This window comes from Streptomyces sp. NPDC059816, from assembly GCF_042732055.1.
GTDB lineage: Bacteria > Actinomycetota > Actinomycetes > Streptomycetales > Streptomycetaceae > Streptomyces.
Genome location: NZ_JBHWIQ010000003.1, coordinates 373,728 through 425,216, shown reverse-complemented (window position 1 = coordinate 425,216; position 51,489 = coordinate 373,728). Strand labels below are relative to the sequence as shown.

42 protein-coding genes and 1 pseudogene are annotated in these 51,489 nt (G+C 72.6%); 18 read left to right on the top strand and 25 right to left on the bottom strand.

Annotation, left to right across the window (positions count from 1 at the left end; all coding sequences use genetic code 11):
* Positions 1-94: 94 nt before the first annotated feature.
* Positions 95-604 carry a GNAT family N-acetyltransferase gene (locus ACFV88_RS06655; RefSeq protein ID WP_385486718.1) on the bottom strand — a complete coding sequence of 170 codons (510 nt, stop codon included), beginning with the start codon at positions 602-604 and terminating at the stop codon, positions 95-97.
* Between the two features lie 87 nt (positions 605-691).
* Here ACFV88_RS06655 and ACFV88_RS06650 point away from each other — a divergent pair, with 87 nt between their 5' ends.
* The gene (locus ACFV88_RS06650; RefSeq protein ID WP_385486715.1) at positions 692-1,495 is read left to right on the top strand and encodes an exodeoxyribonuclease III; all 804 of its coding nucleotides are present in this window, start codon (positions 692-694) and stop codon (positions 1,493-1,495) included.
* Here ACFV88_RS06650 and ACFV88_RS06645 read toward each other — a convergent pair.
* Together ACFV88_RS06645 and ACFV88_RS06640 are read right to left on the bottom strand one after the other, a co-directional pair.
* A complete protein-coding gene (locus tag ACFV88_RS06645; protein WP_385486713.1) occupies positions 1,483-3,021 on the bottom strand; it encodes a flavin-containing monooxygenase in 1,539 nt (512 codons plus the stop codon). The two genes, ACFV88_RS06650 and ACFV88_RS06645, sit on opposite strands and share 13 nt — an antisense overlap.
* 131 nt (positions 3,022-3,152) lie before the next feature.
* Entirely contained in the window at positions 3,153-6,707 is a 3,555-nt protein-coding gene (locus tag ACFV88_RS06640) for a S41 family peptidase (RefSeq protein ID WP_385486711.1), read from the bottom strand.
* Positions 6,708-6,896: 189 nt separating this feature from the next.
* Here ACFV88_RS06640 and ACFV88_RS06635 point away from each other — a divergent pair, with 189 nt between their 5' ends.
* The 3 genes from ACFV88_RS06635 to ACFV88_RS06625 all read left to right on the top strand — a co-directional run bounded on the left by ACFV88_RS06635 (position 6,897) and on the right by ACFV88_RS06625 (position 10,800).
* Positions 6,897-7,487: a TetR/AcrR family transcriptional regulator gene (locus tag ACFV88_RS06635; RefSeq protein WP_385486709.1), complete on the top strand. Its 591-nt coding sequence runs from the start codon at positions 6,897-6,899 to the stop codon at positions 7,485-7,487.
* 192 nt (positions 7,488-7,679) lie between these two features.
* Positions 7,680-9,929: an MMPL family transporter gene (locus tag ACFV88_RS06630; protein WP_385486707.1), complete on the top strand. Its 2,250-nt coding sequence runs from the start codon at positions 7,680-7,682 to the stop codon at positions 9,927-9,929.
* Between the two features lie 307 nt (positions 9,930-10,236).
* Positions 10,237-10,800, top strand: a complete 564-nt coding sequence (locus tag ACFV88_RS06625) for a hypothetical protein (RefSeq protein ID WP_385486705.1) — start codon at positions 10,237-10,239, stop codon at positions 10,798-10,800.
* A gap of 68 nt (positions 10,801-10,868) precedes the next feature.
* Here ACFV88_RS06625 and ACFV88_RS06620 read toward each other — a convergent pair whose 3' ends face one another.
* The gene (locus ACFV88_RS06620) at positions 10,869-11,246 is read right to left on the bottom strand and encodes an SsgA family sporulation/cell division regulator (RefSeq protein ID WP_385486703.1); all 378 of its coding nucleotides are present in this window, start codon (positions 11,244-11,246) and stop codon (positions 10,869-10,871) included.
* 260 nt (positions 11,247-11,506) lie between these two features.
* Between ACFV88_RS06620 and ACFV88_RS06615 the strand changes: the two genes are divergently transcribed.
* From ACFV88_RS06615 to ACFV88_RS06595, 5 genes are all read left to right on the top strand, one after another.
* Entirely contained in the window at positions 11,507-12,658 is a 1,152-nt protein-coding gene (locus ACFV88_RS06615; RefSeq protein WP_385486701.1) for an energy-coupling factor ABC transporter permease, read from the top strand.
* 5 nt (positions 12,659-12,663) lie between these two features.
* The gene (cbiQ, locus tag ACFV88_RS06610; RefSeq protein WP_385486699.1) at positions 12,664-13,518 is read left to right on the top strand and encodes a cobalt ECF transporter T component CbiQ; all 855 of its coding nucleotides are present in this window, start codon (positions 12,664-12,666) and stop codon (positions 13,516-13,518) included.
* The gene (locus ACFV88_RS06605; protein ID WP_385486697.1) at positions 13,515-14,336 is read left to right on the top strand and encodes an energy-coupling factor ABC transporter ATP-binding protein; all 822 of its coding nucleotides are present in this window, start codon (positions 13,515-13,517) and stop codon (positions 14,334-14,336) included. Before cbiQ ends, ACFV88_RS06605 begins: the two co-directional genes overlap by 4 nt.
* Positions 14,337-14,385: 49 nt before the next feature.
* Positions 14,386-15,654, top strand: coding sequence for a serine hydrolase domain-containing protein (locus ACFV88_RS06600; protein WP_385486695.1), 1,269 nt, complete (start codon positions 14,386-14,388; stop codon positions 15,652-15,654).
* A gap of 82 nt (positions 15,655-15,736) precedes the next feature.
* Positions 15,737-16,528, top strand: coding sequence for an SDR family NAD(P)-dependent oxidoreductase (locus ACFV88_RS06595; protein WP_385486693.1), 792 nt, complete (start codon positions 15,737-15,739; stop codon positions 16,526-16,528).
* A gap of 105 nt (positions 16,529-16,633) precedes the next feature.
* Here ACFV88_RS06595 and ACFV88_RS06590 read toward each other — a convergent pair whose 3' ends face one another.
* The 7 genes from ACFV88_RS06590 to ACFV88_RS06560 all read right to left on the bottom strand — a co-directional run bounded on the left by ACFV88_RS06590 (position 16,634) and on the right by ACFV88_RS06560 (position 24,420).
* Positions 16,634-17,644: a transcriptional regulator gene (locus ACFV88_RS06590; RefSeq protein ID WP_385486691.1), complete on the bottom strand. Its 1,011-nt coding sequence runs from the start codon at positions 17,642-17,644 to the stop codon at positions 16,634-16,636.
* 33 nt (positions 17,645-17,677) lie between these two features.
* Positions 17,678-19,006: a tetratricopeptide repeat protein gene (locus tag ACFV88_RS06585; RefSeq protein ID WP_385486689.1), complete on the bottom strand. Its 1,329-nt coding sequence runs from the start codon at positions 19,004-19,006 to the stop codon at positions 17,678-17,680.
* Between the two features lie 528 nt (positions 19,007-19,534).
* The gene (locus tag ACFV88_RS06580) at positions 19,535-19,846 is read right to left on the bottom strand and encodes a hypothetical protein (protein WP_385486687.1); all 312 of its coding nucleotides are present in this window, start codon (positions 19,844-19,846) and stop codon (positions 19,535-19,537) included.
* Between the two features lie 335 nt (positions 19,847-20,181).
* Positions 20,182-21,429: a helix-turn-helix domain-containing protein gene (locus tag ACFV88_RS06575; protein WP_385486685.1), complete on the bottom strand. Its 1,248-nt coding sequence runs from the start codon at positions 21,427-21,429 to the stop codon at positions 20,182-20,184.
* 11 nt (positions 21,430-21,440) lie between these two features.
* On the bottom strand, positions 21,441-22,718 hold the full coding sequence (locus tag ACFV88_RS06570) for a helix-turn-helix domain-containing protein (RefSeq protein ID WP_385486683.1): 1,278 nt from the start codon (positions 22,716-22,718) through the stop codon (positions 21,441-21,443).
* A 78-nt stretch (positions 22,719-22,796) separates the two neighbouring features.
* A complete protein-coding gene (locus tag ACFV88_RS06565) occupies positions 22,797-23,648 on the bottom strand; it encodes a helix-turn-helix domain-containing protein (RefSeq protein WP_385486681.1) in 852 nt (283 codons plus the stop codon).
* A gap of 19 nt (positions 23,649-23,667) precedes the next feature.
* The gene (locus ACFV88_RS06560) at positions 23,668-24,420 is read right to left on the bottom strand and encodes a DUF6879 family protein (protein ID WP_385486679.1); all 753 of its coding nucleotides are present in this window, start codon (positions 24,418-24,420) and stop codon (positions 23,668-23,670) included.
* Positions 24,421-24,592: 172 nt separating this feature from the next.
* On the opposite strand from ACFV88_RS06560, the gene ACFV88_RS06555 reads away from it, so the two are divergent.
* Positions 24,593-25,018, top strand: a complete 426-nt coding sequence (locus ACFV88_RS06555; RefSeq protein WP_385486677.1) for a hypothetical protein — start codon at positions 24,593-24,595, stop codon at positions 25,016-25,018.
* An 81-nt stretch (positions 25,019-25,099) separates the two neighbouring features.
* Here the strand turns inward: ACFV88_RS06555 and ACFV88_RS06550 are convergent, their stop codons facing one another.
* From ACFV88_RS06550 to rsmI, 12 genes are all read right to left on the bottom strand, one after another.
* Entirely contained in the window at positions 25,100-25,939 is an 840-nt protein-coding gene (locus tag ACFV88_RS06550) for an EamA family transporter (RefSeq protein WP_385486675.1), read from the bottom strand.
* A gap of 4 nt (positions 25,940-25,943) precedes the next feature.
* On the bottom strand, positions 25,944-26,441 hold the full coding sequence (locus tag ACFV88_RS06545; protein WP_385486673.1) for a YbaK/EbsC family protein: 498 nt from the start codon (positions 26,439-26,441) through the stop codon (positions 25,944-25,946).
* Between the two features lie 78 nt (positions 26,442-26,519).
* A complete protein-coding gene (locus ACFV88_RS06540; RefSeq protein ID WP_385486671.1) occupies positions 26,520-28,268 on the bottom strand; it encodes a penicillin-binding transpeptidase domain-containing protein in 1,749 nt (582 codons plus the stop codon).
* Between the two features lie 219 nt (positions 28,269-28,487).
* Complete coding sequence (locus ACFV88_RS06535; protein WP_385486669.1) at positions 28,488-30,107, bottom strand: penicillin-binding transpeptidase domain-containing protein; 1,620 nt, start codon at positions 30,105-30,107, stop codon at positions 28,488-28,490.
* Between the two features lie 154 nt (positions 30,108-30,261).
* Entirely contained in the window at positions 30,262-31,629 is a 1,368-nt protein-coding gene (locus ACFV88_RS06530; RefSeq protein WP_385486667.1) for an acyltransferase, read from the bottom strand.
* A gap of 52 nt (positions 31,630-31,681) precedes the next feature.
* A complete protein-coding gene (locus ACFV88_RS06525; RefSeq protein WP_385486665.1) occupies positions 31,682-32,200 on the bottom strand; it encodes a GNAT family N-acetyltransferase in 519 nt (172 codons plus the stop codon).
* A gap of 508 nt (positions 32,201-32,708) precedes the next feature.
* Positions 32,709-33,017 (bottom strand): hypothetical protein, encoded by a 309-nt coding sequence (locus ACFV88_RS06520; protein WP_385486663.1) that lies wholly within the window; start codon positions 33,015-33,017, stop codon positions 32,709-32,711.
* Positions 33,018-33,045: 28 nt separating this feature from the next.
* Positions 33,046-33,972: a 4-(cytidine 5'-diphospho)-2-C-methyl-D-erythritol kinase gene (locus ACFV88_RS06515; RefSeq protein WP_385486661.1), complete on the bottom strand. Its 927-nt coding sequence runs from the start codon at positions 33,970-33,972 to the stop codon at positions 33,046-33,048.
* Positions 33,969-34,859: a 16S rRNA (adenine(1518)-N(6)/adenine(1519)-N(6))-dimethyltransferase RsmA gene (rsmA, locus tag ACFV88_RS06510; RefSeq protein WP_385486659.1), complete on the bottom strand. Its 891-nt coding sequence runs from the start codon at positions 34,857-34,859 to the stop codon at positions 33,969-33,971. The genes ACFV88_RS06515 and rsmA overlap by 4 nt, the downstream gene beginning before the upstream one ends.
* 58 nt (positions 34,860-34,917) lie before the next feature.
* The gene (locus ACFV88_RS06505; RefSeq protein ID WP_385486657.1) at positions 34,918-35,838 is read right to left on the bottom strand and encodes a TatD family hydrolase; all 921 of its coding nucleotides are present in this window, start codon (positions 35,836-35,838) and stop codon (positions 34,918-34,920) included.
* Positions 35,839-35,957: 119 nt separating this feature from the next.
* Positions 35,958-36,380 carry a hypothetical protein gene (locus tag ACFV88_RS06500; RefSeq protein ID WP_385486655.1) on the bottom strand — a complete coding sequence of 141 codons (423 nt, stop codon included), beginning with the start codon at positions 36,378-36,380 and terminating at the stop codon, positions 35,958-35,960.
* Between the two features lie 224 nt (positions 36,381-36,604).
* Positions 36,605-37,453 (bottom strand): 16S rRNA (cytidine(1402)-2'-O)-methyltransferase, encoded by an 849-nt coding sequence (rsmI, locus tag ACFV88_RS06495; protein WP_385486757.1) that lies wholly within the window; start codon positions 37,451-37,453, stop codon positions 36,605-36,607.
* Between the two features lie 145 nt (positions 37,454-37,598).
* On the opposite strand from rsmI, the gene ACFV88_RS06490 reads away from it, so the two are divergent.
* Positions 37,599-39,341 (top strand): dolichyl-phosphate-mannose--protein mannosyltransferase, encoded by a 1,743-nt coding sequence (locus ACFV88_RS06490; RefSeq protein WP_385486653.1) that lies wholly within the window; start codon positions 37,599-37,601, stop codon positions 39,339-39,341.
* Between the two features lie 134 nt (positions 39,342-39,475).
* Here ACFV88_RS06490 and ACFV88_RS06485 read toward each other — a convergent pair.
* Both ACFV88_RS06485 and ACFV88_RS06480 read right to left on the bottom strand, forming a co-directional pair.
* Positions 39,476-39,712, bottom strand: a pseudogene (locus ACFV88_RS06485) (hypothetical protein); the annotation flags it as partial.
* Positions 39,709-40,077 (bottom strand): hypothetical protein, encoded by a 369-nt coding sequence (locus tag ACFV88_RS06480; RefSeq protein ID WP_385486651.1) that lies wholly within the window; start codon positions 40,075-40,077, stop codon positions 39,709-39,711. The pseudogene ACFV88_RS06485 and the gene ACFV88_RS06480, both read right to left, overlap by 4 nt.
* A 175-nt stretch (positions 40,078-40,252) precedes the next feature.
* On the opposite strand from ACFV88_RS06480, the gene ACFV88_RS06475 reads away from it, so the two are divergent.
* From ACFV88_RS06475 to galK, 7 genes are all read left to right on the top strand, one after another.
* A complete protein-coding gene (locus tag ACFV88_RS06475) occupies positions 40,253-42,082 on the top strand; it encodes an ABC-F family ATP-binding cassette domain-containing protein (RefSeq protein WP_385486649.1) in 1,830 nt (609 codons plus the stop codon).
* A 260-nt stretch (positions 42,083-42,342) separates the two neighbouring features.
* Positions 42,343-44,217, top strand: a complete 1,875-nt coding sequence (locus ACFV88_RS06470) for a PQQ-binding-like beta-propeller repeat protein (RefSeq protein WP_385486647.1) — start codon at positions 42,343-42,345, stop codon at positions 44,215-44,217.
* A gap of 80 nt (positions 44,218-44,297) precedes the next feature.
* Positions 44,298-46,322 (top strand): PQQ-binding-like beta-propeller repeat protein, encoded by a 2,025-nt coding sequence (locus tag ACFV88_RS06465; RefSeq protein ID WP_385486645.1) that lies wholly within the window; start codon positions 44,298-44,300, stop codon positions 46,320-46,322.
* A gap of 389 nt (positions 46,323-46,711) precedes the next feature.
* Entirely contained in the window at positions 46,712-47,410 is a 699-nt protein-coding gene (locus ACFV88_RS06460) for a LuxR C-terminal-related transcriptional regulator (RefSeq protein ID WP_385486643.1), read from the top strand.
* A gap of 548 nt (positions 47,411-47,958) precedes the next feature.
* Positions 47,959-49,029, top strand: coding sequence for a galactose-1-phosphate uridylyltransferase (gene galT, locus ACFV88_RS06455; protein WP_385486641.1), 1,071 nt, complete (start codon positions 47,959-47,961; stop codon positions 49,027-49,029).
* Entirely contained in the window at positions 49,026-50,042 is a 1,017-nt protein-coding gene (galE, locus tag ACFV88_RS06450) for a UDP-glucose 4-epimerase GalE (RefSeq protein WP_385486639.1), read from the top strand. Before galT ends, galE begins: the two co-directional genes overlap by 4 nt.
* A gap of 85 nt (positions 50,043-50,127) precedes the next feature.
* The gene (gene galK, locus ACFV88_RS06445; RefSeq protein ID WP_385486637.1) at positions 50,128-51,369 is read left to right on the top strand and encodes a galactokinase; all 1,242 of its coding nucleotides are present in this window, start codon (positions 50,128-50,130) and stop codon (positions 51,367-51,369) included.
* The last annotated feature ends 120 nt before the right edge of the window (positions 51,370-51,489 follow it).

Below are 51,489 nucleotides of genomic sequence, written 5' to 3'. Positions count from 1 at the left end.
GACACACATGACGGTGATCTTCACGCAAGCGTCAACCATGGAGATCACCACCAGCACATCACAGGATGCGACTGATCAGTTACCCAACACTTTCTCAGACGGGGTCGCCGCCTCGGCCCTGTTCCGGGACCAGGGGCTTGGCGTAGCAGCGGCTGAGTTCGCTGTGGCGGTAGTGGCCGAACTTGGCGCAGGGCGCGTAGCCGCTGGACTCGTACAGGGCGATGGCCTCGGGCTGCTCGGTGCCGGTTTCGAGGACCATGCGGGTGCGGCCCGCCCCGCCGGCGTCGGCCTCCAGTGCGGCCAGGAGGCGGCGGGCGAGTCCGCGGCCCCGGGCCTCGGGGGTGACGTACATGCGCTTGATCTCGGCGTCGCCGTCTCCGTACCCCTCGGGGTTGGTGTCCTGGCGGCGCCAGCCGCCGGTGGCGAGGGGGGTGCCGTTCTCGTCGTACGCGATGAGGTAGAGGCCGTGCGGCGGTTCGAACATGGCGGGGTCCAGGGGGGTGACGTCGCCTTCGTCGCCGTAGCGTTCGGCGTACTCGCGCTGGACGCGGTCGTTGAGCTTCACGGCGTCGGCGTGGGCGAACGAGACCTGACGTATATGCATGCGGATCATCGTACTTCTATGCGGTCGGGTGGCAGGGGGCGCGGCGGTGGGCGCGGGCCCCGTTCAGTGTGCCGGTAATCTGCCGGAATGCTCAGTGTGACCTCTGTCAATGTGAACGGACTGCGGGCCGCCGCGAAGAAGGGCTTCGTGGAGTGGCTCGCCCAGACGGCCGCCGATGTGGTGTGCCTCCAGGAGGTCCGGGCCGAGCCGGAGCAGTTGCCGGCGGGAGTGCGTGCGCCCGAGGGGTGGCACGTGGTGCACGCGCCGGCCGCCGCCAAGGGCCGGGCGGGTGTGTCGCTGCTCACCCGCCGGGAGCCGGACGCGGTGCGGATCGGTTTCGGGACGGCGGAGTTCGAGGACAGCGGACGGTACGCGGAGGTCGACCTGCCGGGTGTCACCGTCGCCAGTCTCTATCTGCCGTCCGGTGAGGTCGGCACCGAGCGCCAGGCGGAGAAGGACCGGTTCACGACGGCCTTCCTGCCGTACCTGGTGGAGCTGCGGACGCGGGCGGCGGCCGACGGGCGCGAGGTGCTGGTGTGCGGGGACTGGAACATCGCGCACCGTGCGGCGGACCTCAAGAACTGGCGGAGCAACGCCAAGAACTCCGGTTTCCTGCCCGAGGAGCGGGCGTGGCTGGACCGGGTGCTGGACCCGGCCGACGGCGGTTACGTGGACGTGGTCCGTGCCCTGCACCCGGAGGTGGAGGGTCCGTACTCGTGGTGGTCCTACCGGGGTCGGGCGTTCGACAACGACAGTGGGTGGCGCATCGACTACCAGATGGCCACGGCCGGCCTCGCGGGTCGGGCGCTCAAGGCGACCGTGGAGCGGGCCGCCAGTCATGACCTGCGCTGGTCGGACCACGCTCCGGTCACCGTCGTCTACGGGAGCTGAGCCGCGGCGCGGGGTGCGCCCGCGGGGCCGGTCGCGGAGGTGCGGGCCGGGCGGAGCACCTCGTACTCGCTGAGGTCGACGCGGCGGGTGGCGGCGCGAAAGGCGGAGGTGGTGCCGGGCCAGACGGTGGTGTTGCGGCCCTGCGCGTCGAGGTACCAGCTGCGGCAGCCGCCGGTGTTCCAGACGGTGCGCGCGAGTCGTCGTTGGAGGGTGGCGTTCCAGGCGTCGACGGCGTCCGCGCGGGGGGTGAGCGCGACCCGGTCGCCGAGGGCGCGCAGTCGGCGCAGGAAGTCGGCGAGGTAGTTCAGCTGGGACTCGATGATGAGGATCATCGAGGAGTTCCCGAGGCCGGTGTTGGGGCCGACGAGGGTGAGCCAGTTGGGGAACCCGGTGGCGGTGGTGCCGCGCAGGGCGCGCATGCCGTCCTGCCAGGACCGGGCGAGGCTCCGGCCGCCGAGGCCGACGACCCGGTCGGCGATGGGGAGGTCCGTGACGCGGAAGCCGGTGCCGAAGACGAGGGTGTCGGCTTCGGCGGCGGTGCCGTCGGCGGCGATCAGGGTGGAGCCGCGGACTTCGGCGAGGGCGCCGGTGACATGGACGTTGGGGCGGACGAGCGCCGGGTAGTAGGCGTTCGACAGCAGGATGCGTTTGCAGCCGATGCGGTAGTCGGGGGTCAGCCGGGCCCGTAGGGCGGGGTCGGTGACGGCGCGGGCCAGGTGGCGCCGTGCGCTCCGTTCGGCGAGGGCGAGTTCACTGGGCCACCGGGTGAAGGCGTGCGTCTGGAGTTCGCGCACCCCCCACAGTGCGCTCCGGCGCAGTCGCAGGGTGAACGGCAGCCGTCGGTGCAGTCGGCGTTCGGCTTCGCCGATCTCCCGGTCGGCGCGGGGCAGCACCCAGGGCGGGGTGCGTTGGAAGAGGGTGAGCCGGGCCACCCGCGGTTGGATCTCGGGGACGAACTGGACGGCGGAGGCGCCGGTGCCGACCACGGCGACGCGTGCGCCGCGCAGGTCGTGCCCGTGGTTCCAGCGGGCGGAGTGGAACACCTCGCCGGGGAAGGTGTCGAGGCCGGGGACCTGCGGGACCTGCGGGTCGGACAGGGGGCCGGTGGCGGAGACGACGAGGTCCGCGGTGAGGGCGCCGCCGGTGGTCTCCAGGCGCCAGTGCAGTCGGTCCTCGTCCCAGCGGGCGCGGGTCACCTCGTGGCGCAGCCTCAGGTGGGGGCGGAGCCGGAAGGCGTCGGTGACGTGTTCCAGGTAGCGGCGGATGTCCTCGTGGCCGGAGAAGCTGCGCGGCCAGTCGGGGTGCGGGGCGAAGGAGAAGGAGTACAGGTGGGAGGGGACGTCGCAGGCGCTGCCGGGGTAGGTGTTGTCGCGCCAGGTGCCGCCGACGGCGTCCGCGCGTTCCAGGACCACGAAGTCGGTGACGCCCTCGCGGCGCAGCCGGACGGCCGCGCCGAGTCCGCTGAAACCGCTGCCGATCACGGCGACCCGGACGTGCGGGGGCGGTTGTGGGCGGTGCTCGGTCATCCTGGTGCCTCCGTGAACCTGCGCCGCGTCCGCGCGGGCGGCGGTCCGGTGACGGTGCGCTCCCATCATCGCGGGCGGGGCGGTGCGCGGGCCAGGTGACTCCGCTCACGGACCCCCACTGTTCGCGTCGTTCAGGCCGGTCGCGGGGGTAGGGGCGGGCGGGAGTGGTCGGGGACGGCCGAGAGGTCGGGGGGCGCGGCGGCCGGGTGCCCGGCCAGCAGGTCCAGGGCGAGGGCCACCGCGTCGTCGAGGACCGCGTACCGTCCTTCGGCCCAGTCCAGGGGGGTGCGCAGGGCCGCCAGGTCGGGTTCGACGCCGTGGTTCTCCACGGACCACCCGTACGCGTCGAACCAGGCGGCGTTCATCGGGACGGTGATCACGGTGCCGTCGCCCAGTGGGTGACGGCCCGTCATGCCGACGACCCCGCCCCAGGTGCGTTGGCCGACCACCGGCCCGAGGCCCAGCAGTTTGAACGCGGCGGTGATCATGTCGCCGTCCGAGGAGGTGGCTTCGTCGGCGAGGGCGACGACGGGTCCGCGGGGTGCGTTGGAGGCGTACGAGACGGGTTGGGCGTTACGGGTGAGGTCCCAGCCCAGGATGGTGCGGGTCAGCTTCTCGACGACGAGTTCGCTGATGTGGCCGCCCGCGTTGCCCCGGACGTCCACGATGAGCGCGGGGCGGGACACCTCCATCCGCAGGTCGCGGTTGAACTGGGCCCAGCCGGAGCCGCCGAGGTCGGGGATGTGGAGGTAGCCGCACTTGCCGCCGCTCAGGTGCCGGACGACCTCGCGCCGTTTGGCCACCCAGTGCTGGTAGCGCAGCGGTCGGTCGTCGACGAGCGGGACCACGGCGATCCGGCGGGCCGGTCCCTCGCCGCCGGCCGGTCGGAACGTCAGCTCGACGGTCGTGCCGCCGGCGGCGTCGAGCAGCGGGAACGGGCCGGCGACCGGGTCCACCGGGCGTCCGTCGACATGGGTGAGGACGGCGCCCTCGCGCAGTCCGGTGCCGGCGAGCGGGGAGCGGGCCTTGGAGTCGGACGAGTCGCCGGGCAGGATGCGTTCGACGAGCCAGCCCTCGTCGCGGCGGACCAGGTCCGCGCCGAGCAGCCCTTGGGGGCGCTGGTAGTGCGGGGGGCCCTCGTTGCGTCGGGCGGGCGTCACATAGGCGTGCGAGGTGCCGAGTTCGCCGAGGACTTCGCGCAGCAGGTCGGCGAACTCGTCGGGGGTGGCGACCGCGTCGACCAGGGGCCGGTACTGGTCGAGGACGGCCGTCCAGTCGACGCCGCTCATGTCCGGGTCCCAGTAGTAGGCGCTGGTGATCCGTCCGGCCTCCTGGTACGCCTGTCGCCATTCGGCGGGCGGGTCGACGTCGTGCAGGATGCGCCGCAGGTCGATCCAGACGGTGGAGTCGCCGTCGCCGGGTTCCGCGGCGGGCTGGGCGCGTAGTTCGTCCTCGTCCATGACGACCAGTCGGGTGCCGTCGCCGCTGACGGCGAACCAGTCGAGGTGGGCGACGAGTTCGGTCCGTTTGGCCTTGGTGATGTCGAAGTGTTCGAGGGTGGGGCGGCCGGAGGTGTCGGCTGGGTTGGCGAAGGTCTCGCCGAGCGCCCCGGAGATCGGCCAGCGCAGCCAGACCAGTCCGCCGCCGGCGACCGGGCACAGGGCGGAGTACTTGGAGGCGGGGGCGGGGAAGGGGGTGACCCGGTTCTCCAGCCCTTCGGCCTCGACGGTGACCGCGCCGCCGCCGTCGACCGGTTCGCCCTCCTCGGCCGGGTCCAGGCCGCCCGCCGCGGGCCGTCCGTCGGGCAGCAGGGCGAAGGGCGAGGGGGTCGCGGAGGACAGCGGGACGAGGTAGGGGCGGCAGCCGAGGGGGAACGACAGATCGCCGGTGTGGACGTCGTAGACCGGGTCGAACCCGCGCCAGGACAGGAAGGCCAGATAGCGGCCGTCGCTGGTGAAGACGGGGTTCTCGTCCTCGAAGCGGCCCTGGGTGACGTCGATGACGGACCCCGCTCCGGGCCCCGCGACCCGGGCCAGCTTGATCGATCTGAGGCTGCGTCCGATGCCGGGGTGCGACCAGGTGAGCCAGGCCCCGTCCGGGGAGAACGCGAGGTCGGTGACCGGGCCGTTCAGCGAGCGGATCAGTTCCGTCACCCCACGGTCCGCCGCCGCTGCGTCCGCCACCCCGCCGCCGGACTCCACCCCGCCGCCGGACCCCACCCCGCCCTCCGGCTCCGCGGGGTCCTCGCCGGTGTCGAGCAGGAGCAGCCGTCCGTCGTGTGCGGCGATCGCGAGCCGGTCGCCCTCCGGGTCGGGTACGAGTTCCTGGACGTGGCCGAGCGCCCCGACGGCCAGTCGTCGGGGGGAGCGCTCCTCCGAGGCCCGCGGCAGGTACGCGATCTCGACGGCGTCGGCGCCCCCGGCGTCGGTGACGTAGGCGACGCGTCCGCCGCCGGAGCCGAGCAGGACCGGTAGGCGCACCCGGACGCCGGGGGTGTCGGCGATGGTGCGGGCGGGGCCGTCGCGGTGGGTGAGCCAGTAGAGGCTGCCGCGCACCACGACCGCGCTGGCCCGGCCGGTCTCGTCCACCGAAAGGCCGTCCACGTGGCGGGCGGCCGGTACCTGGTGGGTGCGGCGGCCGGCCCGCGGGCCGCCGAGCCGGACGTCGAGCCGGCGGGGCGTCGCACCCGGGGAGAGGTCGTCGACGAGCCAGAGGGCGCCCGCGCACTGGTAGACGACGCGGTCGCCGTCGCTGGCGGCGTTGCGGGCGTAGAACGCGTCGTGGTCGGTGTGGCGGCGCAGGTCGGTGCCGTCGGGGCGGCACGAGTAGAGGTTGCCGATGCCCTCGTGGTCGGAGAGGAAGGCGATCCGGCCGGCGACGATCATCGGGGACTCCAGGTGTCCGCCGAGCCCTTCGAGGAGGCGTTCGCCGTGCAGCCACAGCCGTCCGGTCGCCCCGCCCCGGTACCGCTTCCAGGCCGCCGGTTCGTGCGGGGGCTTCCCGGTGAGCAGCAGGGTCTTGGGTTCGCCGTCGAGGGGGGCGAGCGCGAGGTCGCTGACCGGGCCCCAGGGCAGACGTCCGCCCGGTGATCCGTCGGTGGGCAGCCGGTACGCCCAGCCGAAGTAGCTGAAGGGCTGGCCGTGGGAGGCCACCGCGAGGACGTCGCACTCCCCGGTCCCGTTCTCGGCGTTCGCGTCGGGGGGTGCCCATCCGCAGACCCGGGTGTCGGGCGCGCCCCAGTAGGTGAGGCGTCGGGCGGGGCCGCCCGCGACGGGGACGAGGTGGACCTCCGGGTCGAGGCTGCGCCAGGTGGTGTACGCGATCTGGGTGCCGTCCGGGGAGAAGCGGGGGTGGCCGGCCCGGGTGCGGTCGACGGTGAGCCGCCAGGCCCGGTCCGCGGGCCGGTCGTCGCGGGGCAGCGGGGACAGCCAGAGGTCGTCCTCGGCGACGAAGGTGAGCAGGTCGCCGTGGAGGTGGGGGAAGCGCAGGTAGGCGGGCGGGGCGGGGGTCGCCGCGGCGGAGGGGACGGGACGCGGTGGCTGGCCTGTGGGGTCGGTCACCCCTCCATGGTTTTCCCGGGGCACGGCACCGGCAACTCGGTGCGGTGCGGTGCGGTGCGGTGCGGTGCGGTGCGGTGCCGTGCCGTGCCACGGTGCGCCGTGCCGTGCGGTGGCATGCCATGGCATGCCGTGCCGTGCTGTGGCGCAGGACACGTACGAAACCGTTTCGTTTCGCTAGTGGGGTCCGGTACTCTGAGGCGCGTACGAAACGGTTTCGTACCGATCAGGCAGCCGTCGTTCCGGTTACCCACCAGCGGGTATCACCGAGGACGGTGGCCACGAGACCGCCGCGCGGTCAGGAGGGGGACGAGGATCATGGCCGAAGTGACGATGACGCGCCGCAGCCGGATCACCCCCGAGCGCGAGGCGGAGCTGTACGACGCCGTACTCGACCTGCTGCGTGAGGTCGGGTACGACGGGTTGACGATGGACGCCGTGGCGGCGCGCACCCGATCCAGCAAGGCCACCCTCTACCGCCAGTGGGGGAGCAAGGCCCGACTGACCGTCGAGGCGTTGCGCCGACGGCAGAACACCCATGTCGGCGAGGTCGACACCGGCTCGCTGCGCGGCGACTTCCACGCCATGGTGCAGCGTGCCGACGACTGCGAGATGGAGGAGGACTCGGCGCTGATCCGTGGCCTGGCCATGGCCGTGCACGCCGACCCCGACCTCCTCCAGGTCTTCCGGGAACGCATCATCGAACCGGAACTCGCCGAGCTGGACGTCGTGTTGAACCGAGCCGTCGAGCGCGGCGAGGTCAGTGCGGACAACCCCGCCCTGGGGTACGTCATGCACATGATGCTGGGCGCTTTCGTCACCCGCACCCTGATCGACGAGTCACCCCCCACGCAGAACTATCTCCTCGACTACATCGACGCCGTGATCATCCCCGCTCTCGGCCTCTGAACACCCCTGGCCGCGGCCCGGGTCCCGTGCGGTCCCGGTCACGTCCACAGCACCTCCACCTCCCCACGCACCACTGGGCTCCGTCCCGCTCCGTCGGGCTGCGCCCCGCTCCACCTGACGCGACCGCTCACGTCGTCGGGCTGGTGACCCCTGCCCTGTAAGCAACACGACCTGACCGGGAGTACCACTGTCGTGGCCACGTTCCTGTACAAAGTAGGCCGGTTCGCCTTTCGGCGCCGGCACTTCGTCGCCCTCCTCTGGGTGGCGCTGCTGACCCTCGCGGGGGTCGGCGCGGCCACCGCACCGGCCCCCGGGGCCGGCTCCTTCTCCATACCCGGCACGGAGGCGCAGCGCGCCTTCGACCTGCTGGACGAGCGGTTCCCGGGTTTCGCCGCTGACGGCGCGACCGCCCGGGTCGTCTTCAAGGCCCCCGCGGGCGAGAAGATGACCGACAGCGAGCACAAGGCGGTCGTCCAGGAGACCGTCAAGGAACTGGGCGAGGACAAGCAGGTGGCGAGCGCCACCGACCCGTTCGCGACCAAGTCCTTGAGCGAGAACGGCGAGATCGCGTACGCGCAGGTCTCGTACAAGGTCAACAGCATGGAGCTCAAGGACGACTCCAGGGACGCGCTGGAGAAGGCCACCGAGGACGCCCGGGTCGGCGGACTGACCGTCGAGGTCGGCGGTGACGCCCTCCAGGTCATGCCGCACACCGGCACCGCCGAGATCATCGGCATCGGCATCGCCGCGGTCGTCCTGGTGATCACCCTCGGCTCGCTCGTCGCGGCCGGGCTCCCGCTGCTGACCGCCCTCATCGGCGTCGGCATCGGCGTCTCGTCCATCGCCGCCCTCGCGAAGGCGCTGGACCTCGGCACCACCACGTCCACCCTGGCGATGATGATCGGCCTCGCCGTCGGCATCGACTACGCCCTGTTCATCGTCTCCCGCTACCGCGCGGAACTGGACGAGGGACGCGAGCGCGAGGACGCGGCCGGACGCGCGGTCGGCACCGCCGGGTCCGCGGTGGTCTTCGCCGGCCTCACCGTGGTGATCGCCCTGGTCGGCCTGGCCGTCGTCAACATCCCGGTGCTCACCAAGATGGGTGTGGCCGCCGCCGGGACCGTCGCCATCGCCGTGTTCATCGCCCTCACCATGATCCCCGCCCTGCTCGGCTACGCCGGCCGGAAGATCCGCCCGGCCAGCGCCAAGGGCCGGCTGCGCGGCGGCAAGAAGGCCAAGGACGCCGCGGACGCCCCGGCTCCGGTCTCCGACGCGGAGAAGGTCAACCTGGGCACCAAGTGGGCCCGGTTCGTCATCCGGCGCCCGATCATGGTGCTGCTCATCGGTGTGCTCGGCCTCGGTGCCGCGGCGCTGCCCGCCAGCTCGCTGGCGCTCGGACTGCCGGACGACGGCGTGCAGCCGACCGACACCACGCAGCGCAAGGCGTACGACATGCTGTCGGACGGCTTCGGCCCCGGCTTCAACGGTCCGCTGTTGATCGTCACCGATGTGCGTGCCCTCGACGACGCGAAGGGCGCCGTCGAGGACATCCGCAAGACCATCGCGGACGTCGACGGGGTCGTCAACGTCTCCCCGGCCACCTTCAACAAGGCCGGCGACAGCGCGATGATCACGGTCGTCCCGAACTCCAAGCCGAGCAGCACCGAGACCGAGGACATCGTCCACGCCATCCGTGACGCGGGCGCCGGCCTGGAGTCGAAGCACGACGCCGATGTCTTCGTCTCCGGTGCCACGGCGATGAACATCGACTTCTCGGAGAAGCTCAACGACGCGCTGGTGCCGTACCTGGCACTCGTCGTCGGCCTCGCCTTCCTGCTGCTGATCATCGTCTTCCGGTCGCTGCTCGTGCCGCTGAAGGCCGCCCTCGGGTTCCTGCTCTCGGTGCTCGCCGCGCTCGGCGCCGTCGTCGCCGTCTTCCAGTGGGGCTGGCTCGGCGGGCTGTTCGGGGTCGAGGAGACCGGCCCGATCATGTCGATGATGCCTATCTTCATGGTGGGCGTGGTCTTCGGTCTGGCCATGGACTACGAGGTGTTCCTCGTGACCCGGATGCGCGAGGCGTACGTGCACGGGGAGCGGCCCGGCCAGGCCATCGTGACCGGCTTCCGGCACGGGGCGCGGGTCGTGACCGCCGCCGCGGTGATCATGATCGCGGTGTTCGCCGGATTCATCGGGGCGAGCGACCAGATGATCAAGATGATCGGGTTCGGTCTCGCGATCGCCGTCTTCTTCGACGCGTTCGTGGTCCGGATGGCGATCGTCCCGGCCGTGCTCGCCCTGCTGGGCGACAAGGCGTGGTGGCTGCCGAAGTGGCTCGACCGCGCACTGCCCAACGTGGACGTGGAGGGCGAGGGCCTGAAGGACCTCGACGCCGCCGACCACGGTGACCGCGGGGACGACGACCGGGAATTGGCCCGGGTCTGATCCTGATCCACCGGTGCGGGGCCCCGGGCGGCGCGAACGCGGCGCTGCCCGGGGCCCCGTCCGTGCGTCCGGTGCGCCTTCCCGGTGCGCTCTGCGCGAGGGCCGCTGCGCCCTGCGCGCGGGGCGGGCGGTCGGGACCTTTGGCCTAGTGCCTTCCGACCGGACGGTGTCCGCCCGTGGACGGTGGGCCGGACCGGCACCGTTCCGATAGTTTTCCCGTGCCACCTGCTCCCCGGTCGGTGCCCGCCCCTTGGGGAGCCGGTGGCGCGCACACGTACGGGGACGGGCGCGGCCACGGGAGGCCCTGATGAACGTCGCCGAACCGGTGTCCGCCCTCTTCCCCGGCGCGTCCGGGCGGATCGTCACCGCACTGGCCCGCCACCGCCGGGCGGACGGCGCACACCTGACCCTCACCGAGCTGGCCCGCGCCTCGTCCGTCGTCGCCTCCCAACTGGAAGCGGTGCTGTTCCGGCTGGGACTGCTGGGGCTGCTGCATCCGCGGGCCCGGGGCGAGGACGTCCGGATCGCCACCGGGCACCTGGTGTGGGGAGCGCTGGACGGACTCCTCGACCTCGGCCCCGCGCTGCGCGACCGGGTACGTGCCCGGGCCCTGCGGGACCTCGACCCCGCGCCCCGGTACCTCGGGATCAGCGGTGCGGTGGCCGACGGTACGGCCTCCGGGCCCTCCGACACCCTGCATCTGACGGTGACCGCCCCGGCACCCGTGCCGGACGGGTGGGTCGGCGCACTGGAGGAACTGGTCCGAGGGCTCGCGACCGACCTCGGCAACATCGTGACGTACGACGTGACGGACGAACCGGCCGCCGGGCCGCCACCGGGAACGGTCACCGTGCTCGACGTCGAGCGCTAGCCGACTGGGCGGGGCGGGGTGAACGGGGCGGCTGGGGTGAACGGGGCGGTTCTGGTGGGCGGCGCGGCTCAGCCCAGTCGTCGGACGCGCGCCGTGGCCACCGCGGCGTAGGTCAGGCCCAGGAAGCGGATCAGCGCCCGCGAGTCGAACTGCACCAGGGACACCCCCGTGGCCGAGTGCAGCTCCACGACCGCCTGCGCGCGTCCGCACGGCCAGATGCTGACCGGGCCGTTGGCCACCGGGGCGGTCAGCCCGCGTTCCAGCAGGTCCCGGGTGAAGACCCAGTCGTCGGGGGCGGTCCCTCCCACGACGCTCGCGGGGAGGGACATGTGCACGGCTCCGGGGTCGTTCTCGGGGTCGTAGGACAGGAACACGGGCACGGCGGAACGTTCCCCCGCGGAGTCCGTGACGACATGGGCCCGGGCGCGCTCCTTGACGGCGGTCATCGGACGACTCCTCACGCTCGCTGCTCTGCGCCCCCAATGTCGCATATCTTCACATGTGTGCACCAGGGGTGATCGAGACGGGGACGGGGACGGGGTCCGGGCGGGCGCCGGGACGGATCACGGGGCGGGCTACGGCTCCGGTGTCGGGGCGGCACACCACGCGCTCTTGCGGGGCCTGGGCAACAGCGCCATCATCGGACGGCTCACCGGGCCCCCGTCCCGTAGCAGTGCCGCGCACTCCCCGACGCCGGAGGCCGCTCATGCACGTGCCCGATGGATTCCTCGACGCACCCGTCTCGGTCGCCGCCGGCGTGTTCGCCGCGGCGGCCGTGGCCGTCAGCCTGCGGGGCGCCCGCCGCGAACTGGACGCGCCCCCGGGCGCCGGCGCCTTCGGAACGTCCACCGGGGGCGAACGGCTGGCACCGCTCGCGGGACTCGTCGCCGCCTTCGTGTTCGCCGCCCAGATGCTGAACTTCCCCGTCGCCGCCGGGACCAGCGGTCATCTGATGGGCGGCGCCCTCACCGCGATCCTCGTCGGCCCCTGGACCGGGGTCCTGTGCCTGTCGGTCGTCCTGCTGCTCCAGGGCGTCCTGTTCGCCGACGGCGGGCTCACCGCGCTCGGCGTCAACATCACCGTGATGGGCGTGGTCACCGTCGTCACCGGCTACGTCGTCTTCCGCGCCCTGGTCGCCGTGCTGCCCCGGGGTCGCCGCGCCGTCACCGCGTCCGCGTTCGTCGCCGCGCTCCTGTCCGTACCGGCCGCCGCCCTCGCCTTCACCGGGCTGTACGCGGTCGGCGGCACCACGGACGTGCCGCTCGGCAAGGTCGCCACCGCCATGATCGGCGTCCATCTGCTCATCGGACTCGGTGAGGCGGCCATCACCGCACTGACCGTCGGTGCGGTGCTCGCCGTCCGACCCGATCTGGTGCACGGGGCGCGGAGCGCCGTCCGGCCGCTGAAGCTCCGGGTCGACGGCCGACTCGTCGACGCACCCGTACCCATCGCGCTCACGACTGCCCGGACCTCCCGCCGGCGGCTGTGGGCGGGCGGCCTCGCCGTCAGCCTGCTGCTCGCCGGGGTGCTCAGCTTCTACGCCTCCGGGGCGCCGGACGGCCTGGAGAAGGTCGCCGCGGACCAGGGCATCGACGCCGAGGAACGGGAACACGCCACCGCGGACTCCCCGCTCGCCGACTACGGCGTCGGGGACCTCGGGGACACCTGGCTGTCCGTCGGGCTCGCCGGGGTCATCGGGGTCGGCGTCACCGTCGCCGCCGGAACCGGGATCTTCTGGGCGGTGCGCCGGCGCGGCGGCCCGGACCCGGAATCGGGTGCGGGCTCGTCGGACCCGTCCGGCCCCCGGGCGACCGGCGAGGCCCCCGGCCCCGGGACGACCGGCGTGCAGGAACGGTGACTGCCATGGGGACGGGTACGGGGGCGGGCGCGGGGCACGTACGGGGGCTGTACCTGCCCGGGACGTCGCCGGTCCACGCCCTGCCGGCGCACACCAAGATCGCATCGCTGCTCTGCTTCGTGCTGGTCGTCGTCTCGACGCCCCGGACCGCCGTCTGGGCGTTCCTGGGCTACGCGGTGCTGCTCGCCGCCGTAGCCCGACTGGCCCGCGTGCCGACCGGCACGCTGCTGCGGCGGCTGCTGATCGAGGTGCCCTTCCTCGGCTTCGCGCTGCTGTTGCCCTTCGTAGCCGAGGGCGACCGGGTGACGGTCCTCGGTCTCGCACTCAGCGCCGACGGGCTGTGGGGTGCGTGGAACGTGCTGGCCAAGGGCACGCTCGGGGTCGCCGCGTCCGTCCTGCTCGCCGCGACCACCCCCCTGCGGGAGCTGCTGTCCGGCCTGGAACGGCTGCGGCTGCCGGGGCCGCTCGTCCAGATCGCGACGTTCATGGTCCGGTACGTGGATGTCATCGCCGACGAACTGCGACGGATGCGGATCGCCCAGCTGTCGCGGGGGTTCGAGGGCAACCGGCTCCGGCACTGGGGGGTCCTGGCGCACACGGCCGGGTCCCTGTTCATCCGCGCCTACGAACGGGGGGAACGGGTGCACCTGGCGATGCTCAGCCGCGGATACACCGGCGCGTTGCCGGCCGCCCGGGAGGTGGCCGCGGTGCACCGGGACCGGGGGCGCGGGGCCCGGGCGCGTAGGGGTCGGGTGTGCGGGGTCCGGGGGCGCGGGGACTGGGTGCTTGGCGATTGGGTGCGTGCCCTCGCGCTGCCCGCTGCCGCGGTGGTCCTGGGCCTGCTGGCGCGGGTCCGATGATCCCGGACCCGGACCCCGCGTCCGGCACCCCCGACGCGCCGCCGCCCTCACTGGACGTACGGGGGCTGGCCCACGCCTACCCGGACGGACACCAGGCCCTGTACGGGGTGGACCTGCGGGTCGGACGGGGCGAACGGGTCGCCCTGCTCGGCCCCAACGGCGCCGGGAAGACCACCCTGGTCCTGCACCTGAACGGCGTGCTCACCGCGGGCGCGGGCAGCGTGCGGGCCGCCGGCCTGACGATCGGCCCCCGCACGGTCCGGGAGGTGCGCCGTCGGGTCGGCATCGTCTTCCAGGACCCGGACGACCAGCTGTTCATGCCCACCGTGCGCGAGGACGTGGCGTTCGGCCCCGCCAACGCCGGGCTGCGCGGCGCGGAACTCGCCGACCGGGTCGCCGAGGCCCTGGACCTCGTCGGCATGGGCGCCCACGCGGACCGCGCCCCGCACCACCTGTCCCTCGGGCAGCGACGTCGGGTCTGCGTGGCGACGGTCCTGGCCACCCGCCCCGAGGTCCTCGTCCTGGACGAACCCTCCTCCCACCTCGACCCGGCCTCCCGCCGCGAACTCGCCGACGTCCTGCGCGCCCTGGACCTCACCGTCCTGATGGTCACCCACGACCTCCCGTACGCCCTGGAACTCTGCCCCCGCTCGGTGGTGCTCAGCGAAGGCGTCATCGTTGCCGACGGCCCCACCGGCGCCGTGCTGACGGACACGGAACTGCTGCGCCGCCACCGTCTGGAGCTGCCCTTCGGCTTCGACCCCCGGGCGGTGCCGCCGCCCGTCACCGGGCCGGGGCCGCACCGGGAATCGTCCTGACCCGGTGGGCGTTACACGCGGTGCCACCGAGTACGGGGGGAACAGCACCATGGCCGCCGAAGCGGACACACAGATAGCAGGCACGCAGACAGCAGGCGCACCAGCAGCAGACGCACTAGCAGCGGGGGCACGGGGCGGGGACACCTACGTCCAGGGCACGGTCGCCGAGGGCTTCGAGGGCGTCCGGGACGCCTTCGAACGCAACTTCACCGAGCGCGCCGAACACGGCGCGGCGCTCGTCGTGCACCGCGACGGCCAGCAGGTCGTCAACCTGTGGGCGGGCGCCCGCGACCTGGACGGCGGCCCCGACGGCGCACCCTGGGCCCGGGACACCGCGCAGATCGTGCGTTCCGCGACGAAGGGCGTGGCCGCCGCCGCCCTGCTGCTGCTCCACCAGCGCGGCGCACTCGACCTGGACGCCCCCGTCGCCGCGTACTGGCCCGAGTACGCGGCCGAGGGCAAGGACGGCACCTCGGTGCGGCACGTCCTCGCGCACCGCGCCGGGATCCCCGCACTGGACCGGCCGCTGACCCCCGCCGAGGCCGCCGACCCGGAACTGACCGCCGCCGCGGTGGCCGCGCAGCGCCCGTTCTGGACGCCCGGCACCGATCACGGCTACCACGCCCACACGTACGGCTGGCTGGCCGCCGAACTCGTCCGCCGGGTCACCGGGGTGCCGTTCGGCCCGTGGGTGGACGAACACATCGCCCGGCCCCTCGGACTCGACCTCTGGGTCGGACTGCCGCCCGGCGAGGCCCACCGGGTCGGACGGGTGGGTACCAGCGAGGCGCCCGCCACCGCGGCCGACGGCCCCCGGCTGCGGCCCCGACGCAGCGTCTCCGCCGCGTACGCCGACCCCGGGTCGCTCACCCGGCGCACCTTCGGGGCGATCACTCCGGTGCCCGACGAGAACGACCCGGCGTACCGGGCGGCCGTGCTGCCCGCCTCGAACGGGGTCATGACGGCCCAGGCGCTGTCCCGCTTCTACGCGGCGCTGATCGGACCGGTCGACGGCCAGCCACGGCTGTTCACCCCCGAAACGGTGGACCTCGCCCGGGCCGAGGCGTCCGCGGGGGCCGATCGGGTCCTCGTCATCAACACCCGGTTCGGCGCCGGGTACATGCTGCACGGCCCCGCGTCCCCGCTGCTCGGTGCAGGATCGTTCGGGCACCCCGGACGGGGCGGCCCGCTGGGGTTCGCCGACCCGGACAGCGGCATCGCCTTCGGTTACGTGACCAACGGGCTGCGCAAGTCGGTCACCTCCGACCCCCGCGCCCAGGCGCTGGTCCGCGCGGTGCGGGCGGCCGTCGCCGACTGAACCGCGGCGGACACCGGGGTCCGACCGGAAGGTGCCCGCCGGGGGCTCGATCCCGGGCGATCTTGGCGGGTAGGTTCCGTTCATGACAGCTTCTGCACGGAGGTTCGAGGGACACGGGGTCATGGTCACCGGCGCGGGCCGGGGGATCGGCGCGGCGACGGCCCGCCGGTTCGCCGCGGAGGGGGCGCGCGTCCTCGTCACGGACGTGGACGCGGACTCCGCCGAGCGGCTCGCGGCCGAACTGCGGGACACCGGCGCCGTTGCCGAGGGGATGCGGTGCGACGTGAGCCTGCGCGCCGATGCGGAGGCGGCCGTCGAACGGGCGGTCGAGGCGTTCGGGTCGCTGGACGTCCTGGTCAACAACGCGTTCGCCGCGGCGGACGAGCCCGGGCGGATCGAGGAACTCTCCGACGAGGAGTGGGCGCTCGGGTTGGACGTCACGCTCACCGGGGCGTTCCGGTGCGCCCGGGCCGCGATGGCCGCGCTGGAGGCGTCCGGACGCGGGGCGATCGTCAACGTCGGCTCCGTGAACGGCATCCAGGACTTCGGCGGCCACGCTTACAGTGCGGCCAAGGCCGGGCTCATCTCGCTGACCAGGACCCTTGCGGGGCACGGGGCGGGGCGCGGGGTGCGGGCCAACCTCGTCGCCCCCGGGACGGTGCGGACGCCCGCCTGGTCGGAACGGGGGGACGACGTCGACCGGTTCAGCCGGCTGTACCCGCTGGGGCGGGTGGGGGAGCCCGCGGACGTCGCGGCGGCGGTGGCGTTCCTCGCGTCCGCGGACGCGGGGTGGATCACCGGCGTGACGTTGCCGGTGGACGGCGGCATCCTCGCGGTCAACATGGCGTTCCAACGGGTCGCTCCCCACGGGTAGCGCGGGGTGCGCGGGGCCGGGTTCGCTGGGGTCCGTGGTCTGCCGCGGGTGCGTGGGGGGTGCCCGCGCAGTTCCCCGCGCCCCTGATTGGGGCGCGGGTGGGCCTCAACGCGCCCTGATGGTGTGGCGGGCCCTTTCGGAGGTCTCGCGGGCAGCGCGGTGCGCGAGATGGGGACGGAGGAGACGGGGGATCTCCGCCACGTGCCGTTCGGCGCGACCGGATCGGACCGCGTGGTATCCGTCGAGAACGGCGCCCCAGGTCGTACAGGCTTCCTCAAGGTGCCCCATCTCCAGTTGCCGCTGCGCGAGGAGGGCGTTGAATCGCAGGGCGGACCTGGGGGTGTCGCTCTCGTCCCGCAGACGGAAATGGAGCTTCAGCGAGTCCACGCTGCCCTTGACATCACCCGAGTGATAACGCACTTGTGAGGTGGCGTAGGCCAGGGTGGAGTAACTGAATCCCCCGAATCCCCCTGCACCGCTGTCCGCAATGTCCAGGGACTTCTCGGTGTCCCGGATGCCGTTCAGCGCCGTCCGCCTCTCGCCCGCGACGGCGGCGGCGTATCCCCGCTGTGCGGCGAAGAACGCCCGCATGCGGGGACCCGTCGTGGGGGCGGCGGCTGCGGCGGCGTCTGCCAGCCGGACGGCGTCCGGGCCATGACCCAGGTCGGCGGCTTGGACGGACATGCCCCGCAGGACATGGCAGTACGTGAGGTGGTCACCGCCCTCTCGGGCGAGTTCGAGCCCCTTCACGTAGTACCGCTGTGCCAAGCCGTGCAGTGCCTCGTCCTCTGCCATCCATCCCGTCAGGTAGCAGAGGAAGGCGGCTGCGGACAGCATCGCGCGGTGGGGTGCGTCGGGAGAGCGCGTGTGCAGTCCGGGGGCAACGGTGTTGACGAGGAACTGAGCTGCCAGTGGCCGGGTGTGCCGTCCGCCGAACTCCTCGAAGACCTTCCACAGGCGGTCGGTCATCCTGGTGACGAGTTCGACGTCCGTCATTCCGATGCGCTGTGCGTCACCTGATCGGATGGCTTCGATCCGGCCCACCGAATCCTGCCACTCGGGAATCTGGACAGCGATGCTGAAGAGGGAAGCCTCAAGGAAGGTGCGACGCTCCATGTCCTGCCTGCCTCAAAATCGATCGAGCTCTCCTCAGGCGACAGCCCGGGAAACCGCTCGGGATCTCTCCACGATCTCCTTCGCCCTTCCGTTGGTGGCGTAGCGCCGGAGAAGGCGAGGAATGTTCTCCACGTGCTTGTCGACGCGCCCCGAGTGAACCTGGGGGTACGCATCCAGGACATTCCCCCAGGTGACACAAGCTGCTTCCAAGTTCCCGCATTCCAGCTGTCGTTCGGCGATCAGCGACTGGAAACGCAACCCGGACACCTGTGATTCGGACGGGCCCCTCAGCCGGAAGTGGAGCATGAGGGATTCGACGCTACCCGTGACGTCTCCCAGCGCGTGTCTGACCTGTGCGGTGTGGTACGCCAGGGTGGCAGGCCCGTATCCGCCGAAGGGGCCCGGTCCGCTCTCCGCGATGCTCAGGGACTTCTCCGTCGCCATGATGCTTCGCAGAGCGGCTTCACGATCACCCGCGACGGCGAAGGAATGGGCCTGCTGCCCCAGCATGAAGGCCCGCAGCCGGGGACCCGCGTTCGGGGAGGTGGCGGCAGCGGCGTCGGCCAGACGCACGGCGACGGACCCGTGCCCCAGGTCGGCGGCTTGGACGCTCATCCCGCGGAGGACGTGGCAGTACGTCATGTGGTCCGTACTGGCGCCCGCCAGCTCCAGAGCTTTGACGTAGTAGTCCTGCGCGAGCCCGTGGAGTCCTTCGTCCACGGCCATCCAACCGGTGAGGTAGGAAAGGAACGAGGCCGCCGACATCATGGCCTTGCGGGCCGCTTCGGTCGCGTCGGCGCGCAGATAGGGCGCGACGGTGTTGGCGAGGAACAGCGCGGCCAGTGGTCGGGAGTGCTGCCCGCCGAACTGGTCGTAGATCTCGGCAAACCGGTCCGTCATCTTGGTGACCATGTCCACCTCGGGCATGCCCATGCGCGGGGCCGCTCCGGACCGGACGGACTCCATTCTCCCCGCGACGTCCTCCCAGCCGGGAACCGCCAGGGCGACCGAGAACAGGCTGACCCCGAGGAACGCTCGCCGACCGGGAACCGTGTGGGTCACGCCTAGGTCTACGAGCGCGTCCACGGTGCCCTGCTCGAAGGGGTCGGTGGCCGGGAACCCCGCCGTGGCAGGGGTGATCGGTCGCCGCAGCTTGCGGGCGAGTGCTTCGAGGACGAGGGCGCGGGCCAGCTCCCTGGGCAGGTGCCCGCTCAGCCACTGGTGCACGGAGGAGGAGCGGTAGTTCGTCGGGGTGCCCCGCTCGGTTCCGATCCGGTTCACCGCCTGCGAGAACTGCCGCAGGGTCCAACCTGCCTCGCGGTGCAGGAGCGTGAGACGTTCGTTCGGTTCACGGATCGCCACGGAGCCGTCAACTCCTCGTGTAGCAGCGCTTGATGACTTTAACGCCGAGCGTGGCCTCCACCGTACCGCCGTGAGACCCGGGGGTGTTGCCTGGAGTAGTGCGCCAGTCGCAAGGGGTTGCGGAGCCCCGCCCGGCGACCGCGCTACCGGCCGTGTCGCACGGGACCCGTGCGACACGACGGGCAGCGGCAGGACGGCCACGCCAGCGGCTGGGCCATCAGGGCCGGATGACCGGTGATCGTCACCGCGAGGTGCCGCTCACCGACCCGTTCACCGTTCAGTCCAAGCTGGTACGTGGAGAGCCGCATCTTCGCGTGCGTCGGCCTCGGAGAGGTCATCGGATAGCACCTCCCCGGGTGCACGGGCACGGGCATGCGCGGTCGCGGCCGAGGATCCGCAGCCGTATGCGCAGGCCGTCCACGCGGATCCGGGTCACCCCGTGGCAGCCGTGCGCGGACCAGGGGTGGCCCAGGATCCGGGCAAACACGCACGCTGCGCACGGCACCGCCCGGACCGCGTCCGTCTCGCTCACCCGTCGACCGGTTCGACGAGGCGGGGCAGGCGGCCACCGCGGCTGTGCGCCACCCGAAGCGTCTCGTCCAGTGACTCCACCAACCGCGTCGCCACGAACCGCAGCTCCCGCTCGTTCGCCTTCGGATCGCCCAGCAACGCCCGTGCATGGCCGAGCAACTGGACGGCCATGTCGAGCTGGGTGGCCTCCATGCGGTCCGCGACCCTCGACAGGTACCCGTTGCCGCTGTCGGTCGCGAGGTAACACGGCTTCCCGTCCGGCGTCGACCACGGCAACAGCCGCACCGCAGCCCCTCCCTCACCGCTCACCGGCACACCTCCACACCGGCCGCGCGGTCGGCAGGACCGTGGCGACGATGCCCGGACGGTGGCAGTAACCACCACAACACGCACTCGAAAACCCGACCGATACACTTCGGCACGTCAACAGCTCCTCAAGCTGATGGCCACGCCCCCGGACGGTTCGCCCCGTCGCGGGGGCCTCTCGTGGCAGCGAGTGCAACGACCCTAGGGAGCACTGAGGCGGGGATCACGAGCGCACGGTGGTACTTCTTGCAGCTCTGCGGGACGCGCCTGCACGTCAGGCAGCAGGCACGTCCACTGCGCCGTCCGGTGGGAGCGGTATCTACCGCGGAACGCGGTAATTACGCGTCGGCCAGCATCAGGTTGCTCAGGCGGCGCATGTCCCTGGTGAGCTTCCGCTTGCGCCCTTGGACGACGGTCCGCATCACGTCTTGGGCGGGGCGCTGGTGCTTCAGCCAATCCGCGTTGCTGGACTCGATCCTGACCAGTCGGTCCACGGCGCTTTCGTGATCCCCCACCATGACGTAGGCGGACGCGGTGGTCAGACGATGGCGGTTCCACTCGTTGTCCGTTTCGGGCACTCCGGCGGCCCGCATGGAGAAGTCCGACAGCGGCGCCTTGCCCGTGGACTCCTCAATGACCCGGTAGGGATCTCCGCCGTCCCTGATGAGTTCGTCTTCCAAGTCCTTCATCGCTACGACGGTCGCGTCGAACCGGCCGTAGCGCGTGTTCTCGTCGGGCTGACGTCCCAGCGCGGACGCAGCGGACGCCGCCATTCGCCGGACGGCCGCAGCCTCCTTCGCCCGGTTGTTCCGGACCGCAGCCGCAGCGGCGTGCAGCGCCAGCCAACCCCAGGAACTCAGCCGCTCGGGTGTCGCCTGGGAGATTCGGGGCTCGATGCGATCCGCTGTCTCGATCGCCAGGCGTTCAGCGTCGTCGAAACGGCCCTGGCGCGTCATGAGCCAGGACATGATGCCGATGGCGGTGGCTGCCGTGTTCGTGTCGTCCACGGCGCGTGCGTCACGAATCGCGCCGGACAGCGCGTGGTAGGCGAGGTCGAACTGCCGCACAGCGGTCAGGTACCGACCGGTCAACAGCAACGCTTCCGACCGGACCGACAAGGCCGTCTGGAATTCGGGCCCGTTGTCGAAGTAGGTCACTGCCGAGGCTGAATCCCTGACGACTTGTGGAAGGTGAGCCGCCACCGGTTCGAACTTGAGTGCGTCATAGGAAGACGACCCCCCGCGGACGACGTGCCGGAGCGCTGCCAAGTCCGGGGCATCTGCCGCGACCGGCCTCAGATCGTCTGCCAGGCCAACGGGTGGCGTGAGTGCGTTTCGCAACTCGACCAGTCCGACCGGTGAAGACTCCTGATTGCCAAGGGCCTCAGGTGTACTCGATGCCATCAACGCGGACGTCTTCAGGTGCAGGGCCCGCGCGAGCTTGTGGAGCGTCTCGATGCGAACGCTTCCGCCCTGTTCCAACTCGGCGACGGTGGAGGGTGCCAAGCCGGCGGCGTGCGCCAATGTCTCCTGGGTCAGCCCTGCGGCCAAGCGCTTGTCGCGGACGTTGTCACCGAGTGCGCTCATGCTTCCCCGCCTTACACGTGTGGTGGACGGTCCCCCACCACGGTACGCCTGCGGCACTCCGCCACGGGGACTGTCGGGGCGGCGTCCGTGCCGACCCATGCGGCGAGCGAGGCGAGACTCTGTGGTGCTCGGCGTTGTCGGCGTACCAGGACGGCGATGGTCTCCCGCATCAGCGGGTGGTACCTGGCCTGCTGCGGAGCCACCTCGCGTGCGCGATGCAGGGCGGCTTCGGCCGACTCGGGCTTGCCCATCTGCGCATAGGCCCGGGCCATTTCGATGTGGTAGCGACCGATGCGCATCTTGGGGTGGTCAGCGGGAAAGCGCAGTCGGCGGGCGGATTTCATCGCCTCCCCGAGGTTCCCCAACTCGACGGCCGTCGCGACATCGAAGTGCGCCACGTTCGTCACGCCGAAGGACGTCCAGTAGACACGGGGAACGTCCCGGCCGATCTGCTTGGCCACCTGGCGTGCCAGCTCCAGTTGGCCGCTGACCGCGTCCTCGTTCTTCGCTTGAGCTGCCGCGATGGCGCCTGCCAAGTGCAGGGTTCCCGACACTGCCAACGCCGGGACGGATTCCGTCTCGTCGTGCTGGTCGATCAACTGGTGGCCGCGCTCCAACACCTTCAGTGCCAGTTGGCTGTTCCCGCGCCGCAGCAGCATGGCGCTGCGGTGCCTCAGACGGAGGGCGAGCAGCAAGGGGTCTTGCGCCTGCTCCGCCATCCAGCCCATGCGCTCCAGCGCGATCGTCGCGAGGTGGTGGTAGCCCAGTCGGTAGACGAACTCGTAGGCCACCCAGTAGGCCCAGCTCAGGGAGGACTCGGCGTTCCTGCGCTCGCCTCCGTGCGGGAGGAGGGCCACGGCGGTCGTCAACTCACCGAGAAGGCCGGGAAGGCGGGTTCCGACGCCTTTGTACTCCGTCGCGCAGGCGCCGGCGCACAGGTCCTTGACGTCGGCCGCGATCTCGGCAACGGGTCGGGGACGGATCTCCGGATCCGGTCCGAGGTCGTACAGGTCCAGCGCATCGGAGAGCGGCGAGATCATGCGGTCGAGCTGGTCCTGCTGGAGTTCGGAGACGTACGGTTGGCCGTTGAGGATTGCTACGTCTACCTCAAGCGCCCGTGCCACGGCGGCAACGACGGCTGGCGTTGCGGGGCTGAGTCCGGCCTCCCCCTTGGCGATCGTGCCCCGGGAGACGAAGGCGCGCTGCGCCAGGCCCGTCTGTGTGAGGTGGCGCAGCTTCCGGTAGTCGGCGATCCGTGCGCCGATGTGACCGTCTGTGGGGTGAGACATGCTGACTCCGTTCTGGCCCGGTCACTCAGAACGGTACTCCCGACCCTTGGAGGGGAGCGGTGACGAGCACGGCCAGCGTCAGCGTGGACACAGCTCCCGGCGGGCCGCGTTGATCACGTGCTGGGCATGGGCACCGTAGACGGCGGACTCCTGCAACGTCTGCCAGGTGCGCTGGTACAGGGCGATGCTGGCGTCGTCGTCGAGCCACATTTCGGCGTGCCACACCTCGGTGACGACCTGCCGGTCGTCGTAGATCCAGAAGCCCGTGCCGGGTGGGAGCTTCAACGAGGACGTGAGCGGCACGATCCCCAGCTCCACGGTGTCCATGTTGACGATCCCGGAGAGGCGGTCGAGTTGGGCGAGGAGCACGGAGGGCGAGCAGATGAGGGCGCGGAGCACCGGTTCCCAGAGGAGGATGCGGTACTGCCGGTCGCCCGTGTACAGGAGCTTCTGTCGTTCCATGCGGGACCGGACAGCCGCCTCGATGTCCCGCGGTGATCGGTGGAGCTCGGCGGACCGGGTGAGGACGGCCCGCGCGTAGTCGGGTGTCTGGAGAACTCCGACGACCCACGAGGACTCCCAGGCCAGGAGGACGGCGGACCCGGCCTGGGCATGATTGTGCGCGTCCTGGACCGGTCGGTGGCCGGCGACGAGTTGACGCCGCCAGGAACGGATGTGGGACTCGAAGCCGGCAAGCCGGGCTCGTAGTTCCTCGTACGCGTCGGGCCGGCCGCACGCCTGCGCCCACTGGCGCAGATCGTCGGGCGTGGCCGTCTGCCTACCCAGCTCCAGCTTGGAGATACGGGAGTTGGGCCAGCCGAGCAATCGGGCGAGCGCCGTACCGGTCAGCCGACCGTCGGGGGCAGTGAGCCGCAGCTCCCTCAGCCGCAGCCCCAGGGCTTCGCGTGCCTGCTGATAGTCCGTGCTCACCGGTACATACTCGCCGCTGCTACCTCGCGGTGGCGACCGAGGTCTTGAACTGTTCGTAGGGAACGGCGTAGTGCTGTGCCGCGTCGCGCAGCCGGTTGTACTGGTTGACGCGTACGGGCTCCGTGATCAGTTCGGCCCCGGTGAGGTTGTCCTCGCCGTCGAAGAGGCAGAGGGCGACGATGTGGGAGTCGAAGATCCAGAAGTCCTCGTTCGGCAGGTACACACGCTCGGCCTCCCTGCGCCACATGTTCCGCACGTCTTCACCGAGTGCGGCGTTCTTCTCGGCGTGGGCGAGGAGGTAGCGCTGTCCGGCGGTCGGAGGGTCGTCGACGACACGGACCCGGCCGACGTACGCACCGTCGTCGGTCTTCGCGCGGATCGTTCGACTCCAGGGCGTCTCCAGGTCCCAGACCGGCACCTCCCCACGCAGGAACTGGGCATAGGTGTCGGCGGCCTCGTCCACCGCGTAGCGCCCCCGCATTTCCAGGTGCCAGGCGCTGTGCTGGAAGTTCTGGAAGAGCCGGGCGAACTGCTCGGGCTGGAGGATACGGGGCTCGGGGTCCCGCTCCCGCGGTCCGAAGTCGATCAGCGTGTTGCGCGGGATCACGATCGGGATCTCGTCCTCATCGATGTGCTGGAGCTGGGCGAGGTCCGCGGGGTCCGTGAGCGGGCGCCCGTGCACGACGACCTCACCGCTGTCGAGGTCTTCGTGCACAGCGGGGCAACTGCCTTCACCGCTGCCCGTGCCGTTGAAGCGCAACCGTCGAGCCATGATCAGGTCCTTTCGCCGGAGGGCTGATCAGCCCAGCATTCCCAGGCGAGCTGCCCATCGCTACGGGGTCCTCCGTCCGTCCAGAGAAAAAACGAGGAAAGTGTGGGACCCCCTGAGGAAAGGTGAGAAAGGTGGCTCGTTGCCTCCGAGTCGGCTTGCATACGGTCTGTCCATGATCCGAGAAACTGAGCACGGCGGCAGGCCCTTTGCCCCGCCCACCGTCGCCCCGACCCTGCTGAGCGACCGGCTGACCTCATGGGTCCGCACCCGCGACACGGGCGAACGGGCCGCGGTCGCCGCGCTGCTCCAGGAGGGCGACGTCCTCGCCCGGGAGGACGTACGGGACCTGCTCGTGGTCGACACCGGGAAGCGTGCGTACTGCGACTGGCCGCGGTTCGAGGGCCAGTACCGAACGGCTCTCGTTCTCGACACCAGTGAGCGTGCGTTCTTGGACTTGGTGGTGGCGGTGGGGTTTCCGCGTTTGGTGCCGTTGTGGCAGGTGGAGAACCTGGGTGAGCGGCGGCTCGCGATCGTGTTGCGTGCGTTGGCCGCGCTCGCCGGGGTGGACACGATCGCGGTGGGTACGCGGGCCTGGTGACCGGACGATCCGGGACCGGCCCCCCGCGCTGCGGGTGAGTGCCCCGGCGCACGCTTCGGCAGTGGCGAGGGACCGCCCTGCTCACGTCAGCATCAGCCCGATGCCCACCGTCAGCAGCGCCGCCGCGACGACCCGCACCGCGCCGAACCGTTCCTTGAAGAGCACCGCGCCGATCGCCGCCCCGACGAGGATGCTGGACTCCCGCAGCGCGGCGACGGGGGCGAGGGCGGCCCGGGTCTGCGCCCACAGCACCAGGGCGTACGCGGCGACGGACAGCGCCGCACCCAGGAGGCCGATCCACAGGCTGGGCCGCAGCCGCTCGGCGAAGCCGCCCCGCCAGCGCCACAGCGCGTACAGCGGGACGGCGAACCCCTCCAGGATCATCAGCCAGGCCAGGTACCCGGGGGTCGTACCGGACGCCCGGACGCCGAGTCCGTCCACGACGGTGTACGAGGCGATGGACACCCCGGTGGCGAGCGCGGCGAGGATCGCGGGCCAGTCCGGGCGGCTGCCGCGCAGCCCCCACAGGGCCACCCCGGACAGTCCCGCGCAGGCGACCGCGATGCCGGCGCCCTGCCAGAGGTCCGGGTACTCGTCGGCGAACACCGCCGCCAGCACCGTCACCACCAGGGGCGCGCTGCCCCGGGCGATCGGGTACGCCTGCCCGAAGTCACCGAGCTGGAACGACCGCATCAACAGGCCGTAGTACGCGACGTGGATGACCGCCGACACCGCGAGGTACGGCCAGGCTCCGGCGGCGGGCAGCGGGACGAAGGGGGCGAGGGCGAGGCCGATCAGGGCCCCGCCGCCGGATATCAGGGTGAAGCCGACGAGCTTGTCGGTGATGCGGTGCGCGATGGCGTTCCAGGACGCGTGGGTGACCGCGGCGAGCAGGACGGCCGCCGCGACCAGCGGGGTCACCGGCTCACCGGGACGGTTCCCGCACGTCCACCACGGTGGCCCCCGCGTGCTTCACCAGCGAGCCGGGGTCCAGCGGGAACACCGTGTACGGGGTGCCCGCCGCCGCCCACACCGTGTCGTGGTCGAGCAGTGCGCGGTCGGCGAGGACCCGGGTGCGGGTGCGGTGCCCGAACGGGGGGACCCCGCCGATCGCGTAGCCGGTGGTCTCGCGCACCAGGTCGGCGCGGGCCCGGGTGACCGCGCCGGCGCCCAACTCGGCGCGCACCCGTTCCACGTCGACCCGGGACGCCCCGTCGACCAGCACCAGGACGGGGACCCCGTCGGCGGCGAAGACCAGCGACTTGCAGATCTGCGACAGTGCGCAGCCGATCGCGGCGGCGGCCTCCTCCGCGGTACGGGTCGCCTCCGGGAAGCGGCGGACCTCCGGCGCGAGGTGGGACAGCCCCAGCTCGTCGATCGCCTCGATGAACCGGGGGTGTGCCAGGGGCGGTTGGGAAGTCATAGCGACCCACCGTAGCAATCGGTGCATGCCACAGACGGTCGGATTCCCGTCCCGTGCGGTGGTGGCCGAGTCGTTGCGTCAGCCGGCCGACTTGAGCAGCTTCGCCACCAGGGGACCCGCCGAGGAGCCGCCCCGGCCGCCCTCCTGGACGACGGCCGCCCCCGCCACGTCACCGCGCCAGGCGGTGAACCAGCCGTTCGGCTTCTTCTGGCCGTCGACCTCGGCCGAGCCCGTCTTCGCCCCCACGTCCGAGCCGAGTCCGGCCATCGGCTTCGCCGCGGACCCGGACGTCGCGGTGTACCGCAGCAGTTCCCGCAACTGGCGCTGGGCGTCGCCGTCGAGCTTGCGGGGCGCCGACGCCAACTTGCGGTCGTCCACCTCGGGCGACACCAGGTAGGGCTGCTCGAAGGTGCCCGTCTTCGCGGTGGCCACCACGCTCGCCATGTTCAACGGGTTGGCCCGCACCCCGCCCTGGCCGATGAGCGAGGCGGCCTTGGGCGCGTCCTGCTGCACGGGCACCGCCCCGTCGAAGGTGGGCACCCCGATCGTCCAGTCGTTGCGGCCGAGTCCGAAGACGTCCCGGGCGTGCCGGGTGAGGTCGTCGTCCTTCAGCTTCTTGGACTGGGTGATGAAGGCGGTGTTGCAGGAGGAGGCGAAGCTCGCGCGGAACGTGCCCTTCTTGATCTGGAACTTCTCCAGGTTCTGGAACTTCCAGCCGCCGTAGGACGCGTACTTGGGGCACGGGTGCTTCTTGTCCATGCCCGCGAGGTCCTTCTCCAGCAGCAGCGCCGCAGAGACGATCTTCATGGTGGAGCCGGGCGCCAGCGAACCCTGGAACGCGGTGTTGAAGCCCTCTGGGCGGGAGTTGGCGACCGCGAGTATCTCGCCGGTGCTCGGCCTGAGCAGCACCACCGACGCCTGCTTGCGCTTGGCGGTCTCCCGTTCGGCGGCGGCCTGCACCGTGGCGTCGATGGTGGTGCGCAGGGTCCCTGGGGTCCCCTCCGTCAGGGTCAACAGGGTCTTGTCGGGGGCCTGGTCGGCCTTCTTCCGCTCGGCCCCGGCGTCCGTGCGCTGCGCGCCGTCCTGCTTCGCTCCGGCGCGGACCACCCGGAGTTCCACGCCCCCCTTGCCACCGGCCTTCTTCCCGTAGCGCTCGCGCAGCGCGTCCAGTACGCCCCCCAGCGACGGGTGGTCCTTGACGGTGAGTTCCCGGCCGGAGCGGTCGACGGCCTTGATCGGCGGGGTGCCCGACTCCCCGGTCACCAACCGGTCGCCGGGGTGCAGGTCCGGGTGCACCACGGACGGCTTCCAGCCGACGAGCGGCTTGCCGTCGGAAGCGCGGCGCACCACGGTCAGCGCGGACGCGTACTCCAGGGGCTTGCTCTGCCCCGCGTGGGTGACGATCGCCTTGACCGCGAACGGGAAGCGGGCGTCCGCGCGGGTGCCGGGCGTCCCGGTGGCGGGCGTCTCGGTGCCGGCGCCGGGTGTCTGCGCGGGGGTGTCGGGCGTCAGGGTCACCGCACTGACCTTGGCGTCCTTGGTGAAACCGGTCAGGGCGGCCCGGGCGGCCGGCACGTCGTCGGTGAGGGCCGCCGCCTCCGCGGTCCGGCCGCCGCGCCAGGCCGCGAGGAACGCGTCGCCCACCCGGGACACCTCGGCCGCGGTCGGCGGCCCCGTGGGTATCTTCGGCTTCGCCGCGGCCCCGTCCCCGTCGCCGCCGGACAGGGCCCAGGCCCCCAGGCCCGCCCCGCCCACGACCACCACGAGCACCCCGCCCAGCAGGGCCGGCCGCGTCTTCGGGCGCTCGGCGCGCCTTCTCTTGCCCACACGTCCTCCGTTGTTCCCCCGCGGTGCCCGCGAACCCGCAGGGTCCCGCGGCCGTTCCGGCCTCAGCCTAGAACGCTCCCGGGGCGGGCCCGCACGCACACCCCACAGGTGAGGAGACCTGCGGCGCCCGTACGGTTCCGGTTCGAGGCGTTTGCGTCGGGCCGATCGTCGGGCGGCGTCCGTACGCGCGCGGGGTGCGCTCGGGGTGCGCGCGGGGCCTCAACTCCCGTTGCGCAGCACGTCCGCCACGATCGGTCCGGCCGAGTCGCTGCCGCGTCCGCCCTGTTGGGCCACGGCCGCGGCGGCCACGTCCCCCCGGTACCCGACGAACCAACTGTTCGCCGTCGCCTGTCGGTCCACCTCGGCGGAGCCGGTCTTCGCGCCGATGTCCCCGCTGAGCCCGCGCATCGCCCCGGCTCCGCTGCCCACCCGCGCGGTCGCCGCCATCATCTGCCGCAACTGGGCGACGGTGTCCCGGGCGAGCCCGTCGGCCCTCGCGAACTCCCGGTCGTCCAGGGACTTCGCAACGAGGTACGGCTGGCGGAACGAGCCGGTCATGGCCGTCGCCGTTACCGAGGCCATCGTCAACGGGCTCATCTGCACGCGTCCCTGCCCGATGGCGTTGGCCGCCCGTTCGGGGCCGGTGGAGACGGGCACCCGACCGTCGAAGGACGCGATGCCCGTCCGCCAGTCGTCACGGCCCAGACCGAACTTGTCCTCGGCGGTGCGGGTCAGCGACTCGTCGGTCACCGGCTCCTCGTCGATGAGCTTGATGAACGCGGTGTTGCACGAGCGCTGGAAGCTGTTGGTGAAGTCGGCCGAGGTGTTCGGCGTGAGACCGGTGATGTTCTTGAACGTCTGGCTCTGCCACACCGCCGTGTCGGGGCAGGGGGCGGCGCCGTCCGCCGTCACCACGCCGTCCTCGATCAACATGGCGGCCGTCACGATCTTCATGGTGGAACCGGGCGCCAACTCGCCCTGGAACGCGGCGTTGAACTCGTCGCGGCGGTGGTTGGCCACGGCCAGCACCTCGCCCGTGCTGGGGCGCACGGCCACCACCGACGACTCGGGGTAGCGGAGCACCGCCTTCTCGGCCGCCGCCTGGGTTTGGGCGCTGAGGGTCGTCGGCAGTTTGCCCGGCTGGCCCTCGGAGAGGGTGACGAGCGGGGTGTCCGGTACGTCCCCGGCGTGCCGCACGGCCAGCTCCACCCCGGGCGTGCCGCCCGCCCGCTCCCCGTAGACGCCCCGCAGCTGGGTGAGGACCGGCGCCAGCGAGGGGTACTTCTTGCTGTCCAGCACCTTTCCGTCCCGGTCGACGGCCTGCACCGAGGGGGTGGACGCCTTGCCGGTGACCAGGGCGTCGTCCTTCTCCTTCAGCTTCGGGTGCACCACCGACGGCTTCCAGTCGACGAGGGGCCGTCCGGTGGTCACGCCGCGGACGACGGTCAGCGAGGACTCGTAGGCGACCGGTTCGCTCAGACCCTCGTGGGTGACGGTGGCCCGCACCGAGTACGGCACGGTGGCACCGCGGGCCGCCTTGGGCGTGATCTCCACATCGGTGAGGCCGGCCGCGTCCTTGTAGCCGATGAACACCGGCCGTGCCTCGGCCGCGTTGTTGGTGGCCTGGGCCGCCCCGTTCGTGTCGCCCTTCTCCCAGGCGGTGAAGAACGCCTCCGTCGCCGTGCGGACCTCCGCCGCTGACGGGGGCCCGGACTTCTTCGGCTCCGCATCGGATCCGAAGCCCAGTTCGTCGACGAGTACGTAGCCACCGTAGGCCGCGCCGCCGACCATGGCGGCGAACACCCCGCCGATGATCGCCGCCTTCGCTCCGTTGCGCATGCCGTCCTCTCCCTGGGTCGCCCGCTCTTGGAGCAGTGTGCGAACCGTGCTTCGGCCGTGTCGTGGCCCAGCGTAAAGGGCGCACGTGCACGGTGTGACAGAAGAGGCGCGGCGGGGGGCGACGCGCCGTTCGGGGGGCGCGCGCGACGGTCGTTCACCCCGGTTCGCTCCGGGCACCGGACGTTCGTCGGAAGGAGGAGCCCGCCCGCTCCACCAACAGCCAGCCCGCGACGGCCAGGGCGACCGCCGTGGGTGCCGTGACCCGGACGGCGACCAGGACGGCGCCGTGCCCCTCCAGGAGGTCGGCGAAGCCCACCATCGACAGCCCGAGGACACCGAACAGGGCCAGGGTCACCCCCGTCGCCGCGACCGCCCCGGCACCCCGTCCCCCGCCCACCGGCCCACCCGGAGCGGGACGTTCGAAGCGGCTGAACACCGCCACCAGCAGCACCGTCAGGGCGAGCGCCGCGCCCAGCCGCAGCGGCACCTGGGCCCACCAGACGCCGGACGCCGGTTCCGACAGCGGCACGTCCCACGCGAACAGCACCCCGTACACGCCCAGCATCGCCGTCAGGTGCCACAGGAACGCGGTCATCGAGAACCCGCCGGCCACCACCACGCCGCGCCAGACCCGCGGCCGGGCCAGCAGCCGGGCCGCGGGGGACCGCAGCGACTCCACCGCGCCGACCAGCCACAACCCGTGGCACAACAGGGCCAGGGTCGGCGGGGCCATGTTGGAGATCCGCTCACCGGGCATCCCCACCATCGACAACGGGTACGGGCCGAGCGCCACCAACGCCGCCGCGCCCAGCAGTCCCGCCCCCGCGAGGAGCGGCGGGCGGCGCAGCGCCCCGTCGGCGCGCAGGAATCCGAGTTGGTGGACGGCCAGCCAGACGAACGCGAAGTTCAGGAACTCCACGTACGGCACGCCCAGCGCCAGCCGCGCCACGTCCACCAGGACCGCCGCACCGGCCAGCGCGAAGAACGCGCCCCAGCCCCAGCGGTCGTGGGCCCGCAGCAGCGGGGGAGTGAGGGCGGCCATGGCGAGGTAGATCCCGACGAACCACAGGGGCTGGGTCACCAGCCGCAGGGCGGCGTCCAGCCGGGCGTCGTCCGCGCCCGCGAGCGCGAGGCCGAGCGCCACCGCGCCCCAGACCAGCACGAACGCCATGGTGGGGCGCAGCAGTCGACGCAGCCGCGCCCGCAGGAATCCGGCGTACGGGGGCGTGTCCGGGTGCCGGCGCACCAGCGAGCGGTACGACAGGGCGTGCGCGAAGCCGCCCACGAAGAAGAACACCGGCATCACCTGGAACACCCAGGTGAGGATCTGGGCGCGGGGGACCTCGGCGAGGAGGTTCCCGACCCGGGCGGCTCCGTCGGCGTCGATCGTGACGGCGGCCATCAGCCAGTGCCCGAGGACCACGATGCCCAGCGAGGCGACGCGCAACAGGTCCATGTAACGGTCCCGGTGCGCCGGGGTCGCTCCGGCCAGTCGTTCCGTTTCTCGAAAACGCGTTCCCATGTTCGTACGCTCGCTCGCTCCGGACCCGAACGACAGGGTGCGGGTACTCAGTTCACTCCTGAGTACCCGCCAGGGGCCGGCCGTATCGCAGCTTGTCGAGGACGGCGCCGCCGTCGTGGTCCTGGGTGGTGGTCCCGTCGAAGCGCCAGCCGGCCGTCTCGTAGAACCGGCGGGCCCGGGTGTTGTCGGCGAGGACCCACAGTGTGGCGTCCGTGTACGCGGCGCGGTGCATCGCGGTCACGGTCGCCGCGAGCAGGTCCCGGCCGACGCCGGTGCCCCACACGTCGGGGTGTGCGTACAGGGTGTTGACCTCGGCGCGGTGCGGGGCGTGTTCGGCGGGGCCGAAGCCGGCGAAGGCGAGGATGCTCGGTCCGTCTTCGGTGACCAGGACGTCCGTGCGGGGTCTCGCCATCCCGGTCAGCAGTGCCGTCCACGTGCGGGTGGCCTCCTGGATGTCCAGGGCGTCCAGGAACGGTTGCGGGACGATCCCCGCGTAGGCCGTCTGCCAGGTCCTTACGTGGACCTGGGCGACGGCTGCTGCGTCCGTTGCTCGTGCTGGGCGAATGCGCATCCGTTCATGGTCGGCTCCGTTGCCCGGTGCGCACCACGGCTTTTCCCTGCGGGTGCGTTGTCCTGCTCGGTGCGCTGGCGGTTCGCGCAGTTCCCCGCGCCCCCATCCGGGTGCGTCCGCCTGGGGGTGCGCTGTTCTGCGGGGGTGCGTCCCGGCTTCGCGCAGTTCCCCGCGCCCCTGGATCGGGGCGCTTCTCGACGCCGTCGTCGGCCCCACGGGAAACACCCGCCCCGGACACCAGGCACCGCACCCGCGCAGAACAGCGCACCGCCAGGGGAGCGCCCCGTCAGGGGCGCGGGGAACGGCGCGAGCAACCACGACGCACCCGCGGTGAACAACGGGGCCCGGGCAGCGGGCAGCGCACCCGCGCAGGACAACGCACCCGCAGGGGAGCGCACCGAAGGGGCGCGGGGAACGGCGCGAGCAACCACGACGCACCCGCGCAGGACAGCGCACCCGCAGGGGAACGTACCGAAGGGGTCGCGGGGAACTGCGCGGGCGGTACGACTCAGCGCCAATCGCCCGTCACCCAGGCCACCAGCCGAGGATGATCCACGGACCCGTCACACGACACGATGACCGACGTGTCGACGACCTGAACCGTGGCGACGCCTTCCAACTGGCCGGCCAGCCGGGACACGTCACCGGAGAAGTCGCCGGGCTCCCCGACCCGCGCCGGCCGGTCGGACGCGCTCGGCGGCTCGGAGTCGCCACAGCCGACGTGGGGGAGCGGCTGGCCGAGGTACCAGCCGCCGACGAAGACGGCGTACAGGACGGCGGTGGCGCCTAAGCGCCGCGGGGTTATCCAAGTGGGCATCCCGGGAGTATCCCAGGGCCCCGAAGGGCTAGCGGGGGAGGACCGTCGCCCCGTCCGCGGGGGACCCGGTGACCCGGACGGCCCGGCACGACCCGCTCCCCCGGAGAGCCGCCGCAACCGCGACCCCGGCGTCCTCGTCCGCGACGAGGAACGCCGTCGTGGGACCGGACCCGGACACGATCCCGGCGAGCGCACCCGCCCCGCGGCCCACCGCGAGGGTCCGCGCCAGCGACGGGAACAGGGACAGCGCCGCGGGCTGGAGGTCATTGGTCAACGCCCCGGCGAGGGCCACCGCGTCGCCCCGCCACAGCGCGTCCAGCAACTCGGGCGCGGCCTGCGGCACGGGCACCTCGGTCCCCGCGGTGAGCCGGTCGAACTCGCGGTACACCGCAGGCGTCGACAGCCCGCCCTCGGCCGCCGCGAACACCCAGTGGAAGGCCCCGCCGACCTCCAGGGGCCGCAGCCGCTCCCCACGGCCCGTGCCGAGCGCCGCCCCGCCGACCAGGCTGAACGGCACGTCACTGCCGAGTTCCGCGCAGAGCGCCAGCAGTTCGTCCCGGCTCGCCCCGGTGCCCCACAGCGCGTCGCAGGCGACCAGCGCGCCCGCCGCGTCGGCGCTGCCGCCGGCCATGCCGCCGGCTACCGGGATGTCCTTGTCGATGTGGATGTGGACGCCGACCTCGGGGCCGCGCCCGTACCGCGCGGCGAGGAGCTCAGCCGCCCGGGCCGCCAGGTTGGAGCGGTCCAGCGGCACCTCGCCGGCGTCCGGCCCGGAACAGGTGATCCTCAGGCTGTCGGCGGGCGTGACGGTGACCTCGTCGTACAGGCCGACGGCGAGGAAGACGTTGGCGAGGTCGTGGAACCCGTCGGGTCGGGCCGCGCCCACCGCGAGCTGGACGTTCACCTTGGCGGGAACCCGCACGGTCACCGCCGTGCGCGTGCTGTCCACGGTCATCGGGCCGGGTCCTCCTCCGTGACGACGGGTACGGCGTTCTCGGCGATCCGGGCGAACTCCTCGACGCTCAGCGACTCGCCCCGCGCCTGCGGGGAGACCCCGGCGGCCACCAGCGCGGCCTCGGCCGCCGCCGCGGACCCGGCCCAGCCGGCGAGCGCCGCCCGCAGGGTCTTGCGGCGCTGCGCGAAGGCCGCGTCCACCACCCGGAAGACTTCCTGCCGGCTGGCGGTCGTGGCCAGCGGTTCGGTGCGCCGGACCAGGGAGACGAGTCCGCTGTCGACGTTGGGCGCGGGCCAGAACACGGTGCGGCCGATCGACCCGGCCCGCTTGACCTCCGCGTACCAGTTGGCCTTCACGGACGGCACCCCGTACACCTTCGACCCGGGCCCGGCGGCCAGTCGGTCGGCGACCTCGGCCTGCACCATCACCAGGGTCCGCTCGATGCTCGGGAACGTCTCCAGCATGTGCAGCAGCACCGGCACGGCGACGTTGTAGGGCAGGTTCGCGACCAGTGCGGTCGGCGGGGGGCCGGGGAGCTCGGTGACCCGCATGGCGTCCTGGTGGACGAGGGAGAAGCGGTCCGCCCGCTGCGGCAGCCGGGCCGCGACGGTCGCCGGCAGCGCCCCCGCCAGCGTGTCGTCGATCTCGACGGCCGTGACGTGGTCGGCGACCTCCAGCAGTGCGAGGGTGAGGGAGCCGAGTCCCGGCCCCACCTCGACCACCCGGTCCTCGGGGCGCACCTCGGCCGTGCGGACGATGCGGCGCACGGTGTTGGCGTCGATGACGAAGTTCTGGCCGCGCTGCTTGGTCGGCTTCACGCCGAGCGCCGTCGCCAGCTCACGGATGTCGGCGGGGCCCAGGAGCGGGTCGGGGTCGGTGCTGCTCACCGGTCAAGGGTACGGTCCCCCGGCCGCCGCCCCTACCGCCCCGCCGCCCCGGTCGGGGTCAGTACCCGAAGGCGCGGGCCGTGTTCGCGGCGACGGCCGTCGCCAGGGCGTCCTCGGTCATCCCCTTGACCTCGGCCATCGCCCGCAGGGTGACGGGGATCAGGTACGGAGCGCCTGGGCGTCCCCGGTACGGGGCCGGGGTGAGGAACGGTGCGTCGGTCTCCACCAGCACCAGTTCCGGCGGGGCCACCGCGAGGGCGTCCCGCAGCGGCTGCGCGTTCTTGAAGGTGACGTTGCCGGCGAAGGACAGGTAGTAGCCGTGCCGGGCGCACACCTCGGCCATCTCCGCGTCGCCGGAGAAGCAGTGGAAGACGGTGCGCTCGGGGGCGCCCTCCTCCTTCAGTACGCGCAGCACGTCCTCGTGGGCGTCCCGATCGTGGATGACCAGGGCCTTGCCGTGCCGTTTCGCGATCTCGATGTGCGCGCGGAACGAGCGTTCCTGCGCGGCCCGGCCCTCGGGCCCGGTGCGGAAATGGTCGAGTCCGGTCTCGCCGACCCCCTTGACCTGGGGGAGCGCCGCCAGCTCGTCGATCGTGGCGAGCGCTGCGTCCAGGGCGGCGTCGCCGCCGGCCGGGCGGGCGTCCTGCCGGGACCAGCCGTCGGGGTCGCCGAGCACGATCCGGGGGGCCTCGTTCGGGTGCAGGGCCACGGTCGCGTGCACGGACGGGTGGGCCGCCGCCGTCTCGGCCGCCCACCGGGACCCCGCCAGGTCGCAGCCCACCTGCACGACCGTGGTCACCCCCACGGAGGCGGCCTTCGCCAGCGACTGGGCGACCGTGTCCGTCTGCATGTCGAGGTGGGTGTGCGAGTCGGCGACCGGGACGGACAGCGGCGCGGGCAGCGGCGGCGGCGCGTCCTTGTCGGCACGGTCACGGCTGGCGCGGCGGGCGCCGTCGGCGGGCTTCGAGGTCGAGGACATGACTCGATCCTACGAACCCCGTCGGCCCCACCCGGAACACCGAGACCACCGAGAAGCCCCGGAAGCCCCGGAAGCCCCGGAACACCGGGAACGTCCGGTGGGGCCGGCGGTCCGTGGCCTCAGCCGGCGTCCCGACGGTGGAACGGGTGCAGGAGGTGGGAGAAGCGCCAGTGGTGGTGCGGCCGGTGCGCGGCGTCGGTCTCCGGGGCCCCCTCGGCCTCCGGGCCGTCCTCGCGCTTGTGCCGGTGGATGATCGGCTCCGGGTGGCGCAGCAGGTCCTGCACGGACGACACCTGTCCGGCCCGCATGATGCGGACCAGGTGCGCTCCGCAGTTCAGGCAGGTCGGGCGGCTCAGCGGCGACGGCACCCGCTGTCCGTCCGCCAGGTAGGTCACGTACGCGTGGCCCTCCGCGTCGATGTGGTGCTCGATCTCGTACGACTGTTCCCAGCCGTGCCCGCACCGCATGCAGGCGAAGGCGTACGACTCGTGGACGACGGTGGCCGCCGCACGGGGGTGACCGGTCCCTGCGATCTCACTCATGCCAGCTCCTCTTGTCCTGCGGACAAGCGCCGTCGAGCGCGGGATGCTGCCCCGACGGCGTGGGGGGACGGGTACGTCCTCCTCACCCCAGTGGACGCCTCGGCCGGCCCGGACGCATCAGGGCTGTCGAGTGTTGGCGCCGATTTGGTCTGCTCCTGCCCCGAGGGGCCGGTGAGCGGGCCCGGCTTTGCCTTCCACGGTAGTCCTTTGCCCGGGCTTGGCGCTCACCGAGGCGTGTTCTTTGCCGCCACCACGGCGTCGAACACCTCGCGCTTGGGCACGCCGGCGTCGGCGGCGACCGCGGCGATGGCCTCCTTGCGCCGTTCGCCCGCCTCCTCCCGGTCCCGGACCCGGCGCACCAGCTCCTCGGGGCTCAGGTCCGCGGGGCCCGGCTCCGGGGCGCCCTCGACCACGACGGTGATCTCGCCCCGCACCCCGTCGGCCGCCCAGGTCGCCAGCTCGGCCAGCGGCCCGCGCTTGATCTCCTCGTACGTCTTGGTCAGCTCGCGGCAGACCGCGGCGCGCCGCTCGGTCCCGAAGACCTCCGCCATCGCGGCGAGCGTGTCGGCGAGCCGGTGCGGGGACTCGAAGTAGACGAGGGTGCGCCGCTCCCGCTCGACCTCCCGCAACCGGGCCAGCCGCTCGCCCTGCTTGCGCGGCGGGAACCCCTCGAAGCAGAACCGGTCGACCGGCAGTCCCGACAGGGCGAGCGCCGTCAGCACCGCGGAGGGGCCCGGTACGGCGGTGACCCGGATGCCGTGCTCCACGGCCGCGGCGACCAGCCGGTACCCCGGGTCGGACACCGAGGGCATGCCCGCGTCGGTCACCAGCAGCACCCGCGCCCCGCCCACCAGGGCCTGGACGAGCTCCTTCGTGCGGGCGCTCTCGTTGCCCTCGAAGTACGACACGACGCGCGCCGTCACCTGGACGTCGAGGCCCTGGGCGAGCCGCCGCAGCCGGCGGGTGTCCTCGGCGGCCACCAGGTCCGCCGCCGACAGCTCCGCGGCCAGCCGCGGCGGGGCGTCCGCGAGGTCCCCGATCGGTGTTCCGGCCAGTACGAGAGTCCCACCCACATCAGTCACCCTTCCAGTCTCCCAGCACTCCCGGCTCCTCGGTCCCGGCCCGTCCCGGCGCCCCGGCACCCACATCGGGGAACGCGCCCCCCGACGGACGGGTGCGGGGGCGGCGGCGTACAGAGCCGTTCCCTACGATGGCGCGGTGACGAGTACCGCGTCCTCGACGGACACCCGGCAGGACCAGCCCGCCGCACCGCACCCCCCGGCCTGGCGGCACCGCCTGCGCCGCTTCGGTCACAACCCGCGCCCCCGGGGCGACCTCCGCGGCCAGCTGGTGCCCCCGTACGCCGAGCCCGGCCCCCGACTGTGGACGGTGCTCAGGGTGCCCGTCCGGGCGGTGGGTCCGCTGCTGCGCTGGTCGTCCTGGCTGGGTCCGCTGGTGGTGGCCGTCCTCGCGGGTCTGCTGCGGTTCTGGAAGCTGGGCAGCCCGAAGGAGGTGATATTCGACGAGACGTACTACGCCAAGGACGCCTGGGCGATCATTCACCGCGGGTTCGAGCTGAACTGGCCGGCGAAGAACATCAACGAACAGGTGCTCGAACAGGGCTCCTCGATCACCCTGCCCGAGGGCGCCGCGTACGTCGTGCACCCGCCGCTCGGCAAGTACCTCATCGGCGTCGGCGAATGGATGTTCGGGTTCGACCCGTACGGCTGGCGGTTCATGACCGCGGTGCTCGGCACCCTCTCCGTGTTCATGCTGTGCCGCATCGGACGCCGACTGCTGCGCTCCACGTTCCTCGGTTGCCTCGCCGGCGCGCTGATGGCCGTCGACGGCCTGCACTTCGTGATGAGCCGCACCGCGCTCCTCGACCTGATCATCATGTTCTTCGCCCTGGCCGCGTTCGGCTGCCTGCTGATCGACCGGGACCGCACCCGGGCCCGGTTGGCCGCCGCGCTGCCGCTCGGCGAGGACGGACTGCCCCGGCCCGACGCGCGGATCGCGGACACCCTGCGGTTCGGCTGGCGCCCCTGGCGGATCGCCGCCGGGGTCAGCCTGGGCCTCGCCGCGGCGACCAAGTGGAACGGCCTCTACTTCCTCGCCGCGTTCGCCCTGATGTCGGTGCTGTGGGACGTCGGCGCGCGCCGGGTCGCGGGCGCCGAACGGGCCTGGCTGTCGGTGCTGAAGCGGGACGTGTGCCCCGCCTTCCTCGCCACCGTGCCCGTCGCGCTCGTCACCTACCTCAGCACCTGGATCGGGTGGATCATGTCCCCCGACAACGGCCGGGGCGGCTACTTCCGTGACTGGGCGATCACCCGGGGTCAGGACACCGAATGGGGCTGGGTGCCGGACTGGGCCCGCAGCCTGTGGCACTACGAGGCCGAGGTGCTCGCCTTCCACAAGGCCCTCGACTCGCCGCACCGCTACGAGTCGAACCCGTGGAGCTGGATCGTCACCGGGCGCCCCGTCTCGTACTACTACGAGCCGTCCGCGCCCGGCATCGACGGCTGCCCCGTGGACACCGTCGACAAGTGCGCCAACGAGGTGCTCGCCCTGGGCACCCCCATGCTGTGGTGGACGGCCTGCTTCGCGCTGCTGTACGTGCTGTGGCGGTGGCTGCTGCGCCGCGACTGGCGGGCCGGCGCGATCCTGTGCGGGGTCGCGGCCGGGTACCTGCCCTGGTTCCTGTACCAGGAGCGGACGATCTTCTACTTCTACGCGGTCGTCTTCGTGCCGTTCCTGTGCCTCGCGGTGGCGATGCTGGTCGGCGCGCTGCTCGGCCCCAAGGGGTCGACGGAACTGCGCCGCACGGCGGGCGCGGCGGGCTCGGGCGTCATCGTCCTGCTCATCGCGTGGAACTTCATCTACTTCTGGCCCATCTACACCGGCCAGCCCATCTCCATCGACTCCTGGCGCGCCCGCATGTGGCTCGACACCTGGATCTAGCCACCGGTCAGGAGATCCGGGCGACCGGCGGCGTGCAGCCGTCGGCCCGCCCGGGCGGATGGGTCGGTGATCAGAGGTCTTCTTCCCGGTGGAGGCGGGCAGCGAGGTCGGTCGCCCAGGCCAGTGCCCAGGCACGGAGAGCAGCGGTTGAGGCGCACGGACCAGCCCCGGCGGGTGAGCCCCTCAACGACGGTGTGCGTGATGTCGGCCATGGGGGCGGGGTTCTCGGTGGCGACGTCGAGATCCTGGCTGAGGCGTTCGACCAAGCCGTGGGCCTGCACCGCGTATCCGCCGGTCACCACCAGCGGGTAGGGGCTGCCGATGGCGAGCACGTCGGCGAGGAGCCGGCGGTGGAGGGGGCTGAGGTTCACGCGGAGGCCGCGGCGGTGCCGGGGGTGAGGTCGGTGAAGGCGGATTCCCACACGTCGCGGACCGTACGGCTGATCAGCGTGCGCAGCACCGGCCACTGGCTGAGCAGGAGGTCGCGGTTGAGGAAGTGCACGAGGTCGTCGTGCTGGCCTTCGGCGAGGACGGCGCGGTAGAGGCTCATGCAGGACCGGGGGCGGTCGAGGTCGAACGAGCGCAGCCCTGACCAGACGACGTGGAGCGGCAGGTCGACGGGGCCGTTCGCGGGGCCGGTGAGCTCGTCCAGGCAGGTGGGAAGCCGTCCGGCGTAGCGGGCGCGCAGCACCTCGGCGGCTGGCGGCAACTGAGGGGGAGGGGAAGCCTGGGCCATGCTCCCGATTATGGCCCGTCACGGTGACACTGCACGGCAGTGAGGCCGACCGGTCGTGACGGCCCGGGTCGGTGGCCCCGGCCGGGGTCCCGGTCGGGGTCCCGGCGCCCCGGGAGGGGGAGGTGAGCGGGCCGACTAGGCTGGAGGGCCGGTCCATCCCCGCGGCAGGAGCCCCATGGCAGTCAACCTCGTCAGTGTCGAGTCCGTCGGCAAGGTGTACGGCACCCGTGCCCTGCTCGACGGGGTGTCGCTCGGCGTCAGCGAGGGCGACCGGATCGGCGTCGTCGGTCGGAACGGGGACGGCAAGACGACCCTCGTGCGGATGCTCGCCAAGCTGGAGGAGGCCGACACCGGCCGGGTCACCCACAGCGGCGGGCTGAGTCTGGGCGTGCTCACCCAGCACGACTCCCTCGACCCGACCGCCACCGTCCGGCACGAGGTCATCGGCGACCTCGCCGACCACCAGTGGGCCGGCAACGCCAAGATCCGCGACGTGCTGACCGGGCTCTTCGGCGGGCTGGACCTGCCGGGCTTCCCGCAGGGCCTGGACACCGTCATCGCGCCGCTCTCCGGTGGGGAACGCCGCCGGGTGGCGCTCGCCAAGCTCCTCATCGAGGAGCAGGACCTGATCGTCCTCGACGAGCCGACCAACCACCTCGACGTCGAGGGCATCGCCTGGCTCGCGGCCCATCTGCGGGCCCGCCGCTCCGCGCTGGTGTGCGTCACCCACGACCGGTGGTTCCTGGACCAGGTGTGCACCCGGATGTGGGACGTGCAGCGGGGCAAGGTCCACGAGTACGAGGGCGGCTACTCCGACTACGTGTTCGCCCGCGCCGAGCGGGAGCGCATCGCTGCCACGGAGGAGGTCAAGCGGCAGAACCTCGTCCGCAAGGAACTCGCCTGGCTGCGCCGGGGCGCCCCGGCCCGCACCTCCAAGCCCCGGTTCCGCGTCGAGGCGGCCAATGAGCTGATCAAGGACGTGCCGCCGCCCCGGGACACCTCCGAGCTGATGAAGTTCGCCAGCTCCCGGCTCGGCAAGACCGTCTTCGAGTTGGAGGACGTCACCGTCCAGGCCGGGCCCAAGACCCTGCTCCAGCACATCACCTGGCAGCTCGGCCCCGGCGACCGGTTCGCCCTCGTCGGCGTCAACGGCGCCGGCAAGACCTCGCTGCTGCGGGCCCTCGCCGAGGCCTCCCGTACACAGGGCGAGGCCCAGCCGGCCGCCGGGCGGGTCACCGTCGGCAAGACGGTGCGCCTCGCGTACCTCTCGCAGGAGGTCTCCGAACTCGCCCCGACACTGCGCGTCCTGGAGGCCGTCCAGCAGGTGCGGGAGCGGGTCGACCTCGGCAAGGGGCGGGAGATGACCGCGGGGCAGCTCTGCGAGACCTTCGGCTTCGGCAAGGAGAAGCAGTGGACGCCGGTCGGGGACCTCTCCGGCGGCGAGCGGCGACGGCTCCAACTGCTGCGGCTGCTGATGGACGAGCCGAACGTCCTCTTCCTCGACGAGCCCACCAACGACCTGGACATCGAGACGCTGACCCAGCTGGAGGACCTGCTCGACGGCTGGCCCGGCTCGATGGTCGTCATCTCGCACGACCGGTTCTTCGTGGAGCGGACCACCGACCGGGTGTACGCACTGCTCGGCGACCGTGCGCTGCGGATGTTGCCCCGTGGCATCGACGAGTACCTGGAGCGGCGCGAGCGGATGGCGTCGTCCGCCGCCCAGTCGACGTCCGCCCCGGCCGCCGCCGCACCCGCCGCAGCGGCGCCGAAGGGGCGTTCCTCCGCCGAGACGAGGGCGGCGCAGAAGGAACTCCAGCGGATCGAGCGGCAGATCGACCGGATCTCCGGCAAGGAAACCGGGCTGCACGAGCGGATCGCGGAGCACGCCACCGACTTCGAGAAGGTCGCCACGCTCGACGCCGAACTGCGCGCGCTGGTCGCGGAGCGCGAAGACCTCGAAGCCCGGTGGCTGGAGCTCGCCGACGAGGCCGAACCGGCGTGATCGCGCCACGGCGGCCGGGCCCTCCGGTCGCCGTCCCCGCTTCCGCACGGCCGTTGTGGTCCTCCGGGTGCACGGTCTGCACCGGGGGCGTGAAGGGGGCGTAACAGGGGGATCACAGGGCCGTCCGCCCTTGGGCACAGGACCTGTGCGGGCCCGGAGCGCCGGGTGGCGTGGTGATACAAAGGGCCACCGAGACCAGAACGCGTACGCGCGTTCACGTACCGCCAGGCGCGCAGCAAATCAGTGAAGGGGGAGCGCTGATGAGTCAGCCGCCCGACGACCGCATGCCCACCCAGGGTGCGACACCGAACGATTCCGGCCAGCCCGCGTCACCGCCACCCCCAGCGGGCCCGCCCACCGCGCCGGCACCCGGGTACGGCTACCCGCAGGCCCCGCCGCCCGGTGCGGTCGCACCCCAGCCGGGTGCGTACCCGCAGTCCGGCCCGTACGGCGGGCCGTCCGGTCCGTACGGCCCGCAGCCCGGTGCGCAGCCGGGGCCCTACGGCCAGCCGGGCCCGTACGGCCAGCAGCCCGGTCCGTACGGTCAACCGTCGGGGCCCTACGCCCAGCAGCCGGGACCCTACGGTCAACCGGCTTACCCCCAGGGGCCGTACGGGCAGCAGCCGCCCACGGCCTCCTATCCGGGGGCGCCGCAGCCCCCGGCGCCGGGCAAGCGGAACCCGTTCCGGGGCAGGACCGGCATCGTCGTCGCCGGGGCGGTCGCCCTGGTCGTCGTGGCCGGTGGCGCCGTCATCGCCCTCACCGGCGGCGACGACCAGAAGGACGACCCCGTCAAGAAGGACCCCGTCGCGGGCCCCAGCACCGCCCCGAAGCCGAGCGCCTCGGCCTCGGTCGACCAGGGAGACGGCAGCGGCAACGGCGGCGACGGGGCCGGCGGGAGCGTGGGCGTCGAGGAGCTGAACGAGGGCCGCAAGGACGGCGACTCCCGGGTGCTCTGGTACCGGCCCGCCCCGAAGGTGCCCGGCTCCGGCGCGGACGCCCCGGGCCTGTGGGTGCTCGGGGACCTCGTCGCCAAGGCCGCGTACAAGCAGGTCGTCGGTTACGACGCGGACGGCGGCGCGGCCCGGTGGACGGTGGACCTGCCGTTCAAGGTCTGTTCGGTCACCAAGGAGGCGAGCGCCGACGGCAAGGTCGTCGTCGCCCACATGAGCGGCGTCAGCGACCGCGCCAAGTGCAACCAGCTCCAGCAGATCGACCTGAAGACCGGGGCGAAGGGCTGGACGAAGAAGGTTCCCGACGGCGACCTGCTCGACAGTGCCCTCACGTCCTCGCTCCACCTGGTCGGCGACACCCTGGTGGTCGGCCGGCAGTCGTCCGGCGTGGGGTACGACGTGGACAGCGGCAAGCAGCGGTTCACCGTGGACAAGTACGGCACCGACTGCTACCCGGCCGCGTTCACCGGCGGCAGCAAGCTGCTCTCCGTGGCCTCCTGCGACCCGGGGGGCGACGACCAACACGACGAGCTGCGCCAACTCGACCCGGCCACCGGCAAGGCGCAGTGGACGAAGCGGTTCCCCAAGGGCTGGCGGATCTCCCGGGTGTACTCCCTGGACCCGGTGGTGCTCTACCTGTCCAACGACGCCAAGAAGCAGTGGAACGTCACCGCGCTCAAGAACGGTTCGGGCACGGTGCGTTCCCAGGTGTCCCTGAACGAGGCACCCGAGCCGGACTGCGGCTGGGCCAGCTTGGACCGCGCGTTGCAGAGCTGTACCGGGGTCGCCGCGGACGCCAACACGCTCTACCTGCCGAGCAAGGTGAAGAAGGACGGCACGAACGAACTCATCGCCGTCAACCTGAACACCGGCAAGGAGAAGTGGCGCGCCAAGTCCACCGGCACCGGACGGTCCCTGCTCCCGTTGCGCGTCGAGGACGGCTCGGTCATCTCGTACGAGAAGCCGACCTACGAGGCGGGCGGCGTCGTCACCGCGACCCCGGTGGGCGGCGGCACCCCGAAGAAGCTGCTCCAGAACCCCGCGGGCGCCGCGGCCATGGAGGGCACCTTCTACGTGAAGGCGATCGCGTACCAGGACGGTCGCTTCTACATCTCCACCACCATGCTGACGAACACGAAGAGCAATGCGGAGCAGAAGCTGATGATGGCCTTCGGTCCCTGACCGCCGGCCCCCTAGGCCCGCAGTTCCGCAGTTCCGTACTCCGCAGTTCCGTACTCCGAGTCTCCCGAGGTAGACACGTCATGAGCCACCCGCCCCAGCCGACCGACCCGCCCGGCGGGCAGCCCGGGGACGCGCCCGGGGCCCCGCAGCCCCCGGAGCCGGGCGGCGCCCCCATGAGCTTCGGCAAGCCCCAGGACCCGCCCCCCGGCGGGTTCGGCGCCCCGCAACCGCCGCCCCCGGCCGGTGGTTTCGGCGCACCACAGCCCCCCGCCGGCGGTTTCGGCGCCCCGCAGGAGCCGCCGCCGGGCGGATACGGCGCCCCGCAGCCCCCGCCGCAGCCGGGCGGCTACGGCACCCCGCCCGCCGGCGGCTACGGCTACCCCGCAGCACCGCCCGGACAGCAGGGTCAGCCGCCGCAGGGTGCGGCGGGGTACGGGTACCCGGGGGCCCCGGGACAGTCCGGTTACGGCTACCCGGGTCAGCAGCCGTACGGGCAGCCCGGCCAGCAGCCGTACGGGCAGCCGGGCCAACAGGGCTACGGCCAGCAGCCGTACGGTCAGTACGCGGCGCCCACGGTGCCCGTGGCCCAGCAGTCCGGTGCCCCGGCCCGCCGCACCGGGCTGCGCAACCCGGTGACGCTGATCATCGGCGCGGCGGCCTTGGTGATCGCCCTGATCGTCGGCGGTGGCGTCCTGTACGCCGGGCAGCAGGACGACGACAAGAACACCTCCGCCGGCAAGGACGAGAAGGGCGGCGCCGGCTCCGAGAAGGGCACCGGCGACAAGGGCGGTTCCGACGGCGGCGGCGCGGCGGGCGGCGGCCCGGCCGTCGCGGGTGGCGAGCCCCGCGAGAAGGCGCCCTCCAACACCATGGCCAAGCCCCTGTTCCAGGTGGCCGCACCGGTGGTCAAGGACGACAGCACCATCCCGGTCGCCGGTTCCTGGCTCACCGACAAGGTGTACGCGAAGTCGGGCGTCGGCGAGGTCGTCGGCTACGACCCGACCAGCGGCGAGGAGCGGTGGACGGTGAAGCTGACCGGCCCGGTCTGCGCGGCCGGCCGCCACGTCACCGCGGACAACCGCACGGCGCTGATCGCCCAGCCGTCGATGCCCACCAAGGAGAAGCCGTACCAGGGCTGCACCGAGGTGTCGGTGCTCGACCTGGACACCGGCAAGCTGCTGTGGACGAAGACCGCGAAGTCCGCCGACCGGACCGTCTCCTTCGACGAGGTCACCATCGGCGCCGGTACGGTCGCCGCGGGCGGTTCGGCGGGCGGCGCCGCCTGGAGCGCCGCCGACGGCGCCGCCCTGTGGGCCCCCAAGCTGGGCGAGCCCTGCTACGACGCCGGGTACGCGGGCGGGGAGAACCTCGTCGCGGTCCGCCGCTGCGGTGACCTCGACAGCCGGCGCCTGGAGATCCAGAAGCTGGACCCGAAGACCGGCAAGCCGCTGTCCACGTACAAGATGGCGACCGGTGTCGACTACGCGAGCGTGGTGTCCACCAAGCCGCTCGTGGTCGCCGCGGACATCGGCGACTCGGCCGGGGACGGCAGTTCGATCTCCGACTTCTTCGCCATCGACGAGGAGACCGGCAAGCTGCGCTCGAAGTTCACCGCCGAGGGCGAGAAGTACGCGGCCCGGTGCGACGCGACCCGGGTGGATCAGTGCAAGCTGCTCGCCGTCGGGAACGACCGGCTCTACCTGCCCACCGAGGAGCACGACGGCTCGGAGGAGTTCACCGACACCAACGAGATCGTCGCCTTCGACCTCGCCACCGGCAAGCTCTCCGGCGCCCGGGCCGACGCGGGCGACGGCTGGGTCCTGAGCCCGATCCGCATGGACGGCAGCAACCTCATCGCCTACAAGCGGCCCCCGTTCGACAAGGGCGGTCAGGTCGTCAGCCTGAACGGGTCCACCCTCAAGGAGACCGTCCTGATGGAGAACCCGTCGACCGAGTCCTCCCGGGAGCCCGAGCGGTCCTTCATGCCGGACTACTCCGAGTACCTCTTCGGCAGCGGGCGCTTCTTCATGAGCGCGGTCTACGCGTCGAAGCCCTACAGCAAGGACGAGGACAAGTTCCTGGCCGTGGCCTTCGGTACCGGCTGACGCCCGCATCACGGGCCGACGCCCCCTGAACGGCGCGACTCCGCCCCCGCTTTCCCCGGTCCACCTCGGGGCAGACGGGGGCGGAGGCGTGTTCAGGGGGGCGCACGGAGGCGCGCGCCCGCGCTCGGTCATGGGCGTGCATTCGGGGCGTTCCGGGCCTGGAAGGCGGCTCGTTCCCGCCGTCGCGGGGGGTGCGCGGTGCGCTGGGGGCCCGTAATCCAGGGGTGGGTGTCGCGAGGCGTGCCCAAGGTATTACCGTCGGCTTCTCATCCGTTACGGCAGCGATCCGTCGAACAAGCGTGTAGCTTCCGGATGACGAGGGCAGGGGGTCCGGATCTGTGGGGGACCGGGCGGGGAAAGTGGGGGGTGACACTGTGGGTGTGCGGCTCATGGTCGTCGATGATCACAGGCTGCTCGCCGAGGCGTTGGCCTCGGCGCTCAAGCTGCGCGGGCACCGCGTGCTGGCCGCGGCGGCGCCCGCGGCGGGCGCGGCGGAGTTGGTGATCTCACGGGCACCGGAAGTGTGCCTGTTGGGCACCGCGGCTCCGGCGGAACCAGGCGTGTTCGATCCCGTGGTGCGGATCAAACGGGACCGCCCCCAGGTGGCGGTGGTCGTCCTGGGGCCGGTTCCGTCGCCCCGGGGGATCGCCGCGGCCTTCGCCGCGGGGGCTTCCGGCTACGTGCGCCACGACGAACGGATCGAGGGCGTGGAGCGGGCCATCATGAAGGCCCGTGCGGGGGAGTCCGCGGTGGCGCCGCAACTCCTCCAGGGCGCGTTCAGCGAGTTGTTGAACCCCGCGGCCCAACCCGACGACGAGGGGCAGCGGCTGCTCCAGATGCTGACGCCCCGCGAGGTGGAGGTGTTGGTGCGGGTCGCCGACGGCGAGGACACCCGGCTGATCGCCGCGGGCATGGGCATCGCGCCCTCCACGGCGCGCACCCATGTGCAGCGGGTGCTGATGAAGTTGGGTGTGGGGTCGCGGTTGGAGGCGGCGGCGCTGGCTGCGCGCACCGGGTTGTTGGACCGGGCGGGGCCGTTGGTGCCTTCGCCGGGGGCGGCGCTTCATCCGGGTTCCTCCGGGGGCTGAGTTCCGGTTCTGCTTCAGCGCGCTTCGTCGGTGGTTGCGGCGGGGCGCGCTCCCGTGTGTGCGCAGTTCCGTGCGCCGGGGTGCGCGGGGCGGTTCCTCCCCGGGTCCCTCGGGTGGGGCCTTCCGGCGGTGCGTTGGTCCCCCTGCGGGTGCGTGGGGGTTGCTCGCGCCGTTCCCCGCGCCCCTTTGGGGCGCTTCGCTGCGGGTGCGTTGGCCCGTGCGGGTGTGTGGGGGGTGCTCGCGCCGTTCCTCGCGCCCCTTGGGTACGTCCACCTCTGGCTGCGCTGTCCTGTTCGGTGCGCTGTCGTTCTGCGCAGTCCCCGCGCCCCTGTCGGGGCCGCTCTGGCCGTTCCTCGCGCTCCTTTGGGTCTTGCTGTGCTCGGGCCCGATCGTTGTGGTGGGGGATTTGATCGAGGGTGGATGTTGTTTGATTCTGATGAGGTGAATTCCCTATATGCCTTGACCGGGGTCGTCGGCTCGTGATTTGTTGTGTTTGATTCTGTTGGATCTTTGGAGGTCGGTAGGGACCGCCGACGAGGAGTGCCGCAGTGAAGAAGACGTCGACCCGACTGGCCGACGGCCGGGAGCTCATCTACTACGACAGCCGCGACGACACGCTCCGCACGGCCGCCGACCCCCGGCCGCTCGCGCCCGTCACGACCACGTCCGAGGTCCGCCACGACCCGCTCCTCGGTGACGACGTCGCCATCGCCTCGCACCGCCAGGGGCGCACCCACCTCCCGCCCGTGGACGAGTGCCCGCTGTGCCCGTCCACCGGCGCCCGGCCCACCGAGATCCCCGACACCTCGTACGACGTCGTCGTCTTCGAGAACCGGTTCCCCTCCCTGGCGGGGGACTCCGGCCGGTGCGAGGTCGTCTGCTTCACCCCCGACCACGGGGCGTCCTTCGCCGACCTCACCGACGAGCGGGCCGCCCTCGTCCTCGACGCCTGGATCGACCGGACCGCCGAACTGTCCCACCTGCCCTCCGTGGAGCAGGTGTTCTGCTTCGAGAACCGGGGCGCCGAGATCGGCGTCACCCTCGGCCACCCGCACGGCCAGATCTACGCGTACCCCTTCACCACCCCCCGCACCGCCCGGATGCTGCGCTCCACCGCCCGGCACCGCGCCGCCACCGGGCGCAACCTCTTCGACGAGGTGCTGGCCCGCGAACTCGCCGACGGCAGCCGGGTCGTGCTGGAGACCGGGGCGTGGGTCGCCTTCGTGCCCTACGCCGCGCACTGGCCCTACGAGGTGCACCTCTACCCCAAGCGCCGGGTCCCCGACCTGCTCGGCCTGGACGACACCGCCCGTGCCGAGTTCCCCGGCGTCTACCTCGACCTGTTGCGCCGCTTCGATCGGCTCTTCGGCCCCGAGGCGCCGCCGACCCCGTACATCGCGGCCTGGCACCAGGCGCCGTTCACCACGCCCGCGGCGGGCGGGGCGGGCGAGCTGGCCGACCGCGACGAGTTCGCCCTGCACCTGGAGCTCTTCACCGTTCGCCGTACCTCCGGCAAGCTGAAGTTCCTCGCCGGTTCGGAATCCGGCATGAGCGTGTTCATCAACGATGTGCCGCCGGAGGACGCGGCACGACGACTGCGGGAGGCAGCACCCCGATGAGCACCCGACACACCCCGACCATGCAGGCCACGCCCAGCGGCCGTTACTTCGTCACCGGCGGCGCCGGGTACATCGGCAGTGCCGTCACCGCGCTGCTGCTGGCCGCCGGACACCGGGTGACCGTCCTGGACGACCTGTCCATCGGCTTCGAGGACGCCGTGCCGCCCGGCGCCGCGTTCGTCCGGGGCCGCGTCCAGGACGCCGCCCGCTGGCTGGACGGCTCCTACGACGGCGTCCTGCACTTCGCCGCGTCCTCGCAGGTCGCCGAGTCCGTCGCCCGGCCCGAGAAGTACTGGCAGAACAACGTCGGCGGCACCATGGCGCTGCTCACCGCGATGCGGGACGCCGGCGTGCGCCGCCTCGTCTTCTCGTCGACCGCCGCCACCTACGGCGAACCCGTGCGGACCCCGCTCACCGAGACCGACCCGACCGTCCCCACCAGCCCCTACGGCGCGTCCAAGCTGGCCGTGGACCACATGATCGGCGGTGAGGCGGCGGCCCACGGGCTGGCCGCGGTGTCCCTGCGCTACTTCAACGTCGCGGGCGCCCACCGCGCGCCCGACGGCACCCTGTACGGCGAGCGGCACGAACCCGAGTCGCACCTGATCCCCCTGGTGCTGCGGGTCGCGGCGGGCGAACGGGACACCGTCCACGTGCACGGCGACGACTACCCGACGCCCGACGGCACCTGCGTGCGCGACTACCTCCACGTCAGCGACCTCGCCGAAGCCCATCTGCTCGCGCTCGGCGCCGCGGCCCCCGGCGAGCACCTGATCTGCAACCTCGGCAACGGCAACGGCTTCTCCGTCCGCGAGGTCGTCGCCACGGTCCGCGCGGTCACCGGCCACCCGGTGCCCGAGACGCCCGGGCCCCGCCGCCCCGGTGACCCCGCCGTCCTGGTCGCCTCGGCCGCCACCGCCCGGGACCGGCTCGGCTGGCGGCCCGGCCGGCCGGACCTCGCGGACATCGTGGCCGACGCCTGGGCGTTCGCCCGCCGGGCCGCCGTGCGCTGAGCCCGTCCCGCCCCGCCGCCCCGTGACCGCCAGCCCGACCGGCCCCGCCGCCCCGCGGACCGTCCACCACGCCGAGGGACCCGCCATGACGCCCACCGACCCCACCGCCCCGGACGCCGCCACCGCCCCGGGTGCCGGCACCGACCCGTCCACCGCTCCCGAAGCCGTCGCGCGGGCCTTCGAGGAGCTGTACGGGAGCGTCCCCGAAGGGGTGTGGGCAGCGCCCGGCCGGGTCAACCTCATCGGTGAGTACACGGACTTCAACGAGGGCTCCGTGATGCCGCTGGCCCTGCCGCACACCGTGGTCGCGGCGGTGTCCCGCCGCACCGACGGGGTGCTGCGGCTGCACTCGGCGAACGCGCCGGACCCCGCCGCGGCGCCGGTGGAACTGCGCACGGCCGAGCTGGCGCCCCGCTCCGGCGGGGGCTGGTCCGCCTACCCGGCCGGGGTCCTGTGGGCGCTCGCCCGGGCCGGGCACCGAGCGGTCCTCGACGGCGCCGACGTGCACCTCGCCTCCACCGTGCCGACCGGCGCCGGGCTCTCCTCGTCCGCCGCCCTGGAGGTGGCCACGGCGATCGCCCTGGACGAGCTGTACGCCCTCGGGCTCGACCGTCCCGGGCTCGCGCGCCTCGCCCAGCAGGCCGAGAACGCGTACGTCGGCGTGCCCTGCGGGGTCATGGACCAGATGGCGTCCGCGTGCTGCGTGCCCGGTCACGCCCTGCACCTCGACTGCCGGGACCTGAGCACCCGACAGGTCCCCTTCGACCTGGCCGCGCACGGGCTGCGGCTCCTGGTGGTGGACACCCGGGTGCAACACGCCCTGGGCGACGGGGCGTACGCCGAGCGGCGCGCGGGGTGCGAACAGGGCGCGCGGGAGTTGGGTGTCTCCCATCTGCGCGACGTCCCGTACGACACGCTCCCGGACGCGCTCGCGCGCCTCGGCGACGAGCGCGTGCGCCGTTACGTGCGGCACGTGGTCACCGACGAGCAGCGGGTCGCCCGGGTCACCGCCCTGCTCGGCACGGGCACCCCCGAGGCGCTGCGCGCGATCGGCACCGTCCTCACGGCGGGCCACCACTCGCTCCGCGATGACCTGCGGGTCTCCTGTCCCGAACTCGACCTGGTGGTGGCTGTCGCGAACGCGGCGGGCGCGCACGGGGCGCGGATGACCGGCGGCGGCTTCGGCGGTTCCGCGCTCGTCCTCGTCGAGGAGTCCGCCGCACCCGTGGTGGGGGACGCGGTGCGGGCCGCCTTCGACCGCGCCGGCCACCGGGCGCCCCGGATCTTCGACGCGACCGCCTCGGCCGGAGCGCGCCGAATCGGCTGAACCCCGCGCACCGGCACCGGACCCGACACCGACACCGTCTCCGATCTGCGGGCGGTGTCGGTTCACGCGGTAGATGACCCCCGCACTTTGTCGACTTCTGTCTCAATACGAAGCATCAGA

Coding starts and splice junctions, on each gene's coding strand:
- ACFV88_RS06655 (WP_385486718.1), bottom strand. CDS start 604: ATGCATATACGTCAGGTCTCGTTCGCCCACGCCGACGCCGTGAAGCTC.
- ACFV88_RS06650 (WP_385486715.1), top strand. CDS start 692: ATGCTCAGTGTGACCTCTGTCAATGTGAACGGACTGCGGGCCGCCGCG.
- ACFV88_RS06645 (WP_385486713.1), bottom strand. CDS start 3,021: ATGACCGAGCACCGCCCACAACCGCCCCCGCACGTCCGGGTCGCCGTG.
- ACFV88_RS06640 (WP_385486711.1), bottom strand. CDS start 6,707: ATGCCATGGCATGCCACCGCACGGCACGGCGCACCGTGGCACGGCACG.
- ACFV88_RS06635 (WP_385486709.1), top strand. CDS start 6,897: ATGGCCGAAGTGACGATGACGCGCCGCAGCCGGATCACCCCCGAGCGC.
- ACFV88_RS06625 (WP_385486705.1), top strand. CDS start 10,237: ATGAACGTCGCCGAACCGGTGTCCGCCCTCTTCCCCGGCGCGTCCGGG.
- ACFV88_RS06620 (WP_385486703.1), bottom strand. CDS start 11,246: ATGACCGCCGTCAAGGAGCGCGCCCGGGCCCATGTCGTCACGGACTCC.
- ACFV88_RS06615 (WP_385486701.1), top strand. CDS start 11,507: ATGCACGTGCCCGATGGATTCCTCGACGCACCCGTCTCGGTCGCCGCC.
- cbiQ (WP_385486699.1), top strand. CDS start 12,664: ATGGGGACGGGTACGGGGGCGGGCGCGGGGCACGTACGGGGGCTGTAC.
- ACFV88_RS06605 (WP_385486697.1), top strand. CDS start 13,515: ATGATCCCGGACCCGGACCCCGCGTCCGGCACCCCCGACGCGCCGCCG.
- ACFV88_RS06600 (WP_385486695.1), top strand. CDS start 14,386: ATGGCCGCCGAAGCGGACACACAGATAGCAGGCACGCAGACAGCAGGC.
- ACFV88_RS06595 (WP_385486693.1), top strand. CDS start 15,737: ATGACAGCTTCTGCACGGAGGTTCGAGGGACACGGGGTCATGGTCACC.
- ACFV88_RS06590 (WP_385486691.1), bottom strand. CDS start 17,644: ATGGAGCGTCGCACCTTCCTTGAGGCTTCCCTCTTCAGCATCGCTGTC.
- ACFV88_RS06575 (WP_385486685.1), bottom strand. CDS start 21,429: ATGAGCGCACTCGGTGACAACGTCCGCGACAAGCGCTTGGCCGCAGGG.
- ACFV88_RS06570 (WP_385486683.1), bottom strand. CDS start 22,718: ATGTCTCACCCCACAGACGGTCACATCGGCGCACGGATCGCCGACTAC.
- ACFV88_RS06560 (WP_385486679.1), bottom strand. CDS start 24,420: ATGGCTCGACGGTTGCGCTTCAACGGCACGGGCAGCGGTGAAGGCAGT.
- ACFV88_RS06555 (WP_385486677.1), top strand. CDS start 24,593: ATGATCCGAGAAACTGAGCACGGCGGCAGGCCCTTTGCCCCGCCCACC.
- ACFV88_RS06545 (WP_385486673.1), bottom strand. CDS start 26,441: ATGACTTCCCAACCGCCCCTGGCACACCCCCGGTTCATCGAGGCGATC.
- ACFV88_RS06535 (WP_385486669.1), bottom strand. CDS start 30,107: ATGCGCAACGGAGCGAAGGCGGCGATCATCGGCGGGGTGTTCGCCGCC.
- ACFV88_RS06530 (WP_385486667.1), bottom strand. CDS start 31,629: ATGGGAACGCGTTTTCGAGAAACGGAACGACTGGCCGGAGCGACCCCG.
- ACFV88_RS06525 (WP_385486665.1), bottom strand. CDS start 32,200: ATGCGCATTCGCCCAGCACGAGCAACGGACGCAGCAGCCGTCGCCCAG.
- ACFV88_RS06520 (WP_385486663.1), bottom strand. CDS start 33,017: ATGCCCACTTGGATAACCCCGCGGCGCTTAGGCGCCACCGCCGTCCTG.
- ACFV88_RS06515 (WP_385486661.1), bottom strand. CDS start 33,972: ATGACCGTGGACAGCACGCGCACGGCGGTGACCGTGCGGGTTCCCGCC.
- ACFV88_RS06505 (WP_385486657.1), bottom strand. CDS start 35,838: ATGTCCTCGACCTCGAAGCCCGCCGACGGCGCCCGCCGCGCCAGCCGT.
- ACFV88_RS06500 (WP_385486655.1), bottom strand. CDS start 36,380: ATGAGTGAGATCGCAGGGACCGGTCACCCCCGTGCGGCGGCCACCGTC.
- ACFV88_RS06480 (WP_385486651.1), bottom strand. CDS start 40,077: ATGGCCCAGGCTTCCCCTCCCCCTCAGTTGCCGCCAGCCGCCGAGGTG.
- ACFV88_RS06475 (WP_385486649.1), top strand. CDS start 40,253: ATGGCAGTCAACCTCGTCAGTGTCGAGTCCGTCGGCAAGGTGTACGGC.
- ACFV88_RS06470 (WP_385486647.1), top strand. CDS start 42,343: ATGAGTCAGCCGCCCGACGACCGCATGCCCACCCAGGGTGCGACACCG.
- ACFV88_RS06465 (WP_385486645.1), top strand. CDS start 44,298: ATGAGCCACCCGCCCCAGCCGACCGACCCGCCCGGCGGGCAGCCCGGG.
- ACFV88_RS06460 (WP_385486643.1), top strand. CDS start 46,712: ATGGTCGTCGATGATCACAGGCTGCTCGCCGAGGCGTTGGCCTCGGCG.
- galE (WP_385486639.1), top strand. CDS start 49,026: ATGAGCACCCGACACACCCCGACCATGCAGGCCACGCCCAGCGGCCGT.
- galK (WP_385486637.1), top strand. CDS start 50,128: ATGACGCCCACCGACCCCACCGCCCCGGACGCCGCCACCGCCCCGGGT.